The organism is Streptomyces sp. GESEQ-35, assembly GCF_017948485.1.
Lineage (GTDB): Bacteria > Actinomycetota > Actinomycetes > Streptomycetales > Streptomycetaceae > Streptomyces.
Map to the genome: position 1 here is coordinate 1 of NZ_JAFFSX010000023.1, position 57,671 is coordinate 57,671.

The following is a 57,671-nucleotide window of genomic DNA, read 5'->3' on the forward strand; positions in this document are numbered from 1 at the left end:
GCCGCCCGCGCCCCCCCCCCCGCCCCCCCCCCCCCGCCCGCCCCCGCACCCCCCCCCCCCCCCCCCCCCCCGCCCCCCCCGCCCCCCCCCCCCCCGCCCCCCCCGCGCCCCCCCCCCCCCCCTCCCCCCCCCCCCCCCCCCCCGCCCCCCCCCCCCCCCCCCCGCCCTCCACCCCGCGCCCCCCGGAAGCCGCCCGCCCCACAAACCACCCCACCGTCACCCCGGCCACCACCGGCACCACGCCCGCCACCCAGTTCACCGGCGTCCCGACCCCCGTATCCGGCACCGCCGCCAGCAGGGGGAACGGCGGCAGGAGTGGGGCCGGGGCCGAGGACAGGGGAGTCACGACGTGGCCCACGCCCAGGGTGAAGCCCGGGCCGAGGGCGTACGACGCGCCCCACACCGCCGCGTTCGGCACCAGCGCCATGCAGAGCAACAGCACCGCGAACTGCCCGGACCCCCCTTCCGTCAGCTGAAGGAAGGACGTCCTGGCCGCGTCGCCGTGCCAGACCAGTGACACCGCCAGCAGCAGCGCCCCACCCCCGACCAGTACGGCCGTCCCGGCGCTCGCGGCTCGCGCGGCGGCGGCGAAACGGGACCGGAAGTGGGGCCGGAGGATCAGACGCCGTACCCGCGCCGGCACATGGGGCAGCGCGCTGTTGATCAGCTCGTACGGATGCGTGTGCGCCGTCCACACCCCCGCCCCCGCGGCGACCGCCACGAGCAGCGGCACACACACGCACACCCCCACCCACGACGGCCGCAGTGCACCGCCCGAGGCATACACCGCCGCGGCCGCACCGACGACGACGTAGCCGAGGACAACGCCCGCCCACGCCACCACCGGCTCCGGCGCCCCACCGCGCCCACCGCCCTCCTCCTCGTCCTCGTCCGCCGCCGCGTCCCGCGCCGCCCGGTGCACCAGCAGCACCGGCAGCGCGAGGAGCAGCAGCGGGGTGACGCCGACCGGTGCGGGGACGCCGGAGAGCGTGTCGGTGCGGATCAGTTCGGCGCCGTGCGCGAGCAGCCACAGCGCGGCGGCGATGTGCAGCGCACCACTCGGCCCACTGTCGGGATACGGCGAACTGATCCACAGCACCAACACCAGCACGGCGAACGACCCGAGCCCCAGCCCGGCCGCAAGCGCGCCACCCAGCAGGCTCGCGCCCAGTCCGGGCGAACGGTCACGCAACCGGCTGGGCAGGGACGACAACGACGATCGGCGAGCGGTCATCTGGATCACGCCCGCCATGCTCCCAACGACACGCGCTTTCTCGTCGTAACAGGCGAACTACCGATGTGTCGCCCAATATATGTTTATGTACTTTTTCCCACGGAGGGGCGAGCCGTGACGCAGAGCCCTTCAACCCCGCTCCCCCCGCCCAAGGAACGCCGACGCCTGCGCGAGGCCCGGTCGTTGACGCAGGCTCAGGTCGCGGCACGGGTGGGGGTCGACAGCGAGACCGTCCACGCATGGGAGACCGGCCGGACGACTCCTCGCGGCCGGAAACGGGAAACGTACGCGAAGCTGCTGGCGGAGACGCCGATGGGCCAGGAAGAGCCGGCTCCCGTTGCCACCGACGTCGCCGACAGCCCCGTAGAAGCCGCTGAACCGCCGTCGTCACCCTCGCCACTCACCCCGGAACCCGTGCCCGAGCAGCTGTCCGACGTCCTGACGCCCGCTCAGGCCTTCGACGCGCTCTACGCCTTCTGCGCGCCCGCACTCGTACGGCAGACGTTTCTGCTCACCGGGCGCCGCGAGCTCGCCCGTGAGTCGGTCGAGCGGGCCTTTCAACTCGCCTGGCAGCGCTGGCCGGAGGTGGCGCGTGACCGGGATCCGGCGGGCTGGGTGCGGGCGACGGCGTACGAATGCGCCCTCTCCCCCTGGCACCGCCTCCGCCCGCGCTACCGGCACCCCGAAGCACCGCCCGCCGGCGCCGCGGACCGGGCCCTGATGGACGTCATCCTGAACCTCCCGCCGCCGCACCGCCGCACGCTCCTGCTGTACGACGGTGTGGGCCTCGACCTGCCGGAGACGGCGGCGGAGACGGAGGCGAGCACACCGGCGACGGCGAACCGTCTGCTGCACGCGCGCGGGGCGATCGCCGAACGGCTGCCGGAGCTGTCCGACCCGGCCGAACTCCATCGCCGCCTCGCCGCCCTCGCCTCCACGGAGCGCCTCCGCGCCGCCAAGCCCCTGACAGTCCGCACCGGCAGCGAGCGCCGGGCCAGGTTCTGGACCCGCGCCGCCATCGCGTTCACGGTCGCCCTGATCGGCACGACGGCGCTCACCCTGCGCACGGCACCGACGCACTATGAGCCGCCGGTGTCGCCGGGGGCCGACGTGCGGGGGGTGCCGGAGAAGCAGGCGCCGGGAGCCCTGTCGGAGGCGGAGCTGGAGCTGCGGGAGGAGCTGCGGGAGGAGACGGTGAGCGGCCCGGAGAGACTCGTGCCGCTGAACGGATGAGCGCACACGGCAGCGGGCCCGCACCCCCACGAGGGGTACGGGCCCACCAGGCGTTACTCGGTCACTCAGCCGGCGAGCAGCTCACGCGCCAGCTTCGCCGTCTCGGTCGGGGTCTTGCCGACCTTGACACCGGCGGCCTCCAGGGCCTCCTTCTTGGCGGCGGCCGTACCGGAGGAGCCGGAGACGATGGCGCCGGCGTGGCCCATGGTCTTGCCCTCGGGCGCGGTGAAGCCCGCGACGTAGCCGACGACCGGCTTGGTCACGTTCTCCTTGATGAAGGCCGCGGCCCGCTCCTCGGCGTCGCCGCCGATCTCACCGATCATCACGATGAGGTCGGTGTCGGGGTCGGCCTCGAACGCGGCGAGCGCGTCGATGTGGGTGGTGCCGATGATCGGGTCACCACCGATGCCGACGGCCGACGAGAAGCCGATGTCCCGCAGCTCGTACATCATCTGGTACGTCAGCGTGCCGGACTTCGAGACCAGGCCGATGCGGCCCGGCTTGGTGATGTCGCCCGGGATGATGCCGGCGTTCGACTGGCCCGGGGTGATGAGACCGGGGCAGTTCGGGCCGATGATCCGGGTCTTGTTGCCCTGCGACACGGCGTAGGCGTAGAACGCGGCCGAGTCGTGGACGGCGATGCCCTCGGTGATGACGACCGCGAGGGGGATCTCCGCGTCGATGGCCTCGACGACGGCGGCCTTGGCGAAGGCCGGCGGCACGAAGAGGACGGATACGTTCGCACCCGTCTTCTCGATCGCCTCGGCGACCGTGCCGAAGACCGGGATCTCGTTGCCGTCGATGTCGACGGAGGTGCCCGCCTTGCGCGGGTTCACGCCACCGACGATGTTCGTGCCGTCGGCCAGCATGAGCTTGGTGTGCTTCATGCCCGTGGCACCGGTCATGCCCTGGACGATGACCTTGCTGTCCTTGTTGAGGAAGATAGCCATGGCTGTGTCTGTCCCTCTTCCCTTACTTCGCAGCCGCGAGCTCGGCGGCCTTGTCGGCCGCGCCGTCCATGGTGTCCACACGCTGGACCAGCGGGTGGTTGGCGTCGGACAGGATCTGGCGACCCAGTTCGGCGTTGTTGCCGTCCAGGCGGACGACGAGCGGCTTGGTGACGTCCTCGCCCTTGGACTTCAGGAGCTCCAGGGCCTGGACGATGCCGTTGGCGACCTCGTCGCACGCGGTGATGCCGCCGAAGACGTTGACGAAGACGGACTTGACGTCCGGGTCGCCCAGGATGATCTCCAGGCCGTTCGCCATGACCTGCGCGGAGGCGCCGCCGCCGATGTCGAGGAAGTTGGCGGGCTTGACGCCACCGTGCGCCTCACCGGCGTACGCGACGACGTCCAGGGTGCTCATGACGAGACCCGCGCCGTTGCCGATGATGCCGACCTCGCCGTCGAGCTTGACGTAGTTGAGGTTCTTCTCCTTGGCTGCGGCCTCGAGGGGGTTGGCCGAGTCCTTGTCCTGGAGGGCCTCGTGCTCCGGCTGACGGAACTCGGCGTTCTCGTCCAGCGAGACCTTGCCGTCGAGGGCGATGACGTCACCGGAGGCGACCTTGGCCAGCGGGTTGACCTCGACCAGGAGGGCGTCCTCCTTGATGAAGGTGTCCCACAGGGTGACCAGGATGTCGGCGACCTTGCCGGCGACGTCGGCCGGGAACTTCGCGGCCTCGACGATCTCGCGGGCCTTCTCCGGGGTGACGCCCTCATTGGCGTCGATGGGCGTCTTGGCGACGGCCTCGGGGCGCTCGACCGCCACCTCCTCGATCTCCACGCCGCCCTCGACGGAGGCGATGGAGAGGAACGTGCGGTTCGCACGGTCGAGGAGGAAGGAGACGTAGTACTCCTCCACGATCTCCGGAGCCGTCTCGGCGATCATCACCTTGTGGACCGTGTGGCCCTTGATGTCCATGCCGAGGATGTCCGTCGCACGGGCGACGGCCTCGTCCGGGGTGGCGGCGAGCTTCACGCCGCCGGCCTTGCCACGTCCGCCGACCTTCACCTGGGCCTTGACGACGGACTTGCCACCGAGACGCTCAGTGGCTGCGCGGGCCGCCTCAGGCGTGTCGATGACTTCACCGGCCAGCACCGGTACATCGTGCTTGGCGAAGAGGTCCCTCGCCTGGTACTCGAACAGGTCCACGCGCTTCCGTCCCTATCAGTGATCTCGCGGTTCGTTGGGATGCGTGGGCGTGCCGCGAAGGGCAACGTGACGTCCGCTGTCACAAGGGAGGCGCACACGGTGTCCGAGCGCGCGGCATGTCCGTCTCGCAGATTATCGCCGCTGCCCGGGGGTCTCTAAATCAGGGGTCACACCTGAGCGGTGATACCTGTCACATGATGCCGCGATCACTGGCACGGGGTGCCGCAGGTGAAAGGCCTCACCGGGCTGGGGTTGACCCGGTGAGGCCTCTTCAACAGCCCCTCAGCGGCACACAAACGCCGCCTCAGGGGTGCTGGGCCGGTTGATCCCCACCCCAATGGGGATCAACCCGCCCGTCCGCGGGGTCTCTGCCGGACAGTCCGACGGCTTTCGGCCGTCCGGGTCCATCGCCGCCGCGGAGTCGCTCCGCTGGTGGTGCCGCGATGAGCCCGTTGTTCGGCTGCGGGCCCGTCGTGGCTGGTCGCGCAGTTCCCCGCGCCCCTATGGGGCGCTGCAGAACCGCACGTCACTCGCGGGGGTCAGATGCTGTACGGGGTACCGGTGACGTCCTGCGCGTAGCCCGGGGTGATCGAGTCGGCGATGCCGTCGATGCCGGTGACGGCGTTCTCGGCGAGCGGGTTCGCGGTGGTCCGGACGGTCTCGGTCACGTGCTGCGCGAAGGGCTGGACCTGACCGGCGACGCCGTACACGAACGGGTCGGCCTCACCGACGACGCCGCCCACCAAGGGCTGCACCTCACCCGTGACGCCGTACGCCAGCACCGTGGCGCTCCCGCCGACGCTCTGCACGACCGGGCGAACCGTCTCCACGACCGTGTCGACCAGCGGCCGTACCGCCCCGGTGACCCCCTGCGCGAAGGGCGGCACCTGGCCCATGACGCCCTCGGCGAAGGGCACCGCCTGCCCGGCCACGCCCTGTGCGAGCGGCGGTACGGCACCGACGACACCGCCCGCGAAGGGCTCGACGTCGCCCACCACCCCGTACGCCAGCGCGCCCGCGTCACCGACGGCCTGCTGCGCGACCGGGACCACGCCGTGCACGGCGATGTTCGCGACGGGCGGCAGGACGGCGTCCGTGGTGTCGTCGGCGACCTGGCCGACCAGACCGGTGGCGTACGGCGGTACGTCCGCGACGACCCCGCCGACGACCGGCTGCACTCCGGCCACGGCACCGCCGGCGACGCCCCGCGCATCGGCGACGGCCCCGGTGGCGACCGGCGGCACGCCCTGCACGACGCCGCCCGCGACGGGCCCGACGTCCGCGACGACTCCGTACGCCAGCGCGGTCGCGGCGTCGACGGCGTGCCCGGCGGTGGCCCCGACCCCGGCCACGGTCTGCCCGGCGACCGGCGTCACGCCGTGCACCGCGTGGGTGGCGGCGGGCACGACCCCGCCTACGGCGCCCTCGGCGACCGGCACGACACCGGCCACCGTCTGCCCGGCCACCGGGACGACACCCTCCACAGCGGCACCCGCCACCGGCGGCACCACCGCGACGACCGTCTCCTCGACGACGGGCGTGACCGTCCCCGGGACACTGCCGACCGTTCCGGTGACGTGGTGGGGGACGGCGGAGACGGAGGCCTCGGCGGCGGTGGTGACGGCGGTGGCTTCCGTGGTGGCCGTGGCGAGCACGGGTCCGGTGCGGCCGTGGGCTCCGGCGACCGTGGCCTGCGCGGCGCCGGTCACGCCCGTCGCGGTACGGCCCGCGCCCGCGACCACGTGCTGGGCCTTCGTCCGTACGACGCCATCGATGCCCTGGGCCTGGGAGCGGGCGGCGGACTGCGTGCCCTGGAGCTTCGTCTGGGCGGCGGCCAGGGCGTTCTCCAGCTCGGGCGCGAAGGCGGCGAGGGGGCCGAAGAGGTAGTCGATGCCGTCGTGCGGTGCGGTGGTGGCGTCGGAGACGGTGGTGTGGACCGAGGCCGTGGCCGTGGCCTCCGCCTGCGCGGCGCGTGCGGCCTTGGCGCCCTGGATCGCCTGGGCACCCCGCACCTTGGACGCCTGCGGAACGGTGACCGCGGCGTCGACGTACCGGCGGGCCTGATCGGTGGTGCCGGCGGTATCGGCCGTGGTCGTCCTGGCGGCCTTGTCGGCGGTGCCGAGGGCGCCGGTGGCCGTCTCCCGAGGGGAGGTCGAGGTCGCCCCGGTGGTGTCCGCGGCGCCCGAAACGGTGTCCGTGACGGTGTCCGTGACGCCGGTGACGACGGAGTCGACCGTGTCGGTGAGGGTGGTGGTCACGTCCGAGGTGACGTCGGTGGTCGTCGCGTCCGACGTGGAAAGGGAGGAGGCGGGCAACTCGTCGGCGCTGGCCACGGAGGAACCGAGCGCCCAGGCTCCGGTGACACCGGCGGCTATGACGATGGAGCGGCGGATGTTCTTGTTCATGCGTGCGTCAGATCCTTAGATCCTTGAGGGCTCGAGAGACCCTGGGAGGCCCGAAGGCCCTTGGAACTCACGGGACTTCGGGAGGCTGGGGACATGTCCGGTGCCGCCGCACCCCGATCGCGTCCGTCGGTGCATCGGACCGTCAGTCCGTCGTTCGGACACGGTCCGGGGAGAGTGAACCGGTGGACGCGGATGTGGATACGGATGCGATGACTGGTGCCGATACGGCTCCGGCGGCTTCCGCCCGGAGCTCGGAGTGGTGTCCGGACGGGAGGGCAGACCTGGTCCGCCCCCGCGCGGCAGGTCTACGGCGGGGGAAGGTCTGCCCTATGCCGGGGAGACGGGAATGTCCGGGTGCCTGTCCCGGGTCTCGGCCGCGTCGATACGCGCGGCGGCGCCGGCCACCAGCCGCAGCGGCGCCCGGTGGTTCAGCTGAACGGCGAACGCGTCGCCATGCCTCGATGTGCCACCGTCGGCCGCCGAACGGCTGCCCAGCGAGCCCCCCGGATCACCGGCGGGCTCCTGCCTCTCGGGCGCGTACTCGGTGGGCCGGACTCGATGCCCGGCTACGTGTGTCGCGTCGCCGCCCGGTGTCACGTCTGCGACGAACGCCGGGCCGTACGCGACGACCGCCGCCTCGTCCGTACGTTCCTTGGCAGGGCGTTCCTCCGTCGCCTGGCTGCCCGCCTCCGCACCCGGCTGCGGCGTCGCCGTGACCGGAGCGGGGAGTGTCTGTCCCGGAAGCAGAGGCAGAACAGGCAGTTCGGGCAACCCGGGCACGAGGCCAGGGAGTTCCGGCAGTATCGGCGACTCGGGCAGCGAGGGCAGCAACGACAGCGGCGGTATCTTCCCCTGCACCTCGGCCAGCCCCTCGGCCAACCCCTCGGTCACGCCCGTCACCAGATCGCCGACCGGCCGCACGACCTGCTCGTCCACCGACCCGACGACATCCTCGGTGACCGGTCGGAGGACCTGATCGGTGACTGGACGGAGGACCTGATCGGTCACCGGGCGGAGAGCGGTGTCGGCGGAGGGTCGGGACCTGGGCGAGAGCGAGGGCGTGGGCGCGGACGGGTGGGGCGTCGGGCTCGGCTGCGGGAGGAGCTTGTCGGCCTTGTTGCCCTGCGGAGTGGTTGCCTCGGGAGCCGTGGGCCGCGGGGCGATCGGCTCGGGCGCCACTAGCTCAAGGAGGTTGAGCTCGGGCAGCACAGGCTCGGTGGCCGCGCGCTCGGTGAGGTCGGGCTCGGTAGCCGCGGGCTCGGCGCGGTTGGGCTCAGCGCGGTTGGGCTCGGAGGAATCGGCCTCGGAACAGTCGGTCGCGGAAGTGGCGTGCCGGGGCGTGCCGTTCGGCCGGGACGTGCCCGGAGCCGCGGCGTCGTCGTCGGCAGGCTCGGCCGGCGGATTCACCAACCGCCCTATCGCGGCCCGTGTCTCCGCCCGGATCCCGTCCGCCGACGCCGACTGCGGGTGCCGTACGACCTTGGCCGAGGTCGTCGACAGCACGCCGTCCGCCGCATGCGCCTGCTCCCCGCAGAGAAGCCCGAGCGCGAACAACCCACTCACCAGCAGCGCCAGTTGCAGCGCACGCCGCCCAACCGCCGTGCGCATCACGCGCAGAGCGGCACCGGGCAGGGCTGCTGAGAAGGTCAAGAGGGGCGGATCCTCCGTGCGGCGGAACGAGCGACAAGTCGGCGCGACGCATGCGGGCGAGCGGGGCGCATCGCACCGCTGGCAGGGCGCCTCGATCCTTGCACGCGCCTCCCGAGGTCGCGCAAGCCCCCCTGACACCGATGGGTACTCATGTCCCTTTTGCTGGCCCAAGTCGGTCGACAAATCGTCAGCGAACCGACTTCCCCGCCCGCCCACTCGCCGTCCTCACGCACTGTCCGGAACGGGCAGCGGCCGCTTCTCGATCGCGGCAGCCATCACCTCGGGAAACAGGTCGGGTGTACAGGCGAAGGCGGGCGCTCCGAGCGCCGCGAGTGCGGCCGCGTGCTCCCGGTCGTACGCGGGCGCCCCTTCGTCCGACAGTGCCAGCAGCGTCACGAACTGCACCCCCGACGCCTTCATCGCCGAGACCCGCTTGAGCATCTCGTTCCGTATCCCCCCTTCGTAGAGGTCGCTGATCAGCACGACCACCGTCTCCGCGGGCCGGGTGATCTGCGACTGGCAGTACGCGAGCGCCCGGTTGATGTCCGTACCGCCGCCGAGCTGCGTGCCGAAGAGCACGTCGACCGGGTCGTCGAGCTGGTCGGTGAGGTCGACGACGGCCGTGTCGAAGACGACGAGCCGTGTACTGATCGACCGCATGGAGGCCAGCACCGCCCCGAACACCGACGCGTAGACCACCGAGGCCGCCATCGACCCCGACTGGTCGATGCAGAGGATGACCTCCTTCTTCACCGACTGCGAGGCCCGCCCGTACCCGATGAGCCGCTCGGGCACGATCGTCCGGTATTCAGGCAGGTAGTGCTTGAGGTTGGCCGCGATCGTGCGGTTCCAGTCGATGTCGTGATGGCGGGGCCGGTTGACGCGGGCGCTGCGGTCGAGGGCGCCGGTGAGGGTGGCCCGAGTGCGGCTGGCGAGCCGCTTCTCGAGGTCCTCGACCACCTTGCGCACGACGGCCCGTGCCGTCTCCTTCGTGGTCTCCGGCATCGCCTTGTTCAGCGAGAGCAGCGTGCCGACGAGATGCACGTCCGCGTCCACCGCCTCCAGCATCTCCGGCTCCAGCAGCAGCGTGGCCAGGCCGAGCCGGTCGATGGCGTCACGCTGCATCACCTGCACGACGGAGGAGGGGAAGTACGTCCGAATGTCCCCGAGCCAGCGCGCCACGGACGGTGCCGAGGCCCCGAGCCCCGCCGAACGGTCCCGTCCCTTCTGCGGCTTGTCCCCCTGCCCGTAGAGCGCGGCGAGCGCACCGTCCATCGCGGCGTCCTGCCCGGCGAGCGTGCATCCGGTGCCGTCGGCCGCGTCACCGCCGAGCACCATCCGCCACCGCCGCAGCCGCTCCTGCCCCGGGTCGATCGCTTCGGTCGTCATGCGCCCACCCCCGTGAGAGGCCGATCGGCCACAGGCTGTGCCACCGCACGCCGCCCCGCCACAGGGCACGCCCAGAGCGGCATCACCTGCACGGTCGTCGTCGGGCCGTCTGCCGCCAGGAGCCCTTGCCCGCCACCCGTGACGGCGTTCACCGCTTCGGCCCGCTCCCCCGGCTCGTTCAACCGGTCGGTCGTCATTTCCCCGCCCCCACAAGGTCGTTGTCGTCGGCGCTCCGGTGATCGCCGTCCAGCCCCAGCAGCAGCCGCACCACCGGCAGCACCGCGTCCGCGCGCTCCCTGTCCAGGTCGGGCGCGAACCCGGGTATCCCGGATCCGGCCGCCGCCGTGCTCCCCCGCGTCCCGGGTCCGCGCCGGACCAGTTCGCCGAGGGTCCGCCGCACCCCGGGCTCGTACGCCGAGAACGTTCGCCGCAGCAGAGGCAGTACGTCCGTGAACGCCTCCGCCGGCACCCCCGTCAGCCATGCGTCGACCAGCCCGAGCAGCCGCTCGTCGTGGACCAGGAGCATCCCGCCGCCCGAGCCGCCGCCGACGAACCCCTCGATCCACGCGGCCGCGTCCGCCGGAGGCGTCCCCGGCGACAGGACGAGCCCCATGAGCCTCGCCGCCTCGTCCTGCCCCAACTCCCCGTCGTCCAGCAGCAGCCGCACCGCCCGTCCCCGGACGACGCCGGGCACGGTGTCCCGTCCCGACAGCACCCGCAGCACCGATCGCCAGCGATGCTGTAGGTCGCCGTGGCCCGGGGCGGGAGCGTCGGCCAGCAATCCCACCGCCCCGTGCACCGCGTCCACATGGCGCCGCATCTCCTCCGCCGCGTCCGCGTCGAGGGCGGCGCAGGCCGGAGGCAGGCCGACGAAGATCCGTTCGGCGAGGCCTGCCGCGACCTCGGCCAGGGCGCCGGTGTCCGTGCCGCGTACGTCGCCGTAGCGCAGGGAGCGGACCAGGGCGGGCAGGGCTTGGGCGAGATGGCCGACGTCGGCGTCCAGGGCCGCCCGGTCGGCGAGGATCCGCATCACTGTGGGGAGTGCGTCCGGCAGTTCGGCCAGCAGACAGCATTCGGCGAGCGCGGTGACGTCGGCGAGGCCCGGCGCGGCCACGGCGTCGGCCTCCGCCTTCGCGGTCGCGGCGGCGAGCACGGTCGTCCCCCACACCCCGGCCTCGGCGACCCGCACGGACAGTTCGGGCTCCCATCGCAGCCGCCATGTCTCCCGGAACGTACCCGTGCTGCCCCGCGACGCCGCCGGCTCGCCCCACTCGATGCCCAGCAGCCGCAGCCTGTGCAGCAGCCGGCTGCGCCCGGCGTCGGTCTCCTTGCGCAGGTCGAGCTCCAACTCCCGCTCCAGCGCCTCCGGTTTGATCCGCAGCCGCCGCTGGGTCCGGTCGAGGTCGCGCTGCAACGGCACCGCGGGCGCCGACTGCGGCACCTCCCCCAGCACATCGCCGACGACCAGCCGGTCGTGTACCAGCGCCAGCGGCACGTCCGAGCCCTCGCACATCACCGCACGCACGGCGTCGGTCGTCTCACTCAGCCCGGGCAGCGGACGACCGCGCATCACGGCGAGCGTCTCCGCCAGCCGCACCGCCTCGATGACATGCGCAGAGGAGACGAGCCGGTCCTCGGCGCGCAGCAGTCCCGCGACCTTGGTCAGCCATCGCTCGACCGGCCGGTCCGGCGCGCCGAACAGATGCCCGTACCAGCCCGGCGAGGCGATGCCCGCGCCGTATCCGCTGACCCGCGACAGCCTGCGATGCGTCCACGGCACCCAGGTCATGTCCGTCTTGACCTTGGGCAGCCCCTTCAGCAGCGCCCGGTCGGCGGAGACGACGGCCTTCTGTCGCAGCGCGGGTACATGCCAGGCCCCGCACACCACGGCCACACTGTCCCCGAACTCGCGCTGTGCCGTCCGCACTTGGAGCCGCATATGCGCCTCCCGCACGAGATCCCGGTCATGACCTCCGGTCCCGTACGCCTCCCGCAGCGCCCCCATGGCCTCTTCGAGCACGACGAACGGTGCGAACGCGTCCCTCTCCCCGACCCCCCGGTGCTCGACCACGTCCTCCCACCACCGCTCGGGATCGTCATAGCCGGCGGCCTCGGCGAGCACGGCCAGCGGATCGACACGGACATCGGCGACGTTGGGCTCCTGCACCTTCTCCGAACCGGGGCCCGGCTCACCCTCGGCCTCGGCGTCGCCCGGCCGCCCCTCTACCCGGCCTGCGCCGGACGCGGGGGCCTCAGCCTCTGAGAACTCCTCAGCTCCCTCAGCTCCCTCAGCTCCCTGAGCCTCCGAGACCTCTCCATCCCCCTTGGCCTCAGCGGCCTCTTCCGTCCCCGCCGCATCCTCACCCCGCCCGGCGCCCTCCCCTTCGCCCCCGGCCCCCGCGTCCCGCTCCCAGGCCAGCGCGTGCGTGGCCGGCAAGTCGATGAAGCGGGCCGGTACTTCGTGCTCCAGGGCCCAGCGGATCGCGACCCACTCCGGGGAGAACTCGGCCAGCGGCCAGAACGCCGACCGGCCGGGCTCGTCCACTGCGTGGGCTAGGAGGGCGACCGGCGGCCGCATCTCCTCGTCGGCGGCCAGCGGAATCAGCGCATCGGCCTCGGGCGGACCCTCGATCAGCACGACCCGCGGCCGGGCCGCGTCCAGCGCCGCCCGCACGGCCCGCGCCGATCCCGGCCCGTGATGCCGTACACCGAGCAGCAGCGGCTGCTCCACGGCGGAACCCCCGCCCTTGTCGCTCACGCGCTCACCTCCCGGCAGGCGCGGTAGAAGTCCTTCCAGCCGTCGCGCTCGCGGACGACCGCCTCCAGGTACTCCTGCCAGATGACCCGGTCGGCCGCCGGGTCGCGGACGACGGCGCCGAGGATGCCGGCGGCGACGTCGCCGGCCGTCAGCACGCCGTCACCGAAGTGGGCGGCCAGCGCAAGCCCGTTGGTGACGACGGAGATGGCCTCGGCCGTGGACAGCGTGCCGCTGGGTGACTTCACCTTCGTACGGCCGTCGGAGGTGACCCCGTCGCGCAGTTCGCGGAAGACGGTCACGACGCGGCGGATCTCGTCGACGCCGTCCGGCACGGCCGGCAGGTCGAGGGAACGGCCCATCTGGTCCACGCGGCGCGAGACGATGTCGACCTCCGCCTCGACGCTCTCCGGCAGGGGCAGCACAACGGTGTTGAAGCGGCGGCGCAGCGCGCTGGACAGGTCGTTGACCCCGCGGTCGCGGTCGTTGGCCGTGGCGATCACGTTGAAACCGCGGACCGCCTGCACCTCCTGGCCCAGCTCCGGGATCGGCAGCGTCTTCTCGGACAGGATCGTGATGAGTGTGTCCTGCACATCGGCCGGGATGCGGGTCAGCTCCTCTATACGTGCCGTCATCCCCTCCGCCATGGCCCGCATGACGGGGCTGGGCACGAGCGCGTCGCGGCTCGGGCCGTGCGCCAGCAGCTGCGCGTAGTTCCAGCCGTAGCGGATCGCCTCCTCCGGCGTACCCGCCGTGCCCTGTACAAGCAGCGTCGAGTCGCCGCTGACCGCCGCGGCCAGATGCTCGGACACCCAGGTCTTGGCGGTGCCCGGCACGCCGAGCAGCAGCAGGGCGCGGTCGGTGGCGAGCGTGGTGACGGCGACCTCGACGATGCGGCGCGGGCCGACGTACTTCGGCGTGATCACCGTGCCGTCCGGCAGGGTGCCGCCGAGCAGATAGGTGGCGACGGCCCACGGCGACATCTTCCAGCGGGCCGGGCGCGGGCGGTCGTCCTGCGCGGCCAGTGCGGCAAGTTCAGCGGCGAAGGCGTCCTCGGCGTGCGGGCGCAGCGCCTCCGATTCCTGCGCGGGCGTGTTCTCGGGCATTTCGACGGACGTCGGTTCCACGGTGACAGACATGGCTGAGGCCCCCTCCAGCTCGGCCGGTTCGGATCTGGTGTCCACCGTGCACCACGCCACTGACAATCCGTCCTGACCTGCGCAAATGCGCTCGCGAGGCCGATTGTCAGTGCTGGGATCTACCTTCGATGGCATGACTCAGCAGGGGGTGAGCTGGACTGCGGATCAGGTGCTGGCACTGGCGCCTGACGCATCGTCACGCAAGGCGGGAAGCAAACTCGGAGCGGCCGGGCCGTGGTCCGAGGCGGGAAGTTCCGACGAGGGGACGGTGTGGGGGCTGTGCAAGGGCAGCGGCAGCAAGCCGTATCAGACGGTCGTCGACATCGCGGACGCCTCCGGGCCCGCGTACAAGTGCAGTTGTCCGAGCCGCAAGTTCCCGTGCAAGCACGCACTCGGGCTGCTGTTGCTCTGGGCGGGCGGGGACGGAGCGGTGCCGCCGGGCCAGGCACCGGACTGGGCGGAGCAGTGGCTCGCGGGCAGACGCCGGCGTACGGAAGAGAAGCGAGCGGCGGGGCCGGCGGGTTCCCCGTCCGCCTCCGGTGATCCGGAGGCGGCCCGGCGGCGGGCGGAGCGACGGGCCGAGCGGGTCACCGCGGGGGCGTCTGAGCTGGAGCAGCGCCTGGCGGACCTGCTGCGCGGCGGCATCGCGGGCGCGGAGCAGACGGGGTACGCGCTGTGGGAGGAGACCGCGGCCCGCATGGTCGATGCCCAGGCACCCGGACTGGCCGCCCGTGTCCGGGAGTTGGGGGCGATCCCGGCGTCCGGTCCCGGCTGGCCGGTGCGTCTGCTGGAGGAGTGCGCGCTGCTCCACCTCCTCGACCAGGGCTGGCTGCGCCGCGAGCGGCTGCCCGAGGAACTGACGGCGACGGTCCGTTCACGCATCGGCCTGTCCGCATCGGCGGACGGCCCGCCGGTCCGGGACCGCTGGCTGATCCTCGCCCAGTACGACACGGCCGATCCGAAGCTGACGACACGGCGAATCTGGCTCCACGGCGCCGACTCGGACCGGGTGGCGTTGCTCCTTTCCTATGGCGCCGCGGGCCGCTCCCCCGAACTGGCGCTGCCGGTCGGACTGACCCTGGACGCCGAGGTGTCCTCGTATCCAGGAGCGGGGCAGCTGCGGGCTGCCCTGGGTGAGCAGTTCGCGCCGCCCACGCCCGCGGCGACACGTCCGCCGGGAGTGACGACGGCCCAGGCGGCCGCCCGTTACGGCGACGCGCTGCGGGACGACCCCTGGCTGGAGTCGATGCCGGTCACGCTGGACCGCGTCATACCGACCCCGGACGGCGATTCCTGGCAACTGGCGGACGCCGACGGGGAAACGGCTCTGCCACTGGCCCCGTCGGCCCGTTCCCGCCCCGGCCTGTGGCGACTCGTCGCCCTGTCCGGCGGCGCCCCCGTCAAGGTCTTCGGAGAGTGCGGCCACCGGGGCTTCAACCCGCTGACCGCCTGGCCGGAGGGAACGGGCGGGGCGGTGGCGCTGTGCTGAACCCGCAGGCGTCCCGCCCCACCGGAGCCCCGACCTCGATGAGCCGCAACCACCTCACGGCATCCAGCCCTTCAACCACCCCACGGCACCAGCCCTTCATCAACCCCATCTCACCCAACAGAAAGGAGAAGCGCATGAACAGGCACTCCACTCCTGTGGACACGCCCGCGTCGGGCGCCTGGGAGGAACTCGTCACCGCCGCCCTGCTCGGGACGGAGCGCCGCACTCCGCCGGGTTCCTCGCCGGGCCGGGACGCGCCGGTGGCGCTGTTGGACGCGGCGGCCGTGGAGACCGTGAGGCGGCGGGCCGGGCTGCGGCCCGCGAGGGCGGCCGAACGCCCCGAACCGGCACCCGAGGACCCACGCCCGGAGCTGCCCGGAGCGGCGGCTCGCAGGCTCTCGGTGCTGCTGGCCGACCGTCCCGGCACGGGCGCCGGCCGCGGCAGAGGCACGGCGCCGGACCTCATGGAACTGCTGCCCCAGTGGCTCGCGGCGGCCAACACCCGCGGTTTCGCGGCACCTCCCGAGGTACTGCCCGCGCTGCTGGACGCGGCCCGGGGCCGTACGGATCTGAGGCCGACCGCGTTGACGTTCGCGGGACCGCGGGCCGTGTGGCTCGCCCGTCTGAACCCTGACTGGCGGTTCGCCCTGCGTGCGGCGCCGGGCGGGGGCGCGGCGTTGCCGAGCGCCGAGGACACGGAGAAGGTGCGACAGCTGTGGCAGGAAGGGCTGTTCGCCGAACGGGTCGCCCTGCTCGCGGCGATCCGCGCCCGCGTGCCGGCCGCCGCGCGCGAACTGCTCACGAGCACCTGGTCGACGGAACGGGCGGAGGACCGTCTGATGTTCCTCGACTCGCTGCGGACGGGACTGGGACCGGATGACGAGCCGTTCCTGGAACAGGCGCTGGCCGACCGGAGCCGCAATGTGCGGGCGACGGCCGCGGAGTTGCTGTCGTCTCTGCCGGGATCGGCGCTGGCCGCGCGGATGGCGGTCCGGGCCGGTGCGTGCGTGGCGTTCGACCGTATGCCGGAGATACCGACGATCGCCGTTGAAGCACCGCACGAGTGCGATCCGAGCATGGAGCGAGACGGTGTCGTGACCAAGGCTCCTGCGGGACGGGGTGAGCGGTCGTGGTGGCTGGGCCAGTTGGTGGAGGCGGCACCGCTGGGTACCTGGCCCGGTCGGCTCGGCGGACGCACACCTCAGGAGATCGTGGCCCTGCCGGTCGCGGACGACTGGCAGGGCGAGCTGCACGCGGCGTGGTGCCGGGCCGCGGTGCGGCAGCGGAACGCCGAGTGGGCACGAGCACTCCTCGGCACACCGTCCGCACCGGAAGCCGGTGGTCCGGGCGCGGTGTCGCTGGCGGAGCGGGCGAAACTGCTCGGCACCCTGGGCTCCGCCGAACGGGCCGAGTGGGTGGCCGGGTTCATCGCGGCGCACGGACTGTCCGAGGCGTTTCAGCTGCTCGGGGTGTGCGCGGTGCCGTGGGCCGTGCCACTGGGGCGGGCAGTGGTGGACGCGCTCAACATCGCACGGGACGCGGGGAGTTATCCATGGAGCTTCAGCGGGGTGATGGGCTTGGCCGAGCGATGCCTGGAGCCCGGGGAGACAGGACGGCTCGACGGGTTGGTGGCAGTGCCGGACGAGCCGGAGGACGCGTCACCGGGCGCCGGCGGGTACTGGGCGGAGGCATTCCAACGCCTGGCCACGACACTGCGGTTGCGGGCAGCCATGGCGGAGGAGTTGGGGGCGGCGTAAGGCCCATCGCCCCGCGGACGCGCCTCACATTGAAAACGACCGCCCAGCAGACGCCCCTAAGGGGCGCGGGGAACTGCGCGACCAGCCCCAACGGCGCCGCACCCGCCCACCGACACATCGCGGCACGAACAATCCCGCCACCCCAAGCGGAGCGCTTACGTGCCGGCCGGCTGCCGCACGTTCTCCTTGACCCAGTTCACGATCGACGCCGTCGTGGCCCCGGGCGTGAAGATCTCGGCCACCCCCTTCTCCTTCAGCGGAGCGATGTCCGCCTCGGGGATGATGCCGCCGCCGAAGACCAGGATGTCCGCCGCGTCACGCTCCTTGAGGAGGTCGATCACCGCGGCGAAGAGGGTGTTGTGGGCGCCGGACAGGATGGAGAGGCCGATCGCGTCGGCATCCTCCTGGATCGCCGTGTCGACGACCTGTTCCGGGGTCTGGTGAAGCCCGGTGTAGATGACCTCCATACCGGCGTCGCGCAGCGCCCGCGCGATCACCTTGGCCCCGCGATCGTGACCGTCGAGCCCCGGTTTGGCCACCACCACGCGGATCGGACCGGCTGCCACACCCATCACTGCCTCCATGAAGCGACTACATGCATCCGTACCGATACCTACCCCACACGTAACCCGTGCCGTACCCGTCGCGCATGCCGTGCCCGCCGCCGTCCACCGCACCGAGTGCGCCGTAACGGCCCGGACACCTCACACCGAACCGGCCGGAGAAGTGAACGAACGTTATCTCCAGCATCCCGCAACCGGCAGTTTCGCGGCGCCGACCGAGGGGGAAATCACACAATGGGACACGTTAGCCGCGCACCGTTCCACGTCTCTGCGGCCTCCCGAGCGCCGCAGACCCCTGCGGCACACGGGCCGTGGAGGGAACAAGCGCACCGGGAGCCGCAAAGGGGTCGCCGCACCACCGCGCCGCAGGCCGCGCGCCGTGGCGGTGCAGCACACCGACGGTGGCACGCAGGGCACGTAGGACAGGTACGGCACGACAGCGGGGACTCTCGTCGCCACACCGGCAGGGGACCTCGTCGCATCACCGGCACCACAGGCGCACCTCGCACCACAGGCGCACCTCAGGCCACACGCCGCGCCCACCCCACGTGCCCCGCTCGCACACCGTCGGCCGCCCTCGGCACGGCTTCCCACGAGGGCACACGGGGGACAGAGGCGTCCTTCCGCGTGCCGACAGGAGGTCGGCCATGAAGGTCACCAGGGCGGTACTGCCCTTTCTCCCCCTCTGCCAGAGTCTGCTCCCCAGCAGACTGGCGGGGATGTCCATGACCCTCCTGAAGGCGACCGCACTGGACCTCGCCATCCTCGCGGGACACCTCCTCCTCTATCCCTCCGGCATCACCCAGGAGCGCCGCGACACCGCCCCCGCGCTTCCCGCGCCCGATACGGCACAGCTGCCGACGGAGGCCAAACCCCCGGTCGTCCTGCTGCACGGCTTCATCGACAACCGCTCCGTCTTCGTCCTGCTGCGCCGCAATCTCGCCCAGCACGGCAGGCACCAGGTCGAGTCGCTCAACTACTCTCCGCTGACCTGTGACATACGCACCGCAGCCGAACTGCTCGCCCGGCACATAGAGGAGATCTGCGAGCGCACGGGCAGCAAGCAGGTCGACATCGTCGGCCACAGCCTCGGCGGACTGATCGCCCGCTACTACGCACAGCGTCTGGGCGGTGACATCCGCGTCAAGACGCTGGTGACGCTGGGTACACCGCACTCGGGCACCCGGGTGGCGCCGCTGATGAACGCACACCCGATCGTCCGCCAGATGCGCCCGGGTTCGGACGTCCTCGAGGAGCTCACCCAGCCCGCGCCCGGCTGCCGTACACAGTTCGTGAGCTTCTGGAGCGACCTGGACCACCTGATGGACCCGCTGGAGACCGCCTGCATCGACCACCCCGACCTGCTGGCCCACAACGTGCGGGTGAGCGGCATCGGACATCTCGCCCTGCCCGTGCACCCCGCTGTCGCGGCCGGCATACGACAGGCCCTCGACACCGCACAGACAGGAGCCGAAACCGCCGCACGCACCGGCGGCCTGACAGTGGCGTGACGACACCACGCCCCGCACAACAGGGAAACAGCCGCAACACAGCTCACTGAGAGCCCTCAGCGACCCCGGCGACGTCGAACACCCTTCGAACGCAAGGCCAAACCCGCGCCCGCAGTCCCCCGAAAGACGGCCGAATGCCCGTTTCCTGAAGGCGCGAAACCTGCCGAAGATTGTCGCGCCCGCGTACTGCCGGGTACAGTCACCGCACTGCTCTGGCAGCCCCTGTTGTCGAGGCGAGAGAGAAGTTGGTGAACGAACGTCACCCGTCGGGGACCATGACCTCCCCGGCTCCGGCTTCCGATGCCGCCTCGGCGCACTACGCGTCGTACAGCGGACAGGACGCCCAGTACGGTGACTTCACCACGTACGACGCCTACGCCGCCACAGGAATTCCCGCGGGCACGGACACCGGCGCGTACGCCGCCCCGACCTTCGACGCGGACCCCCTGTTCGGCAGCATGCCGGGCGAGAACGCAGGCTCGTACGACAGCGCCTCATGGTCGACGGGCAGCCAGCAGACCCTGAACTACGACGCCTACGCGGCCCAGCACCAGGCCGCGTACGACACCGGCGCGTACGACACGACCGCCTGGGCCAACGGCTACCAGCCGCTCTCCGCCATCCCGCCGCAGGCCACCGGCCCCGACGCCACCGGCCAGTGGGATTCCGGTACTTGGCAGCAGCCCGAGCAGTCCGGCACCGCCGCGGACCAGACCCAGCACTGGGAATGGGGCGCGCAGGCCTTCGACACCGGCGCGTACGACGCCACGCAGTGGAACTCGGACGGCACCGCGCACACGGCCGACGAGTACGAGCAGCAGGGCCAGCCCTTCGACCAGCAGGCGACGGCGACGTTCGAGCACGTCTCGTACGACGAACCCGCCCAGGGCGAGGACGGGTTGGACCACACCGCCTCCACCGGTGAGCCGCCTGCCGTAACGCCACTGCTGGACGGCCAGGAAGAGGCCACCCCGGCGCCGCGCCCCGCGCCCTCGTCACGCGCGGCCGCTCGTGGCGCCGGTCGCTCCCGCCGCCGTATGCCCGCCAAGCGCTCTGCGCTGCTGACGGTTGCTGTGCCGTCGGCGTGTGTGATGGGTGTCGCGGGGATCGCCGCCGCATCCGTCGGCACTCTGACCGACGACGGCGGCGACACGTCGACGACCGCGGCGGACACGAAGTCCGTCAGGCCGGCCACCGCGAACAACAAGCTGGACACCCAGCTCGAGAGCCTCTCGGCCGGCGCCGACGACTTCGCCGACCGGGCCAGCCGTACGCAGGAGCGCATCGATCTCAAGGCCCAGCAGGAGGCCGAGAAGAAGAAGGCGGCTGCGGAAGCGGCCCGCAAGGAGCGACTGCGCCCCAAGTACGCCGTGCCCGTCGCCCAGAACGGACTCAGCGCCTACTTCGGCCAGTCCGGTATCAATTGGATGTCCATCCACACCGGCATCGACTTCCCGGTCTCGTACGGCACGACGGTGATGGCCGCGACCGACGGCACCGTCCGCACGGAGTGGAACAGCTCCTACGGCAACATGATGATCGTGACCGACAAGGACGGTACGGAGACGTGGTACTGCCACCTCTCCACCTACCAGGTCTCCTCCGGTACGACCGTGAAGGCCGGCGACGCGATCGCGTACTCCGGAAACTCCGGCAACTCGACCGGTCCGCATCTGCACTTCGAAGTGCGGCCGGCCGGCGATTCGGCGATCGACCCGCTGTCGTGGCTGCGCAGCCACGGGCTCGATCCGACGTAATCCGAATCCGACGTAACGTGCCTGCGGGCCCCCGCCGTTCAGCGAGGGCCCGGCATCGTCAGAGCTTCTCCACCGGCGCGTACCTCAGCAGCAGCCGCTTCGGCTTGTCGCCGAAGTCGATCGTCGCCTCCGCGTTCGCCCCCGTGCCCTTCACCGCCGTCACGGTGCCGAGCCCGAACTGGTCGTGCGTGACACGGTCGCCGACCGTCAGCGCGACCACCGGCTTCTCCGAGGTCCGTCGCGTGGCGAAGCCGGAAGCACCCGACGCCGACGAGCGGGAGCGGGACGAGGACAGCGAGGCGGCCACCCCGGAGACCGGGCCCGCCGGAGCCGCGGAGGCACCGGTCCGCTTCCAGTCCACGTGCTGGTCCGGGATCTCCGCCAGGAAACGCGAGGGCGGGTTGTACGACGGCTGCCCCCACGCGCTCCGCATCGACGACCGCGTCAGATACAGCCGTTCACGCGCGCGCGTGATGCCGACGTACGCCAGGCGCCGCTCCTCCTCCAGCTCCTTGGTCTGGCCGAGGGCGCGCATGTGCGGGAAGACGCCGTCCTCCATGCCGGTCAGGAACACGACGGGGAACTCGAGGCCCTTGGCGGTGTGCAGGGTCATCAGGGTGATGACGCCGGAGCCGTCCTCGTCCTCGTCGGGGATCTGGTCGGAGTCGGCGACCAGGGCAACGCGCTCCAGGAAGGCGGAGAGTCCGCCCGCGGCCTCGCCCTCCCCGGCCTCCTGCTCAAACTCCAGAGCCACGGCCGCGAGTTCCTGGAGGTTCTCGATCCGGGTCTCGTCCTGCGGGTCGGTGGAGGCCTGTAGTTCGGCGAGGTAACCGGTGCGTTCGAGGATGGCCTCGAGGACGGTCGCCGGTCCGGCGCCCGACTCGACGATCGTCCTGAGCTCCTCCATGAGCACGTTGAACCGCTTGACCGCGTTCGTCGACCGGGCGGCCATGCCGTAGGCCTCGTCGACGCGGCGCAGTGCCTGCGGGAAGCTGATCTTCTCGCGCTGCGACAGGGCGTCGATCATCGCCTCGGCGCGGTCGCCGATGCCGCGCTTGGGTACGTTCAGGATCCGGCGCAGCGGGACCGAGTCCTCCGGGTTGGCGAGCACGCGCAGGTAGGCCAGGACGTCCCGGACCTCCTTGCGCTCGTAGAAGCGGACGCCGCCGACGACCTTGTAGGGCAGGCCGACGCGGATGAAGACTTCTTCGAAGACACGGGACTGGGCGTTCGTACGGTAGAAGACCGCGACGTCGCCGGCCTTCGCGTCGCCCGCGTCCGTCAGACGGTCTATCTCCTCGGCGACGAACTGGGCCTCGTCGTGCTCGGTGTCGGCGACATAGCCGGTGATGCCCGCGCCCGCGCCCGCGTTGGTCCACAGGTTCTTGGGGCGGCGGGACTCGTTGCGCTCGATGACGGCGTTGGCGGCGGTGAGGATCGTCTGGGTGGAGCGGTAGTTCTGCTCCAGCAGGATCGTCGTCGCGTCCGGGTAGTCCTCCTCGAACTGGAGGATGTTGCGGATCGTCGCGCCGCGGAAGGCGTAGATCGACTGGTCGGCGTCACCGACGACGCACAGCTCGGCGGGGAGCAGGTCGTGCTCGCCGGGGGGTACGTCCTCATCGTGCTCGCCGGTGCCGACGAGTTCGCGGACGAGTGCGTACTGCGCGTGGTTGGTGTCCTGGTACTCGTCGACCAGGACGTGCCGGAAGCGGCGGCGGTAGTGCTCGGCGACGTCCGGGAAGGCGCGCAGCAGGTTGACCGTCGTCATGATCAGGTCGTCGAAGTCGAGGGCGTTGGCCTCGCGGAGGCGCGACTGGTACATCGCGTAGGCCTGGGCGAGGGTCTTCTCGAAGCCGTCGGTGGCCTGGGCGGCGAAGTCCTCCTCGTCGATCAGCTCGTTCTTCAGGTTGCTGATCTTGGCGCTGAAGGACTTCGGCGGGTAGCGCTTGGGGTCGAGGTCCAGGTCGCGGCAGACCAGGGCCATCAGGCGCTTGGAGTCGGCGGCGTCGTAGATCGAGAAGGACGACGTGAAGCCGAGCTTCTTCGACTCGCGGCGCAGGATGCGCACGCACGCGCTGTGGAAGGTCATGACCCACATCGCGTTCGCGCGCGGGCCCACGAGTTGCTCGACGCGCTCCTTCATCTCGCCGGCGGCCTTGTTGGTGAAGGTGATGGCGAGGATCTGGCCCGGGTGCACGCTCCGCTCGCCGAGCAGATACGCGATGCGGTGCGTGAGCACGCGCGTCTTGCCCGAGCCGGCGCCGGCCACGATGAGCAGCGGGGAGCCGGAGTGGACGACGGCCGCTCTCTGGTTCTCGTTCAGCCCTTCCAGGAGCTGCGCCGGGTCGATCGCCGGGCGGGGCGCGCCGTCCCTGTAGTAGGCGTCCCGGTCCGGCGGCGCGTCGAACTTCCCGGCGAACAGATCGTCCGGAACCGGCTCCGGTACGTGATCGTCCTCGGGTGGCGGCGGGGGTTCCTCCGCATGGGCCCGCGGGGGCTGGAGGTCCGCCAGGAAGCTGTCATCAAAGAGGCTGCTCATCGCTCTCCGAGTTTAGGGCTCCCCACTGACAGCCCGCCGCCGCCCTGAGAACATCGTCGATTTCCGAAGCCGTAAGGGTCTCAGAGTCTGCGAACCCCCGGCCGCCTCAGAAGCCGAGGATCTTCCACACCTGACCGCCCGGCGTCTTCCCCTGCCCCAGATCCGTGCCGTCCCGGTCGGCGACCGACCAGGCCGAGACATAGACCTTGCCGTCGTACGGGTCGACGGCCACGCCCGCCGGGAACGGCACCTTCATGCTCGTCCGTTTGGCGCCCGAGACCTTGGTCACCTTGCCCGCGAAGAGCTGGCTGACGTACAGGTCGCCCTTGGTGTTGAAGGCGAGGCCGGAGATCGAGCCGAAGCCGGACTTCCAGCCGAGGATCTTGCCGGTCCAGGGGTCGACCCGCCACACGCGCGCGGTGGGTTTCTCGGTCTCGCCGTTCAACTCGCCGACGTAGAGCTTGCCGTCGGGGCCGAGCGCCAGGGAGGTCGGGACGGACTGGTTCTTGTCGTGGTCCGGGAAGACGGTGAAGGGACGGGCCTTGCCCGACCGCGAGACCTCGATGAGGTCGTTGCCGGCGGCGTCGGCGACGATCTTGCGGCCGTCGGGGAGTGCGAGGACGGCGTACGGGTTGGACTCCACGGACGCCTTGTGCGGGTTGTACTTCAGTTCCACAGCTGTGATGTCCGCGGCGGTCTTCGCCTTGCCGTGCGTGATCTTCAGCAGCTTGCCGAGCTTGTTCCAGGGCGGGGTCGTGGGGACTCCGGCCTCCGGCGGGGCGAAGGTCTCGACGGCCCAGACCTTGCCGTGCAGCGCGGAGACGCCGTCCACACCGGTCGCGAAGCCGCCGTCCGGGGCGGCGCCCGAGGGGAGCCCCTGCACCACCCTGTAGTGCCTCCACGCGCCCCCGGCCCAGTAGATCTTGGTGACGGCCGAGGTGAGACCGACGCAGGTCTCGCCCTCCGGCCCCTCCCCGATGCACTTCTTGCCGCCGCGGCCGGCTTCGGCGACGTACAGGTTTCCGTGGTCGTACGACAGCTGGCGTGGATTGTCGAGGCCGGTCGCGATCACCCGGACGACCGGTTTGCCGCCGGTCCGGCCGTCGTGTCCGGCGCCGGCGCTCGCGGGGGCGATGCCCGCGGTGGCGGTGAGTGTGACTCCGGTGGCGATGACGAGTGCGGTGCGTTTCCTCATGGCCGTACTCCCTCTCAGCCGCCACGGCTCCCGACCGTGGCTGGCTGGAAGCTATCGCCCTGAAGCGGGTGGACGCCGTCACTCCGGACAATTTATGAACAAGTCACCGCAGACCATTCCGAATTGACCACGGCGCGCGACGTCCTGGGCTAAGGTCACGAAAATGTATCGGGCATATCGCCCATCAACCTTCACAGGGGCCACACGAGTTGGCTAGCGTTCCTCCAGGCCGCACGACCTCCACCGGCGAACGTCGCCGGACCGCACGGCCTCCGCCTAATCCGGCGCGTCCCCCTGGGCAGACCGGAGCCGGGGACCCACCGACCTTGGGGTGAATCGACCGGACTTCCCTTCGGGGAACGGTCGTAGGGCAACCCTTCCGAACCACCCGCCCGAACCCGACAGCTAACTCGGTAGGCGGACCATGGAAGGAGTCGCCTCCCTTGGCGTCGCACCGCAAGTCGCGTCCTTCGGGTACGCGCGTAGCAGGCATACGGACCCCCGCCCTGGCAACGGCGGCCCTCACCTCCGTGGCCCTGCTGTCCCAGACGGCCAACGCCGCTCCCTCGACCGACGACAAGCCGAGCCTCGAAGAGGTCGAGAAGAAGGTCGACGACCTGTACCGCCAGGCCGAGTCGGCGACCGAGAAGTACAACTCGGCGAAAGAGAAGACCACCAAGCAGCGCAAGCAGGTCGACACTCTCCTCGACGACGTCGCCCAGCGCACCCAGAAACTCAACGAGGCGCGCGAGGAGCTCGGTTCCTTCGCCGCGGCCCAGTACCGGACCGGCGCCTCCGCCCCGGACACCGCGACCTTCCTGCTGGCGGACACCCCGCAGGACTACTTCGACCAGAGCCAGCTGATGAGCCGGATGACCGGCCGTCAGAAGGAGGCGGTCGACGAATTCGTCACGCAGCAGTCCGCGACGATGGACAAGCGCCGCGAGGCCACCGCGAGCCTCGACACGCTCAATGAGTCGCAGGGCGAACTGAAGACGGCGAAGACGACCGTCCAGCAGAAGCTGGCCGATGCGCGCGTGCTGCTGTCGGAGCTGACCGCCGAGGAGAAGGCGCGGCTCGCGGCGATCGAGAAGGAGAAGCAGCAGGAGGCCGCGCGCAAGGCCGCGGAACTCGCGAAGCAGCAGGCCGCGGCGGAGGCGGCGGCCCAGGAGGCGGCGCAGCAGGAGAGCGGCTCGAGTGCGTCGGACTCCTCCGACACCTCCGACACCTCCGCGACCGACTCCTCGTACGCCGCCAAGGCCGAGAAGGTCCTCGCCTTCGCCCGCTCCCAGGTCGGCAAGCCGTACGTCTGGGGCGCCACCGGCCCCGACTCCTACGACTGCTCCGGCCTCACCCAGGGCGCCTGGAACGCCGCCGGCATCTCCCTCCCGCGCACCACCTGGGACCAGGTGAACGCCGGCACGACGGTCTCCCTCTCCGCCGCCCAGCCGGGCGACCTGGTCTTCTTCTACGACGACATCAGCCACGTCGGCATCTACATCGGCAACGGGATGATGATCCACGCGCCGAAGCCGGGGGCTTATGTGCGCGAGGAGTCGATCTACTACGACGGTGAGTCGTCGATCCACAGTGTGGTGCGGCCGGCCTGAGAGGTCGTGGCAGGGGGCGTGAGCTGAAGCGTGCGCGTTGTAGGGGTGCACGCCGGTAGCTCGCGCCCCTGTCCTGCGCCCGCGCGGAATTCCGTGCGCACGCGCGCGTGCCCCGCTCGCACGACGCGCGCCGCTCCTTAGCATCGGGCGTATGCCCCGTCCCTCTCCCCTCCGCGCCTGGTGGGCGCAGCGCCGGCCGGCCGCCGGTGCTGCCGTCATGGCGACCGGCATCGTGTCGGTCGGTCTGCATCTGACGGGGTACGAGGTCCTGTCCCGTATTGCTCTCGCCGTGGCCTGCGCGCTCTGGCTGGGGCTGGCCGCGGACTTCGCCGTACGGCTGCTGCGGGAGCGGGAACGGTCGGTGGCCGAGGCGGGCACACCGGGCGCGCTCACCGCCGTGGCCGCGACGACGGTCCTCGGCACCCGTTTCTCCGCCCTGGGTTGGCAGACGCTCGCCGAGGCACTGCTCGCCCTGTCCGCCGTGCTGTGGCCGGGGCTGCTCGTCACCGTCGTACTGCACTGGCGGCGGCGTATGCCGGGCGCGGTGTTCCTCGGCTGTGTGGCCACGCAGGGGCTCGCGGTGCTGGGCGCCACACTGGCCGCTGCCGAGGGGACGGCCTGGCTCGCGCGTGCGGCCATGGTGCTGTTCTGGCTGGGGCTGGTGCTGTACGGCGTCGCGCTGGCCTGCTTCGACCTGTGGCAGGTGACCGAAGGGGCCGGTGACCAGTGGGTGGCCGGCGGGGCGCTCGCCATCTCGGCGCTCGCCGGGTCGAAACTCGTCGCCGCCGACAGCGCGACCCTGTACCTCTGGAACGACGACGACACCGACGTCCTGCGCTTCATGACCGCCGTGCTGCTCGTGCTCGACCTGGCCTGGTACGCCCTCCTGCTCGTCGCCGAATGCACCCAACCCCGGCTGCGCTACGACGTGCGGCGCTGGTCGACCGTGTTCCCGATGGGGATGACGGCGGCGGCGACGCTCTCGGTGTCCTCCGCCCTCGATGTGCCGTGGCTGGACGGGCTGGGTGAGGTGCTGCTGTGGATCGCGGTGGCGGCCTGGCTCGCGGTCGCCGTGGGCATGGTCGCGGCCGCACGGGCCGCCGTCACGTCCGCCGCCGCGGCTCAGGACGTCAGGTCCACAGCACCGCGATGAAGATGTTCGCCGTGGTCAGCAGTCCGACCAGGCCGAACAGCGGCTTCTCCACCGTCTCGTCGTCGCGCTTCACATAGACGAGGCCGAGGATCACGACCAGCAGCGCCAGCTTCACGCCGATCTTGATGTTGTTGACGGACTGATCGTCGGCCTGGTTGAGGCCGACCAGGATCGCGCCGGTGACCAGCATCGTCAGCGCGCCGTGCAGCATCGCCGGGACGAAGCGGGCGGTGCCCTGGCCCATCGCCTTCATCTGGGTGAGAAAGCCGCCGAGCAGCGAGGCGATGCCGACGATGTGCAGGCCGACGAAGAGATGGATGACTACGTCCATGACGCCGGAGCCTAATCAGAGGCAGATGGACACATGACACCGGCCCGGCTCGGCGCGAGGGGTTGCATATATGCGGCCCATAGCAGCCCGTCACTCCCGGGCGTCCCGGAATCCTCACTTCGGTCAGCACACTGCGTGAAGTCGACGGCCCCGTAACGGGATCACGGTCACATACGGTCACCGCGCGATCCGCTCGCGCCAGTTCCGCGCAATGCGTTACCAGTCCGACACATCCGGGTTTAGCGTCCTCCCCCAGGTGACCGGCTCCCCACCGCCGCCCGGGCCAGGGGCGGCAGTCGATCACCACCGCCAGAAGGTCCGGCGGCGGCCTGCTCCCCCTGTGCGGGCCGCCGCCGGACGCGCAACCGCTCACGCCCCCACGGCAGCGGCGGGTCGTACGAAAGGACGTGCAGGTCCACGTGGCAGCGCACCGCAAGCCCCGACAACGTTCGGCCGGAGGCACTTCGGTCCGTACGGCCGCCACGATCGCCCTGGCGGGCGCGGCGACCGCGACCGGCCTCGACGGGACCGGACACGCGGAGCCGAATCTGACGCCCGCGCAGGTCAAGGCGAAGGTGGACCAGCTGTACCAGGAGGCGGAGGTCGCCACCGAGAAGTACAACGGCGCGAAGGAGCAGGCGGAGGCAGCCGAACAGCGGCTGGGGACCCTGCGGGACGAGGCGGCGCGCAAGACGGAGAGGCTCAACTCCGAACGGGACGCCCTGGGTTCGATGGCGGCCGCGCACTACCGCGACGGCGGCCTCGACCCCGCGCTCCAACTCGCCCTCTCCGAAGATCCCGACGGATACCTCCAGGGCGCCGAGTTCGCCGAACGTGCGGGCAGCCACCAGGCCGCGTCCGTCGACCGGGTACGCAAACAGCTGCGCGAGATCGAGCAGTTGCGCGGCGCCGCGCACATCGAGCTGACCTCGCTCTCGTCTCGGCAGGCGGAGCTGGAGCGGCACAAGAAGACGATCACCGGCAAGCTGGACTCGGCCCGGCGTCTGCTGTCCCGGCTGACGGCCGAGGAACGGGCCCGGCTCGGGCAGGACACGGACCGCGCCTCACGTGCGGGTGCGCGGGACGGCCTGACGGGATCGGTGACGGCACCCAACTCCCGTGCGGCCGCCGCCGTTGCGTACGCCTACCAGAAACTCGGCAGCCCCTATGTGTGGGGCGCGACCGGCCCGGACGCCTTCGACTGCTCGGGCCTCATGCAGGCGGCGTACCGCTCCGCGGGCATCTCTCTGCCCCGTACGACGTACGCCCAGATCGACGCCGGCCGTCGCGTCTCCCACGGCGAACTCCTCCCCGGCGACCTGGTGTTCTTCTACTCCGGGATCAGTCACGTCGGCCTCTACGTCGGCAACGGGATGATGATCCACGCCCCGAACCCCTCGGCTCCGGTGCGGCTGGCGCCGATCAGCGAGATGCCGTTTGCGGGGGCGACGCGGGTGGCGTGAAGGTACCCTCCGGGGCACCAGTGGGCATGGGCATGCTCAGGGCAACGCGGTAGCGTCTGCGAAACGCTTCGTAGGTAGCGTCTGCGAAACGCTGCGTACGACGTCCCGTGCCCCTGAGAAGGTGTCGATGCCCGGCTCTCCACTGCCACCGCCACCCCCACCGCCGCACACCAGGATGTGGCCGGACCGTGCGGCCCTGCTGGCCGACCGGGGGCGCGCGCTGGAGGAGCTGCACCGGTGCAGCATCGGGGTGCACCGGGTACTGCTGCTGTGGCTGCTGGCGCTCGCCGCGATCATCGGGTGGGCGCTGCTGGTGATACCGCTACAGCAGATCGAGGAGCGGGATCCGCTCGGCTTCGTCCTCGGCCCCCTCTTCGCGCTGCTCGGCCTCGCCGCCCTGGCGCCGTCCGTCTTCGCCGTCGCCCTCGCCATCCGGCGCGACCAACGGATACGGCAACTCCTCGACGCCTGGCTTCAGTTGGACAGCGACCCACCGACGGACATCGGCCTGCGCTCCCCCGGCCTCAGCCTCTTCTGGCTTCTCTCCTCCGTCGTGCTCTGCGCGATCGGCCTGTGGGAGTCGTTCACCTCGGCGGCCGGTGCGGAGCCGGGCCGGACGCGGCACAGCGACGTCGTCCTCGGCATGGGCATCGGCACGATCCTGTGGCTGACGGGCCTGATCGGTGTGGTGAAGGCGGTACGGCACTACCGCTGGGCCCTGCGGGTACTGGGCCCGTCACCGCGGCCCGGGCACCACTGACCGCAGCGGTCGTACGGTCGTACCGATTCGTCCGTCCTCAGACCAGCCGTCGTGCCGTAGCCCAACGAGTCAGCTCGTGCCGGTTCGACAGCTGGAGCTTGCGCAGCACCGCCGAGACATGCGACTCGACCGTCTTCACGGAGATGAACAACTGCTTGGCGATCTCCTTGTAGGCATACCCCCGGGCGATCAGGCGCAGGACCTCGCGCTCCCGCTGGGTGAGGCGGTCGAGGTCCTCGTCGACCGGCGGGGCGTCGGTGGAGGCGAAGGCGTCGAGGACGAAGCCAGCCAGGCGGGGGGAGAAGACGGCGTCCCCCTCCTGGACGCGGAAGACGGAGTTGACGAGGTCCGTGCCGGTGATGGTCTTGGTGACGTAGCCGCGCGCACCGCCGCGGATCACGCCGATCACATCCTCCGCCGCGTCCGAGACGGACAGCGCGAGGAAGCGGACGGGCTGTTCGGTGTCCGCCATCAACGGGGCGCAGCGGCGCAGCACTTCGACCCCGCCGCCGCCCGGAAGGTGGACGTCGAGGAGGACGACCTCGGGCCGGGTCGCGGTGATGACCGTGACCGCCTGGTCGACGTCCGCGGCCTCGCCGACGACTTCGACTCCGGTCTCGTCGGTCCGGCCGATCTCGGCCTGTACGCCCGTACGGAACATACGGTGGTCGTCGACGAGGACCACGCGCGCATGCCGCTCGGCCGCGCTCCCGCCGGTCGACTCCACGGGTTCGTTCGCCTCGGTCGGGTCGCTCATCACGTCTTCTCCGCCCTCTCCATCTCCAGCTCGACCTCCGTGCCACCGTCCGGCACCGCACGCAGCCGCGCCGAGCCGCCGTGGCGCTCCATGCGGCCGATGATCGATTCTCTGACACCCATGCGGTCGGCGGGTATCGAGTCGAGATCGAAGCCAGGTCCGCGGTCCCGGACGGACACGAAGACCTTGTTCCCCTCGACCTCGGCAAAGACCTGGACGGCGCCGCCCTCGCCACCGTACTTGGCGGCGTTCACCATCGCCTCGCGTCCGGCCTGCATTTGCGCGCCTATTCTCTCGTCGAGCTCGCAGTCGCCGACCACGACGACCTCTATGGGGACGCCGTGCTTGTCCTCGACCTCGGCTGCGTTGCGCCGCACGGCGTCGGCGAGGGTGGTCGGCTCGTCCGCCTCGTCCTTGCCGGTGCCCTCGGGTTTGTAGAGCCAGGTGCGCAGGTCGCGCTCCTGGGCGCGGGCGAGGCGGCGCACCTCGCTCGCGTTCTCCGCGTTGCGCTGGATCAGGGTCAGGGTGTGCAGCACCGAGTCGTGGACGTGGGCGGCGACTTCGGCGCGCTCCTGGGCGCGGATGCGCATCAGGCGCTCCTCGGACAGGTCCTGGGTCATGCGCACGAGGTAGGGACCGGCGAGGAGCGTTATCCCGACGAGGACCGCGAGAGCCGCCTGGAGGACCGAGCCGAGGTGGGCGGCGGAGCCCTGGAGGACGAAGATGCCGGAGACGCCCGTCGTGACCAGCAGCACGCCGGCCACGGCCCGCAGCAGGGTGAGCGTGCGCTTGCGGCGGCCGACCTCGACCCAGCGGGCCCGGCGCGAGTTGTCCGCCTGGCGCCAGACGAGGGCGACGCCCGCGCCGACGAGCACGGCCGGCACCAGATACGCCTGGGCGCCGCTGCCCAGATTCACACTGCCGACGAAGACCGTGGCCACGACGACCATGAGGAGCAGGGCGACGATCTGCCCTTTGTCCGGCTTGCGGGCGACGAGTCTGCGGCGGCCGTCCGGCGAGGTCTCGGTGCCGACGAGGGAGGGCGGCCGCTGCGCCTCGACACCGCCGACGCCGAGCGGCACGAAGAACCAGAACGCGGCATAGAGCAGAGCGCCGAGGCCGTCCGCCATGAACAGGCCGACGAAGACGAGCCGCACCCAGATCACGGGCAGCCCGAGGTGCCCGGCGAGCCCCCGCGCCACGCCCCCCAGCCAGCGTCCGTCACTGCTGCGATAGAGCTTGCGCGGCGGCCGCGGTTCGACGAGTGGCGCTGTTGCGGCGTCCGGCATGCCATCGATGTTCACACGCCCGGCTGGCCCAGGCATCAGGGTCGACCCCCGAGACTCCCCTGATCTTCGAAACCCGTCCCCGTCGAACGCTTCCCCGGCCCCGGCTCAGGGCGGATATCAGGGTCCGGCCAGGGTCGTTCCGACTCCCGCCACGGCACTGCGCCCGTCACCATGGACTCATGACAGATCACCAGCACGCCGCGACGGGTCCGGGACCCGGCTCCGGCCCGCGCCCCACTCCGGGCGCCGGGCCGCAGGAGGCCGCGCCCGCCGCGGATGCGGCAGGCACCCCGGAGGAGGAGCCTCGCGCGTACGAGAAGGGAACAGCGCAGGCGCCCGGGGCCACCCCGGCGGCCGGGGCGAGCGGCCCGACCGCCGCAGCCGGAGCGGACGGCACGGCCGATGTGCCCGAAGCCGGTGGTCCGGCCACCGCGACCGGATCAAGCGGGCCGACCGCCACAGCCGAACCCGGAGCCACAGCCGCAGCCGCAGCCGCAGCCGACGGTCCTGCCCCCGCGACCGGCGTAAGCGATGAGGCGCCCCCGGCCGACGTGCCGGGCTCCGGGAATGTGCCGGGCTCCGCCGATGCACCCGGCCCCGCCCATACACCCGGCCCCACCGACGCCCCCGCCCCCGCCGATGTACCCGGCCCGCCCCACCGATTCCGGCGCGACCGGCGGCACAAGATGCTTGCCGGAGTGTGTTCCGGGCTCGGGCGGCAGTGCGACATGGACCCGGTGATCTTCCGGATCACCCTCGCGGTGCTCTCCGCGACCGGCGGCCTCGGCCTCCTCTTCTACGGCTTCGCCTGGCTCTTCGTCCCGTACGACGACGAGGACCAGAACGAGGTGCGCAAGCTGCTGACCGGCCGCGTCGACGGCCAGGCGCTGACGGCCGTGCTGTTCGCGCTGGTCGGCTCCGGGGTGTTCCTGACCCTGCTGAACAACGGCGGAGTACTGGCCTTCGCCGTCGTCCTCTCCCTGCTCCTCGCGGGCGCCGGTTACTGGTCCCGGCACCGAACCACCCCCGACCCCGACCCCCTGGCCGCCCAGGCCGTGGCGGACGCCCCGCCGGAGGCCCAGGCCCCGCCCGTCCCCGCCGCCTACTCCTCCTGGTGGCGCGACCCCATCGTCAAGGACGGCACGCACGAGGGCGGCACCGGCTATCTCTGGGGCCCGAGGGACTCCCGCGCCCGCGACATCGCGGCGGCCGTCAACATCGGCCTCGGCCCACCCGGCAGCCCCGACGACCTACGCCGCCGCACGCCCGCACAGGCACCGCGCCCGCGCGGCGGCCCCCGCTGGATCGGCGGCTGGGTCTTCGTGTTGGCCCTCGTCGCCGGAGGCCTTGGCACCCGCCTCACCTGGGACGAACACCCGCTGGGCAGCAGCCTCCAGACCGGGCTGTCCTGCGCACTCATAGTCCTCGGCACAGGCATCGCCGTCAGCGCGTTCCTGGGACGCACGGGAACGGGCTCGATCTTCCTCGCGGTCATCACGGCGGCCCTGCTCGCCGCGTCGGCCGCCATACCGAAGGACATCAGCACGCAGTGGATGCGCGAGACCTGGCGCCCCACCGCGGTGGCGGACGTACCGGAGCAGTACGAGCTGGGCACCGGCGTCGGCACGCTCGACCTGACCAGAGTCCCCCTCACCAAGGGACAGACACTGGACACGGGGGCCGATGTCGGCGTGGGCCGGCTGAAGGTGATCGTGCCCAAGGACGTGACCGTGAAGATGACCATCGACGTAGGCGTGGGCGACATCCAGCTGCCGGGCGACGAGCAACGGGACGTGGACGTGGAACCGGGACGACACAAGGAACTGACGCTGGCACCCCCCTCGGGCACCAAGAGCACCGGCACACTCGACCTCGACCTCCGGGTCGGCGTGGGACAAGCGGAGGTGAGCCGTGCTGCGTCATGAAGTCCAGCCCGGGAGGCTGATCGCGGGCGCGTTCCTGGCCCTCGCGGGCGTCATCTACGCGGGCGACGCCGGCGGCGCCTGGGACACGCCGTGGTTCGTGGTGATCCCGGTCGTCACGGTCGGCCTCTGTCTGGCAGCGACGGCGGCCATCCTGACGCGCGGCATACGCCGCCGACGGCGACACCGCACGCCCGGTCCGACACCGGCCCGGCCGGACGCGCCGAGCTGAAGACCCACAACTACCGATAACCCCCGGCCCGCTGTCGCCGTCGGGCCCGCAACGCGGCATCCAAGGACAGAAGGGGAGCACCCGCGAGGACGAGGGGCAGCCAGGCCATCAGGTAGGCGAGGTCGTTGCCGTAGTAGTACGGCTCGGTCGCCCAGCTCACGGTCAGCCACAGACTGAGGGAAATGAGCGCGCCGCCCAGAGCCGCGATACGGGCGAGCAGGCCGATCAGTGTCCCGATACCGACGGCCAGCTCACCGAAGGCGATGGCGTAGCCGAAGCCGACGGGGTTCTTCAGTGCCAGGTCGACCAGGTCCGGGATCGCCGCCGAGTCACGCACCGTACGCATCAGGTCGCCGATCGAGCCGGAACCGGAGTCCTTCAGAAAGGCGCTGTCGGTGAGTTTGTCCAGGCCCGCGTAGATGAAGGTGACGCCCAGGAAGACGCGGAGGGGGAGCAGGGCGTAGCGGGTGGCGGTGTCCCGCCAGTTGCCGCCACCGTCGAGATAGGGAGAGTGCGTATCCGTACGAATGCCGTGAGTCATCGGTCGTAGCCGCCTCTCGCCCGCATGTGACGTGACCCCTCAAAAGACCATACGCACGAAGAGGCTGAGCCGCTCAACCCCGTCCGGACCAGTTTTCCCGACTTGGTCCGGCTTCTGAGGCAGGTGGGCCGCTCAGTCCGTCACATCGATCGCGTACCGGTTCGTCTCCACGCCCGCAGCGGTCACCACCTGTACCTCCGCCCGGCCCGGCTCCACATCCGCCGGCACCGGCACCGTCAGCACCGCGTCCGTGGGATTGCTGAAGCCCCCGCTCACCGGCACCAACGGCACATGCACATGCACCGCACCGATCCGGACGACCATCCGCGACAGCCGAGCCGCACCCTGCGCCCCCGGCGGCACGAACCCGGCCCCCCGGATCTCGATGTCGTCACCGGTGCGGATGGGCCCGTCCAGATCTCCGGCCTCCCGAGACCGCACCACCGACAGAATCACCGGCTTGCCCCCCTCCGCGTACTTCCCGGCCACATAGGTCGCCGCCGAGACCAGCACCACCACCGCCAACCCCCATGGCAGATCGGGCAACTGATCCGGCCGCCGCGCCAACCGCACCGCCGCGAACAGCAACGCGACCCCGCTGATCACGACGTACTGAATGTCGGCGAACGCACCCCGCCCCGAGTCGTCCGTCAGCAGATCAGCCGCTCGGGGCCGATCCGCCTGCACCTTCTGGAGCCGCTGCCCCAGCACCCGCACGCCGACAACCCGCCGTACCAGCACCGCGATCGCGCACGCCACGGCGAGCACCGTCACGACCCCCGCGCCCCGGGCGAGTTCGAGTCCGGCGATCACCGCGTCACGCTCCTCGTGTCCGGAGGCCGCCGCCAGACGACCGGCCAGCACCAGCACCGCGTACGCCAAGAACAGCACCCACGCCCCGGCCACCGCACGGGACGTGGACAGCCGGTTGTCGTCACCGATGACCGGCGCGAGCGCACCACCGCGCGCCCGGTGGAACCACGACGCCGTCGTCAGCGCCCCGGCCACGACCAGCGCGGCGAGCAACCCGGCGGTCCGAGCGGCCGTCCAGCCGGCGCCGATCGCGGTGAGCGCCTGTGCAAGGAGCAGCAGCACGACCAGCACCCACACGGCACAGGCCGTACGCCACCACAGGCGTACGAGCCAGGCCTCGCCCTCGGCACGGCCGCGTTCGGCGACGAGTTCCGCGGACTGGGTCAACTCCTCGGAGACCCACTGGCGGGAGGCCGAGGCGGAGTGGGCCACGGCTGCGGGCAGACCGTGCCCCGCCGCGAACTCGTCCCGCTTCAGCAGGAATTCGGCGACGGCACGCCGATGCCCCGCACGGGCCCCGTGCGGACAGTCCCCGCACGTGCAGCCCCCCTCGTGCCCGCCTGTACGTCCGCCCACGTCAGCGCCCCCACCCTGCCTCGCCTCCTGCACTGCCATGACCGACGCCCGCCTTCCTCAGAACCCGCACGAACCCACGAGCCGTACGCCTCGATCCGAACCCGCACGAACCCACGATCCGCACGCCCCACCCAACCCTGCACGCCCCACTCAACCCCGCGCACCCCACCCAACCCCGTACACACACAACAACCGCACACTCACCCGATGACCGAGCCCCGCCCCCCGGCGCACGCCCCCGCACCCCCTACGACGACAGCGAATTGTGCCCTACGCCACCCACCCCCCGTCCGACAGGTCTGGTCACCGCGGGGGAAGGGGGGCCCGCCGTGTTGACCCTGCTGCGAGAATTTCCCTATGGCCGAGATCATCCAGCGCGACGGGACCTGGGCCTTCGACGGCAGCACGGTCAGGATCACGCCAGGCCTGCACCGCTCCGTGCCGCTGTTCCGGCAGACGTACGGAGAGATCGCCGTGCCGCTGGAGGCCATCTCCGGCATCGTCTTCGAGCCCGAACGCAAGCGTGGCCGGCTCCGGATGCGGCTGAGAGAGGGCGCCGACCCCCTCCTCCAGGCGACGGGCGGCAGGCTGCCCGACCCGGCGGACCCGTACCGGCTCGTCGTGGACATCGACCGCTCCGGGGTCGCCGAGTACGTGGCCGAGGAGATCCGCCACGCGCTGCTCCTGGACCAGATCCCGGGCGACCCGACGAAGACCTACCTCCTGCCCGGCCCTCCGGTACCCGTCTCGGTCCGGTCCTCCGACGGCACGGTCTCCTTCGACGGCACGCAGGTGCGGATCGACTGGTCCGACTCCTCCGACCGCGTCAAACGCGCGACGGGCCCGCGGATCATCGGCATCGGCGACCTCCTACAGGTCGAGTGGCTGCCCAACTCCGGTTACGAGGACGGCTTTCTGCGCTTCGTGACCCGCGAGACGGTGTTCTCCAAACTGCCGCCGGAGAAGGACCCGTACGCCCTGGACCTCTGGGGCAGCGCTCGCCGCGACCTGCTCACCGCCCTGGTCGCCACCGCGGTCACCGCGAGGCTCCCGCACCCGTCGACCCGCACCGGCAGCGACTATGCGGAGCGCCCTCGGCTGGCGGCGTCCGTACCGCCGCAGGCCGACCACCACGACGTACTCCTGCGACGGCTGCGGGAGCTGGGCGAGCTGCACCGCGACGGCGTGCTCACGGACGAGGAGTTCGCGATGACCAAGGCGGCGGTACTGCGGGGCTTTTGAGCCGTACGAGCCCGAGGCGTCAGCTCAGCAGGTCCGGCTCGCTCCGGCTGACGTCCTGCCACAACGGCTGATAGTTGATCCACGCCACGAGATCCCCGCCCAGTTGCTCCCGCGTCGCCACCGCGGCCTTGTGGTCGATGAGGATCGGCCGCCCGGCGGCCTTCGCCGTCAGCTGTACCTTGCAGGACCGCTCCAGCGACAGGAACCACCAGGCCGCCGCATCGACCGAGTCCCCCACCGTCAGCAGCCCGTGGTTGCGCAGAACCAGCGCCTTGCGGGAGGCGAGTGCGGCGGCGATCCGGCGCCCCTCCTCCGCGTCCACGGCGACCCCGGTGTAGGCGTCGTACAGGGCGTGGTCCTCGTAGAAGGCGCAGCTCTCCTGTGTGAGCGGGTCCAGCAGATCGCCGAGGGCCGACAGCGCCCGGCCGTACACCGAATGGCAGTGCGCGACCGCTACGACGTCCGGCCGGGCCGCGTGCACCTGCGCGTGCACGGTGAACGCGGCCTGGTTGACGTGATAGCGGCCCTCGATCACCTGCCCGTCGGCGTTGACCAGCACCAGGTCGCTCACGGTGACGTGCTTGAACGGCATCCCGAACGGATTGACCCAGAAGCAGTCGCTGTACTCCGGGTCGCGCGCGGTGATGTGCCCCGAGACGCCGTCCTCGAAGCCGAGCCGCCCGAAGATCCGCAGCGCGCCCGCGAGCCGCTCCTTGCGATGCCGACGTTCGTCGTCGACCGACTCGTGCATCGGCGGCATGGCGAACCGCAGCCGGTCGGTGGGCAGCGGCGTGGGCGTGGGCGGCGTGGGCCCGTGCATAGGTTCCTCCTGCACTGGGTTCCTTTACGGGGCGGAAGTTACCGTCGGTCAGCGCAAGTGAACAGGGCTGATTTGTAAAGAAGAGGCGCGCAAAATAAATCGGACAGAAGGTGTCGGGTATCGCAGCCACACTCGACGTATGACTGCGAGCGGTACGACAGCAAACTGGGCAGCCCTCACCGCCGCCGAGCCGGACCTCGCCAAACGCGTGGAGGAACGCTTCGGTGCCTTCACCCACCATGTCCTCGCCACCCTCCGCAAGGACGGCTCCCCGCGCACCACCGGCCTTGAGGTCCGCTTCCTGAACGGCGAGCTCTGGCTCGGCATGATGCCGGACTCCCTCAAGGCCCTCGACCTGCGCCGCGACCCGCGTTTCGCGCTCCAGGCGAACCCCGGGGAGGGGCAGTCGATGGGCGGGGGCGATGTGCGGATCAGCGGGAGGGCGATCGAGGTCACCGACCCGGAGGTCAAGGCCGGATACACCGAAGAGGTGGAACCGCCGGAGCCGTTCCACCTCTTCCGCACCGAGCTGACGGAGGTCGTACGGACCTACGTCGAGGACGACAAGTACCTGGTCGTCGAGGTCTGGAAGCCCTCAGAGCCCTTGCGCCTGCTCAAGCGCACCTAGGGCCTGTCCGGCGGATCATGCCGCAGACGCGGGGTCTGGCACGCCCATCTGCCGCGTTGTCGTCGGTCGCCGACGCTCCGCGTCGACTCCCTCCTCCGCCTTGCAGCTGCACGCACCAGACCCCGCTCACCGGCGACGACCAGGGTGCCGCGGCTTTCCTGCGGCCTGATCCGCCGGACAGGCCCTAGGGCTCACTCCCACTCGATCGTCCCCGGCGGCTTCGACGTCACGTCGAGCACGACGCGGTTGACGTCGGCGACCTCGTTGGTGATCCGGGTCGAGATCTTCGCGAGCACGTCGTACGGCAGCCGCGACCAGTCGGCCGTCATCGCGTCCTCACTGGACACCGGGCGCAGCACGATCGGGTGGCCGTATGTGCGGCCGTCGCCCTGGACGCCGACGCTGCGGACGTCCGCGAGCAGGACGACCGGACACTGCCAGATGTCACGGTCGAGGCCGGCCGCGGTCAGCTCCTCGCGGGCGATGGCGTCGGCGTCACGGAGCAGGTCGAGCCGCTCCTTCGTCACCTCGCCGACGATACGGATGCCCAGTCCCGGACCCGGGAACGGCTGGCGCTGGACGATCTCGTCCGGCAGGCCCAGCTCCTGGCCGACCATCCGGACCTCGTCCTTGAACAGCTTGCGCAGCGGTTCGATCAGCTGGAACTCGAGGTCCTCCGGCAGCCCGCCGACGTTGTGGTGGGACTTGATGTTGGCGGTGCCGGTGCCGCCGCCGGACTCGACCACATCGGGGTACAGGGTCCCCTGGACGAGAAACTCCACCGCCGGACCCTCGTCCGCGATGATCTCGGCCTGCGCCTGCTCGAAGACGCGGATGAACTCCCGCCCGATGATCTTCCGCTTCTCCTCCGGGTCGCTGACTCCGGCGAGCGCCTTCAGGAAGCGCTCCTCCGCGTCCACGACCTTCAGCTGCACGCCGGTGGCGGCGACGAAGTCCTTCTCGACCTGCTCGCTCTCGCCCTTGCGCATCAGGCCGTGGTCGACGTACACGCAGGTCAGCTGGGACCCGATGGCCTTAGCGACCAGGCCGGCGGCGACCGCGGAGTCCACGCCGCCGGACAGCCCGCAGATGGCGCGTCTGTCGCCGACCTGCTCGCGGATGGCGGCGACCTGCTCCTCGATCACGTTGCCCGTGGTCCAGGACGGGGTCAGGCCCGCGCCCCGGTACAGGAAGTGCTCCAGCACCTGCTGGCCGTGCGTCGAGTGCATGACCTCCGGGTGGTACTGGACGCCGTACAGCTTCTTCTCGTCGTTCTCGAAGGCGGCGACCGGGACGACGTCCGTGGACGCGGTGACGGTGAAGCCCTCGGGGGCGGCGGAGCAGGCGTCGCCGTGCGACATCCACACCGGCTGCTCGGCCGGGGTGCCCTCGAAGAGGGTGGAGCCCGACTTGCTGACATGCAGGGGCGTACGGCCGTACTCGCGCGCCCCCGTGTTGTCGACCGTGCCGCCGAGGGTCGTGGCCATGAGCTGGAAGCCGTAGCACATGCCGAAGACGGGGACGCCGGACTCGAAGAGCGCGCGGTCGAGCCGCGGGGCGCCCTCCGCGTACACCGAGGAGGGGCCACCGGAGAGGATGATCGCCGCCGGGTTCCTGGCGAGCATCTCCGCCACCGGCATGGTGCTCGGCACGATCTCGCTGTAGACCCGGGCCTCGCGGACGCGACGGGCGATGAGCTGGGCGTACTGCGCGCCGAAGTCGACGACCAGAACGGTGTCGGGAGCGGCGGCAGCGGGAGTCGCTGATGACACGGGTTGCCTTCCGGCGGCTTGACAGGGGCTGTGCCACCGATTCTAACGGCGCCCGGGTGCACGGCTGCCGTCTCAGGATGCGAACCGGGTTTGCCGTCACCGACGGCCACGGCATACTGACCCCATGCTCTCGCACACGACGACCTTCGTCTTTACCTATGGCACCCGGCCCGCCGGCTGCCATGGTCGTGCCGCTTGAGCTACTGACAAGCGACTTCCCAGGCGCCCCGGGCTGACAAGGCCCGGGGCGCCTGACGTTTTCCGGGTCCTGCCGATCCGGGGCACCCTGCCCCATCCCTACAGAGGAGCCCCGACATGACCGCCACCGCAGCGGAGAAGACCGGCGCGCACACCCCCGAGGCCGCCGACACGATCACCGGCGCCCGTGAGCGCATCGACGCTCTCGACGACCGGATCATCGGCCTGATCCAGGAACGGATGGCGGTCTCCGCCGTCATCCAGGAAGCCCGGATCGCCTCCGGCGGCCGACGCGTGAACCTCTCCCGCGAGATGGAGATCCTCGGCCACTACAGGGAGGCGCTGGGCAAGCCGGGCACCAGGCTGGCGATGACGCTGCTGGAGCTGTGCCGCGGGAAGGTCTGAATCCGCGTTCCCGGCACAGACGTACGCATGTCCTCTCACCCGTACGGCGCGTGACCGGTGCGCAAAACGCTTCGTTGGTCCCGGTGTCCGTGCCAGCCAGGGGCGGGCCCGAAGAACCACGCGTGGCTCACCTGGAGCGATGAGACGTACGGATCGTGCTGTGCGTCGTGGGACCTCGCTCCGGTCAGGTGACCGGACGGCAGGGGACAGCAGCCCGGTCACCCAAGGGAAACGGTCGGCTCCGGGGACGCCCGGGGCCGTCCGGCGGGCAACACACCAGGACCGCCCCATGACCAGCTCTGGACCGCCTCCGGATACGGCCAAGTGACCGTACGAGGATGGGTCAAAAGGTTGCGGAGGTCCCGCCCATCCAGCACGATGCGTAGAAAGCCCCAAGTCCCGCCACGAACAACTGCATTGCCTTGCACTGGCTCACTGCCAGAGGTCCAGACCATCCGCGCGCCCCGTACGCGCCGGGTCGGCGACCCAGGGCACACAAGGCCAGCGGCGCAACCCCCCGGCGCCGCTACCCAGGCACCGGCGCTGCCCTGACGTCGGTGCTGACCAAAGAAGGGCCCCGCGGCTCAAGCCCGCGGGGCCCTTCGCTTTGGTACGTGCAGTTGGCGGACGCACATCCCCCTCGAACGGGTGTGACCCAGGCCACATAAGAATTCTGTGAAGTGCAGGACAACCATTCACAGGGTTCGTGGATCAAACCATGCGTATCAAGGGCCACACCCGCGCCGTACCGCGCGAGGCTCTCCACCCACCGCGCGCTGCCGACCGGCAGCCCACCCGGACTACTCGAGGTCTGCATGAAGCTTCGTCGTGCCATGGCTGCCGCGGCTGCGACGGCCGCCATAGCCCCGCTCGCGCTGCTGTCCGCGCCCGCCGCGTTCGCGGACGAGCCGGCCACCCCGACTGCCAGCGAGTCCGTCCCCGAGACGCCCTCCGGCACCCCGAGCGACCCGGCCACGGCGACGCCGACCGACACCACACTCCCGACGGGCACCGCGCCGCCCACCGGCACCCCGACGACCTCGGTGCCGAGCGGGAGCGCCACGCCCACCGAGAGCGAGTCGGGCGAGCCCGACCCCTCGGAGCCGGCCGAGCCGAGCGAGGACCCGTCGGACCCGACCGTCCCGTACTGCGAGGACCTCGACGAGGACTTCACCGACGCCAAGGTGTCCGCGGACATCAAGGGCCTGCCGGGCAAGATCGTCGCGGGTGACGGCTACCACGCCTTCGAGCTGGTCGTCACCAACGAGTCCAGCACCGATGTCGAGGGCGTCGCCTTCTACGCCGAGATCGAGAACTACGAGATCGACGAGGCGAAGTTCCTGAGCCCGTACGTCGACCTGGAGTTCAAGAACCCCGAGTCCGGCTCCTGGGACCGGATCGGGAACTCCGAGTGGGCCGGCGACTACTTCTTCGGCGTCGACTCGCTGAAGTCGAAGGCCAGCCAGAGCGTCGACCTGCGCGTCAGCATCGACGCCAAGGCCCCCGCCGGTGACGCCTACTCCTTCGGTTCCGGCGCCTACCTCGACAACGTCGACGGCCAGGACTGCATCGCCGAGGGCTGGGCACAGTACGACTTCGAGGTCCTGAAGGCCGGCTCGGCCAACCCGGACCCGGGTACCGCCCCGCCGAGCGACAAGGGCAGCAAGGGCTCGGTGAAGAAGCCGCAGGGCAGCATCTCCGACCTGCCGACCGGCAACCTCGCCGACACGGGCGCCAACTCCGCACTGCCGACCATCGGCCTGGTCAGCGGCGTCGCGATCGTCGCCGGTGCGGGTGCGGTGTTCGCGATGCGCCGCCGGAAGGCCGGGGCGAACGCGTAACCGGAGCTTGCCGCAAGACAGAGAAGGACCTGCGCTCGGAGGGGGGTGCAGGTCCTTCTTTCTGTCTGTCCCTTTTCAGGCCTTCGGCGGCACGGCCGGTATCCCCAGGAACGGCAGCTTCAGCGCGCCGAACGCGTCCGCCGGGACGACCGGCGACTTCGGCTCGACCGGCTTCAGACGCTCGTACGGCACACCCTGCGCGGGACGCGGGTCCGCCTCGCCCTCGTTGGGCCAGTACGACATCGCCCGCTCGGCCTGGGCGGTGATGGTGAGGGAGGGGTTCACGCCGAGGTTGGCGGAGACCGCGGCGCCGTCGACGACGGAGATGCCGGGGTGGCCGTAGAGGCGGTGGTACGGGTCGATCACGCCGGTCTCGGGTGAGTCGCCGATCGGGCAGCCGCCGAGGAAATGGGCGGTGAGCGGGGTGCCCATCAGTTCGCCGACGTTGGAGCCCGCGAAGCCGTTGATCGACTCCGCGATCGCCGACGCGCCCTCCGAAGCCGCCCTGATCTGCTTGGGGTTGGGGGCACCATGACCCTGGCGGGCGGTCAGCAGGCCTTTGCCCACGCCGTCCGGTTTGAGATACGTCGTCAGGGAGTTGTCCAGCGACTGCATCACCAGGCCGATGATGGTCTTCTCCGACCAGCGCCGGTTGGAGAGGGAGCGGAGCACCAGCAGCGGGTGGCGCGCGGCGTTCTTCAGCCAGGCCGCGACGCGCGAGCTGCCCTCGGCGTACGGGACCTGGAGGATCGACAGGCCGCCCATGGAGTTGGAGCCCTTGCCGTAACGGACCGGCTCGATATGGGTGTTCGCGTCCGGGTGGATCGAGGACGTGATGGCGACACCGCGTGTGAAGTCGACCTTCCGCTCGCCGGTGACCTTGCGGTAGCGCCGGTTGTCGGTCTGCGCGCCGACCAGGGCCTCGGAGTTGGTCCGGGTCAGTTCACCCAACCGCCGTGACAGGTACGGGAGTTGGCCGGTCGTCTTCATGCGGTGCAGCAGCGTCTGGGTGCCGTAGGTGCCGGCGGCGAGGACGACTCGGCGGGCCTTGAAGGTGCGGCCCTCGTCCTTCTTCTTGTTGTCCGTGGACAACGTGGCCACCGCGTACCCGCCCTGCGAGTCGTCCGTGACCGAGACGACCGTCGTCATGGGGTGCACGACCGCGCCCGCCTTCTCGGCGAGGTAGAGGTAGTTCTCGTTCAGGGTGTTCTTCGCCCCGTGACGGCAACCCGTCATGCACTCCCCGCACTCGGTGCACGCCTTGCGCACCGGGCCCGTGCCACCGAAGTACGGGTCCCCGGTCTGCTCGCCGGGCGCCGCCTTCGTGCTCCCGTCGGCGTCCTTGCCGTCCCCGAAGAACACGCCGACCGGCGCCATGTGGAAGGAGTCCCCCACGCCCATGTGCTCGGCGGCCGCCTTCAGGTGCACGTCCGACGGGGTCATGGTCGGGTTGAGCCGTACGCCGAGCATGCGCTGGGCCTGGTCGTAGTACGGCTTCAACTCCTCCTGCCAGTCGGTGATGTCACGCCACTGGGGGTCCTCGAAGAACGGCTTCGGCGGTACGTAGAGGGTGTTGGCGTAGTTGAGCGAGCCGCCGCCCACGCCTGCGCCGGCGAGGACCATGACGTTGCCCAGCAGGTGGATGCGCTGGATGCCGTACATGCCGAGTTTCGGGGCCCAGAGGTAGTTCTTCAGGTCCCAGGAGTTCTTGGGGAGGGTGTCGCGGGTGAAGCGGCGGCCGGCTTCCAGGACGCCGACGTTGTAGCCCTTCTCGGTGAGGCGGAGGGCGGTGACGGAACCGCCGAAGCCGGAACCGACGACGATGACGTCGTAGTCGTACGCGTCCTGGTGCACTTGTTCTCCTCATTGAGAACCGGTGGTGGGAACCGGTGAGTTCTAGCGGAAGCGGAACGCCTTCATCAGCCTCAGGCTGCGGCTCATGAACTGCGCGTACCTCTCGTCGTCCATCCCCAACGAAGGCGCCATCGGCAGCAGCCGCTGCTGGGCCACCGTCTGGGCCTCGGTGTACTTGAGGATGCCCTCGGAGCCGTGGCGGCGGCCGAGGCCGGAGTCCTTCATGCCGCCCATGGGGGACTGGACGCTGCCGTACGCGGACGCGTAGCCCTCGTTGACGTTGACCGTGCCGGTACGCAGACGGGCGGCGACCGCGCGGCCGCGGCTGCCGTTCTGCGTCCAGACGGAGGAGTTCAGGCCGTACGGCGTGGAGTTGGCGAGTTCGACGGCCTCGTCCTCGGTCTGGAAGCGGTAGATCGACACGACCGGGCCGAAGGTCTCCTCCGTGCAGACCGACATGGGTTCCGTCACGCCGTCGAGGATGGTCGGCTCGAAGAAGTACGGGCCGATGTCCGGGCGGGCCACTCCGCCCGCGACGACCTTCGCGCCCTTCTCGACGGCCTCGTCGACGTGCCTCGTCACGGTCTCCAGCTGGCGCTCGCCGACCAGCGACCCCATGTCGGCGCCGTACGCGAGGGACCTGCCGAGCCGCATCGCCTTCGTGCGGGCGGCGAAGCGCGCCACGAAGGCGTCGGCGATCGACTCATGGACGTACAACCGCTCGATGGAGATGCAGAGTTGACCGGCCGAGGAGAAGCACGCGCGCACCGCGCCCGCCGCCGCCTTGTCGATGTCGGCGTCGTCGAGGACCAGCATGGCGTTCTTGCCGCCGAGTTCGAGGGAGACGCCGACCAGCCGGGCGGCGGCGCCCTGGGCGACCTCGCGGCCGGTGCGGGTGGAGCCGGTGAACGAGACGTAGTCGGCGTGCTTGACGATCTCGGGGCCGACGACGGGACCCTCGCCGAGGACGACCTGGAAGACATCGGCGGGCAGTCCGGCCTCGATCAGCAGGTCCCGGGCCCACAGCGCCGTGAGGCACGTCTCCGTGTCCGGCTTCATGACGACCGCGTTGCCCGCGACGAAGGCGGGCAGCGCGTCGCCGACCGACAGCTCCAGGGGGTAGTTCCAGGGGGCGATCTGGCCCACGACGCCTCGCGGATGGCGTAGTTCGGTGACGCGGGTGAGCACGGGGATGGCGCCGGTGTGCCCCTTGGGCCTCAGATACGCGGGAGCCCTACGGCCGTAATGGCGGGCCGCGACCGCGACGGCCTGCACCTCCTCGTGGGCGTGCAGACGCGCCTTGCCGGTCTCCAGCTGGATGAGGTCGAGGACCTCGGCCTGGCGTTCCAGCACCAGGTCGTGGAAGCGGAGCAGGGCGGCGGCACGCTGCCGTACCGGAACCTGGGCCCAGACGGACTGGGCGTTGCGGGCCGCCTCGAAGGCCTGCCGCACATCCTCTGGCGTGGACTCGGGCAGGTCGGCCAGCTTCTCGCCGGTGAACGGCGTGTGGCTGGCGGTCCGGCCGGATCCGGCCACGCCCTTGGTGAGCTGTGCGATCAGCTCGGGGGTGACCACGTCGGCGGCGGTACGGGCGCCCGCGGGAGCGGGGGCGAGCGGGTTGGTGCCGGTCTTTTCCGGGGCCTGCGAGTCCGTCATGAGCCGCAGGGTATTCCGGAGCGGAGGCTTTGTGTACCCGGCGGTAATAGGGATTCACCGACTGCTCACACGGCGCCAGCGATCACTGGCAACAAATGCGCTGATCAGGGCGTTGGCCTGGGAGGATCAGCGGTCGTTCAGTTCGTTCCGATCTCGAGACGGTCACGGGCGCCCTTGAACGCCGCCGTGCCCTTCTTCTCGTCCGCCGTCCCCTTGGGCATGTCCACGCGCAGCTCGTACATACGGCTGTCGTCGGTGAGGATCATCAGCTCCATGACCCGCGTGGGGTATTCCTTCAGGTCGTAGGTGGTGTCGGCGAGTACGGCCTCGTGACCGTCGACGGTGGTGCGCGTGTACTGCGTCCGCGCGTCCCCCTTGTAGCTGTCCCAGCCGGCGTGCGCCTCCTGCGCCTGGCCCATCGGGGAGCGGGGCGCCTTGTCCCACTGGGTGAGGCGGATCTGGACGGTCTCGCTGTCGTCCGCGTAGATCACGATCCGCGGCTGGTTGCCGGCGTTGCCCTGCCGGGCGTACTCGTCGTAGCCGGTCGGGACGGAGAGGACGGCGCTCATCTCCTCCTCGGGATACGCGGTCCAGGGCGCGGACGTGGGGCTGGACTGTTCGACGCCGGGGGCCGAGGGGGTGCCTCCGGCCGCCGCTCCGCCATCGTTGTCGTCGACGAGGGAGGTGCCGAGCCAGATACCGCCGGCGAGGAGGGCACCGAGCAGGGCGGCGGGGAGGGGGTGGCGGAGGAGGGCGGGGCGGCGGGAGTGGGAGGCGGAGGTGGTCTCGGGGGTGGGGGCGGTCTCAGGGGTGGGGGTGCTGTCGGGGGTGGGCCGTGGCTCCTCCGCGTCGGGCTGCGGCTCCTGCGGAGCGGGCTCCGGTGTGGCGTCCGGTGCCTTTGCCGGGACCGGTACCGGGGCCTCGCCTCCCAGCCGTACCGTCCCGACGTCGTCGGCGAACTCCTGTAGCTCGGAGGCGTCCTGAGCCTCCGTCACGGGCGCCTCGCTCGCGTCGGCCGTCGGCCACCGTCCGGCCGCCGCCTCCAGGACCTTGCCGACCTCGTCCGGTTCCGGCCGCTGCTCGGGCTCCTTCACCAGCATGCGCACGATGAGCGACCCGAGTGGTCCGGCCTGCTTGGGCTCGGGCGGGTCGGTGGAGAGGATCGCAGCGAGGGTGGACTCCAGGGTCGTACGACGGAAGGGGGACCACCCTTCGACGGCCGCGTACAACAGCACGCCCAGGGACCACAGGTCGGAGGCGGGACCGGCGCCGCGGCCGGACATGCGCTCGGGGGCGATGAATTCGAGGGAGCCGACGAACTCGCCGCTGAGGGTGAGGGATTCCTCGCCCTGGACATGGGCGATACCGAAGTCGGTGAGAACGACGCGGCGGTGCGGGCCGAGGAGGACGTTGGCCGGCTTGACGTCACGGTGGACGATCCCGACGGCGTGCGCGGCGCGCAGGGCACCGAGGACGGCGAGGCCGACACGGGCGGACTCGGCCGGTTCCAGCGGTCCGCGTTGCAGCATCTCGTGCAGGGACTCCCCGCGGATCAACTCCATGACGATCCAGGGGAGTCCGTCCTCGACGACGACGTCATGGATGGAGACGGCCGAGGGATGATCGACGCGGGCGGCGGCACGGGCCTCGCGGTAGAGCCGGTTGGCGGCGCGCTGATGGCCCACGTCCTCCGGGTCGCCCGGCAACCGCGGCTGCTTGACGGCGACTTCCCGCTCCACGAGCTCGTCGAGCGCCCGCCAGACGGTGCCCATCCCGCCGGAGCCGATGCGCTCGACCAGCCGGTAGCGCCCACCGACCAGCCGGCCCCTGGGACCTGCCCCGCCCCCGTCGTTGCTCATGTCCCATGACTACCGTGCGGGAAGGCTCTTTGTCGACGCGATGCCGACGTGATGCCTTGTGATCAGGCCGCCCAGATGTGGAGGGAGAAACCGAGGTGGTCGTCGATGCGGTGCTGTCCGTCCCACAGCACCGACTGCGCACGCAAACCATCGCCGGCTTCAGCGTCGATGAGCTGACTGATCAGCGGCAGCGGCCCGCCGGCCTCGACAATCACGTCCCCCATGGATATCGATCACACGTACGGAAATGATCCAACCAGGGAATCGGTACTTACAGACCGCTGGGGGCCACGAGTGCGGAGACACGAGTCCGGGTCGAGCAACGAGGTGAGCGGCACGGTGCACGGCGCGACCATCCAGGCAGGTGTGGTCTACGGCGGTATCCGCATCGACTCCGACGTGGACTCCGTCAGACAGACACCCTGGCAGTTTCCGCCCTCCGTACGTATGGTCAACCGATCGCTGGAGCTGTCGGCGCTGGAGCGGCATCGGTCCCGTGCCACCCGGGAGGAGCGGCCGACACTCGCCTCGGTCAGCGGTCTGGGCGGCGTCGGGAAGACCACCCTCGTCCTGAGGTGGCTGCACACACTACGCCCCCATTTTCCGGGCGGCCAACTGTACGCGGATCTCGGCGCGCAGTCCCCCGACGGCCCGGCACATCCGGAAGAGGTGCTCGGGCGCTTCCTGCGGGCTCTGGGGGTCTCCGCACAGCAGGTTCCGGCGACACTCGCCGAACGGACGGCGCTGTACCGGTCCTTGACCGCCGACCGGCGTCTGGTGGTACTCCTCGACGACGCCGCGACCGCGGCCCAGGTGCGACCCTTGCTGCCCGCAGGCGGAAACGTGACGGCGGTGACCAGCCGCAGCCGGCTGCCCGGACTTACTGTCGACGGCAGCTTCCCCGTCCAGGTGGAGCCACTCGCACCCGAAGCCGGCGTGGAGCTGCTCGCGGACACCCTGGCCGACGGCCGCGTGGCCGCGCAGCCCGATGCCGCACGCAGGCTGGTCGAGCTGTGTGCCGGGCTGCCGCTGGCCGTCCGGGTCGCCGGTGCCCGGCTCGCTGCGCGGCCGGAACGCCGTATCACCACGATGGTGCGCGCCCTCGCCGAGGAGCGGGACCGGCTAGATGCGCTGGCGATCGAGGGAGACCACGATGTGCGAGCGGCCCTGGACCTGTCGTACCAGGCGCTCCCACCTGTGGCTGCCCGGCTCTACCGGCTGTTGGGCCTGCACCCTGGTCCGGAGTTCAGCAGCTCGGTGGCGGCGGCGCTCTGCGCTGAGGGGGCCGAAGGGGACGCGGTGGCGTCACTGGAGACACTGCATGACGCGAGCTTGCTCCTGGACGCCGGAGACGAACGACACCGCTTTCACGATCTCGTACGTCTGCATGCCACCACGAAGGCGCAGGAGGACGAACCACCGCAGGAGCGCGCGAAGGCCCGGCGCCGCATCGCCGACCACTACCTGGCGAGCACCACGCGGGCCGAGGAGATCATCGACCCTCAGCACCGCACCATGACCAGGGACTACGGCGCCGGCCCGGTGGTCACCGCGGATGTCGGCCGAGACCCCCAAACGGCTCTGGACTGGCTGGAACGCGAGCTGCCCGCTGTGATGGCCGTGATCCGCCAGGCTCGCACCGCAGGATTCCCGACCATCGCCTGGCAGCTGGCCGATGCACTGTGGCCCCTCTTTCTGCGGCGCAAGTTCTACGACGATTGGCATGCCGCACATGAGGAAGGACTCACGGCAGCGCAGGATCTGGGCGACACGGCAGCCGAGTGCCGGATGCTCACCTCCGGCGGGGTGGGGCAGCTCGGCTCGGGGAACCATGACCGGGCCCTGGAGATGTTCGAACGCGCGGCGCGGCACTTACTGGACGCCGGAGACCAGCTCGGACATGCCCGCACGCTCAACTATCGGGGTCTCGCCCTGCAACGGCTCGGACGGCTCGCGGAAGCCACCGACCAGTTCCGGCGCGCTGCTGCGGAGCTGCCGGAGCACGGCGACCGGCGAGCCGGGGCACTGGCCCGGCTGAACCTCGCCGATACCGCTCTCACCACCGGGCACGACGAATCGGCTCTCCAGCACGCCAGTGCCGCTTGCACCACGCTTCGCGAGGAGGGCGACACGTACAACGCCGCACGCGCGACCCTGCTCCTGGGCCGCGCGTCTCTGGCTCTCGGCCGGCTCGATCAGGCCGACGAACACCTGTCGTCGGCCCTGGCGATCCTGCGTGACATGACGGCGCGCTACGAGATGGCCCACGCCGTCAGCGGCCTGGCCGAGGTCGCCGAGCGGCGCGGCGACGCACACACCGCCCGCGACCACTACCGAGCGGCACTGGACCTCTACGCCTCCGTGGGCCGGTCCCGATCCGAGGAAGCGGAATCCGCGCGCCGTCGGCTCGGGCAGATGGAGGGCGGCAGATCGGAGGCCTGAATCTGCAGGACATACGGCAACGCCAAGCCGAACTCCTCGATGGGCAGCCCTGCCACCAGCCAGGTATGGGCGAGCGATGCAAGGGCCGCCCACACCTCCTCGGGCCGTCCCGTGTCTGCGGCGCTCTGTGATTCGAGTTCGACTACCGCCCCGTCCGGACTGAACCGGAGCCAGCAGCGGGAGCCATGGTGCACGGCCACCACTAGCGCCCCCGGATGGACAACCGCTGTCTCGGCTGCCCTCCGCGCTCCCGTGCCGTGCTCGATCAGCACGTCGGCGAGCCAAGGCGGGCGCGCCCGCGCGGGAAGCCTCACTCGGACATGCTCGTCCACAGTCACCGTCCCGGAGGCCGGGGCCAGCAGTACGCTACGGACTCGGTGTGCCGGGTCGCGCGGCTCCGTGCTCCAGAAAGAGGACATCACGGCTACGAGCGTCGTCACAGCGCACCCACGCTGCCGAGTTCGCCGTAACGCACCGTGATCGGGAGACGTGCCGGGTCCGTCGTCGTGCGGATGGCAGGGGCCCGCAGCCGGAGCTTGCGGTAGAGCAGCGCGCGCATCTTGCGGGAAAACTGGCCGGGTTCCGAGGAAATGCGGGATGCCACCCGCTCGTATCGATGCGCACGGCAGGTCGCCGAACTCCGCCTGAGCTGCGGGCGTAGCGGCCGGTCTCCGTGCAGGCGCGGTGCGAAGGACATGAGTTCGGCGAGCGGCGAGCCCGGATCCACGTCCGCGTCAGGCCGGCCCGCCATGAGGACCGGCACGCCGGTCATCGCGCCGTAGAGGGTGACCGAGCCATGGTCGCCCACGATGTAGTCGGCGGCGACTACCGCTCCGGTCCAGTCTCCGTACGGACTGACAAGGGCCAGGCCCGAGCGCCCCAGCCCGGCGAGCCAGGCCCGGACCTGCCAGGCGCCGTGCGCGTTCCAGACATGCGGATGCAGGAGTGCGGCGATGCGGAACTCGTCCTGGGGCAGTTCGCCGACCAGCCGCTCCAGGATTCCCCAGCCCTGCCCCAGGAGCGAGTCGGGTCCCCAGGTGGAACAGACGAGGACCAGCCGTTGTCCGCCTCTGGCGCCCAGGGCGTCCCGATACAGCGCCCGAAAGGGAATGCTGGCAGCGATGCGGTCGAAGCACGGGTCGCCCACCACCTCGGCCACCGGCAGGGCCTCGGGACATTCATGGCCGAGCCTGGTCACCTCCTCGTGATGGGCCAGCACGATCACCTCGGGCACCACCGCGCCGTCTCGCACCAGCCGCTGCCTGCTGAGGCCGTACACACCGCGCTGCCCCACCAGCCGGCCGGGCCGCCCGGACGGGGTGAGCTTGTTGTGGCCGGCCCCGTGCGGGAGCACGATCACTGGGGCATGCAGTTCGTGAAGGCTGCCGTGGCTCGCGGCCAGGGCAAGGTCGAAGTGTGTCTGCACCACCTGGCTCCAAGGCATCACCAGACCTCCCAGCTGGTCCAGGAACTCGGCCACACCATTGCCGAACACATCGGGTGCCTGAGTGAAGAAGGTCTGCACCCTGATGTCCCCTTCCAGCAGACGTATCGTGTCGAGCAGCCGCTGCCCGGCGATCACGGTGTGCACCACGACCAGGACCCGCCTGCGAGTGCGGCGTGTGGCCCAGCGCTCGACGTCCGGCCGTACCGGCACATGTCGCCAATGCGGCTCGGGCACTGTCACGTTCATCGTCGTCCCCCGGTTCTCCATCAATGCCTTCTCGGCCTCAGTCCTGCGCGGCCGTTGACGATGGCGTGCCCCGGGGGCTGGATGTCGGGCTTGCAGGAATCCTGCACTCCTGCGAAACCACCGCCCCTGTGCGCCCATCACGCTCCAGTGCGCCCCTGTCTCCACCCCGGGACCCCATAGAACAGTGAATTGAGTTCCGCACACATGTACGGCAGCGCCGAAGGTGACAGGAACCAGTCCCACCCACCGGGGGAAAAGGTGGAACTTCTCGCTCTGGGCCCGCTCGAGCTGTGGCACGGCGGGCAGCAGTACGAACTCGGGTCCCTACAAGAGCGCCGAGTACTGATGGTGCTGATCCACGCTCGCGGCGAACCGGTCTCCGTGGACACGCTGACGGACCGGGTCTGGAACGGGGAGCCGCCGCCAACGGCCGTGGGCACACTGCACAGTTACCTCTCCCGCCTACGGGGACGATTACGGCGGGCTGTGGGCGACGAACTGGCCCAGGTGGGACGGCCCTCACTACGGCTGTACCAACTGCGAGCCGACCCGGAGGACATCGACCTGCTGCGTTTCCAGCGACTGCGGGCGGATGCGGCGGCCGCCACGGCACGCGGGGAACGCGAACTCGCCACCGGACTGTTGCGCACCGCCGAATCGCTGTGGCGTGGCGAGCCGTTGAGCGAATTCACCGACAACCACTGGGCGCTGTCGGCGCGTGCTCGGCTGGCAGAGGAACACCGCCGGGTTCGCGAGGAACGCATCGGCCTGGAAATGGAGTTGGGACGGCATGCCGACCTCGTCGGCGAACTCCAGGAGTTCGCGTCACAGAACCCCTTCGCCCAGAAGGTGATCGGCGCACTGATGCTGGCCCTGTACCGGTCCGGACGTCACGACGAAGCCCTCGCTGTGTACCGGGACACGCGCGCAAGACTGCACGAGAGCCAGGGCATCGAGCCCGGTTTGGAACTCCAGGAACTCCATCTCCGTATGCTCGAACAGGACCGCACCCTCCTGCGCACGGAGACCATTGCCTCGGCTGCGGCCCCCGCCGCCGAGCCCCGCAACTGCCTGCCCCGGGACATCCGCGACTTCGCCGGACGCGTCGGCGAACTGCGCATCCTGCTGGCCGCGCCGTCCACGGCGGCGACCTCGGACGGCGCGGCGAACGCCCTGCCCGTCACCGTGGTCCACGGCATGCCCGGTATCGGCAAAACGGCACTGGCCGTGCACGCCGCACACCGCCTTTGCGCAACTTACCCAGACGGCCAGTTCTACATCGACCTGCGGGGCTACAGCAGTGAGCAGCCGCTCGACCCGGCTGAAGCCCTGGCCCAACTGCTGCATTCGGCCGGGTGGTCCGGTGAACTGCCGTCGGCGCCGGACGAGAGGGCCGCCAGGTGGCGGGAGTGGACCGCGCGGCATCGCGCGCTCGTGGTGCTCGACAACGCCAAGGACGCCACACAGGTCACGCCCCTGCTACCCGGGACACCCACCTGTCGGGCCATCGTGACCACCCGGAGCCGGCTGGCCGGGCTCGACGGCGCCACATCACTGCGCGTGGACGCCCTGTCCAGGGCGGAGGCAGCCAGTCTCTTCACCCGGATCGTCGGTGCGTCGAGGACGTCGGCCGAGCCCCAAGCACTGGAGCGGGTCACGGACGCGTGCGGGTGCCATCCGCTGGCTCTGCAACTCTTGGCGAGCCGTTTCCGCCACCGAGAGTCATGGCTCCTCCAAGATCTGCTCGACCGGCTGGCGCACGCGGCCGATCCACTCCAAGAACTCGACAGCCAAATCGCCGCGATCTTCTCCTTCTCGTATGCCGAACTCCGCGGCCCCTCGCGGCAGCTGCTGCGCCGCCTCTCACTGCACCCCGGACCCGACATCACCCTCCGAGCGGCAGCCGCACTGGCAGGCCCCGACTTCGAAAGAGAGCCGGGGCTGCTGGAGAGATGCATCGAGGACCTGCTGGACTCCAGCCTCCTCGAAGAGCCAATGCGCGGACGCTACCGACTGCACGACCTGACCCGTGCCTTCGGCCTGCAGGCCGGCGCGCTCGCGGACCAGGACGCGGGCTCACGCGAAGCGGTCGGCCGCCTCCTCGCCCACCACCTCACCGCCGCCCACCGAGCCGACCGTATGGCCCATCCGCACCGTCGGACGATCCCGCTGCGCCCGGAGAAGCAGTCTCACCACGCCCCGGAGTTCTCCGACACGGACGAGGCATCGGTGTGGCTCACCGTGGAGCGCGCCAACCTCCTGTCAGTCGCGCGTACGGCGGCAGCCCGCTATCCGGAGTACGCCGCGTTGTTCCCGGCTGTCCTGGCGAGGCCCCTCAAGCTCTGGGGAACGTGGGACATTGCGGCCGAACTCTTCGGCGCCGCCCTACCCGCCCTCCGCGCCTCGGGCGACCGGTCCACGCTCGCCCGCACCCTGACGGCCCGCGCGGACCTGCTGGCACAGCGCAGTCACGCAGAGGCCCAGCAGTGCGCGACCGAGGCCCTGTCAATCTGTCGGGACCTGCGCGATGCGGAAGGCCGCGCCGACGCCCTCCTCCAGTCGGGCCGCGCCCATCTCGCCGCCGGCCACGGTGGCGCGGCGATGCGTGCTCTGGAGCAGTCGCTGGCGCTGTACCGCGAGGTCGGCGACCGGTCCGGAGAAGCCGACTGCCTGAACGTACAGGGAGTGGTGTTGTACTACGCAGGGCAGTACGACGCGGCCCTGAACAGAGTCCAGCTCATGCAGGACATCTACGCCACACTGCCCGACCCGTACGGGCTGGCCCAAGCCCTCAACAACCGTGGCGAGCTGGCGTGTCTCCAGGGCCGCTACGACGACGCCCGCGAGTGCTACGAGCGCTCCCTGGCCCTGATGCGGGAGCACGGCGGCCCCCAGGACCTCGCCATCCTGGCCACGAATCTGGGTGCGGTGCACCAGGCGACAGGCCACTTGGACCACGCGCTGGCCTGTTACCGAAGAGCCCTTGCCGCCCACCGAAGCAGCGGCGATGTCCTGGGCGAGGCCGACGCCCTGATCAGGCTGGGCATGGCCCACGCCCAGTCCGGGCTCAGCGGTGAGGCACTGCTGCACCTCACCATGGCGGAACAGGTCGCCACCAGCATCGACAATCCTTACGAGAAGCTGCGTGCCCTGATCGGGGTCGCGGAGGTCCAGCGGGAAGCCGGTCGGCTCGACGTCGCGTTCAAGGGCTACGAGGAGGCGCTCGGGGTGGCACAGGGCATCGAGTTCCCCCTGGGCTCCGCACAGGCACTCGCGGGACTGACACGCACGGCTTTCCTGCGATCCCGAGGCGCTCAACTGGCCCATCGTTACGGCGAGCAGGCGGTCTCCCTGTACAGAAGTCTTGGCGCCGACACGGAGGCGGAGCAATTGCTCCAGTTGCTGGCTGAACACGAGTCGACCGGCTCCTGAGCCCCGTCCCAGGAGCCGACGACCTATAGCGGGGTCACCACATCCAGCGGAACACCACCAGGGTCCCGTAGGCGACACCCATCACCGGGAGGGAGGCGATGTAAAGCCTGCGCAGGGTCTTCAACGTGCTCCTTATTGCTCGTGGGGAAACCTGTCCGGCACCGATGATCACGCCGGCGCGCTGAAAATATCGAACGAGCGGCGGACATTGGGAGAATTTGCGGAACACGAACAGGCGTGGTAAATGCGAGATCGCCAGAGATGGCTGGCCACTCCAGAAGCGAAGGTCGCGGGTCAACTCCGCTCATTCCGCGGTGCGGTGGCGACGTCGGCGGCTTCCGGCCTACGGTGGACGGTCTGACCGCCAGTGGCAGCGGAGAGCCGAAGGAGAGCTGTGGACTCGGAATTGGCGACGCTCGTGGCAACCGGGGCAACGACGGTGGTCGGTCTCATGGTCACCGAGACATGGGAGCAGGCGAGGCAGCGTGTGGTACGGCTCTTCGCCCGAACCGGCGAAGCGACCACCGTGGACGAGGACTTGGACGAGTCCCGTGACACGCTGGCAGCAGTGGCCGGAACCTCGGACGAGGGGGACTTCACCTCCGACATCACGGCGATGGTACGGCTGCGGCTGCGCCGTCTCCTGGAGCAGGCTCCCGACGCCGCCGACGAACTCCATCTCTTCATCGAGGAATTCGCCGCCGCGGCGAGCAGCGGTGAGACGGGTGGGGTGCACAACAGCATCACCGGGGGCATGCAGCACGGTCCCGTGTTCCAGGGACAGTCCTTCTCGAATCTGACCATCCACAGCGCCGGGGCCGAAGCGCCGGATCAGCAAGACACTTAGGTGCCTACAGCTTGCCGATGTCCAGGTTCGCGATCGTCGTCCGCGCCACCTCGCGGCCCCGCTCCGTGAAGTCGCCCCTCCCCGGATAGCTGATCGTCACCTTGTACATGTCGCCGGCCGAGGTCTTGTAGTAGAAGATCTTCAGCTCGCGGGGGCGCGGGTACTGACTGTCGGTCGTGGTGTACGTGACCGTGTTCTCGGCCGACTGCCTGCCCTGGTACGTGGTCTGATCCGGCTTCGTCCGAGCGCCTTCGGGCATGGAGTAGTCGTAGTTGCCCTGGTCCTTGAACTCCTCGTTGTCGGCGTACATTTCGGCCGCGGCGGAGTTCTTGATCTCGTTCGAGGTGTCCTCGGACTTCCTGTACAGGTTCACGCCGATCCAGAGGCTGCCGCTCCAGTCGGAGTAGGTGACCCAGTTCTTCTCCGTGTCGTCGGCGTCCGGCCTGTCGGCCTGGTAGCTCGCGGGCACTTGCAGGGTCACACCCAGCTTCGGGTGCGCCCGTTTCGTCCAGCCGTCCGGCTGGGACCCGGCGAACGGGTCGGCGATCACCAGATACGCCGCCACCGCACCCGCGACGACCGCCGCACCGATCCCGAGCAACGCCTTGCGCCCCAGCCGGACGCCGCCCTTGCCGCCCTCGGCGATCCGCACGGTCTGCGTGGCGGCCGGCGCCGGCGGATCGGCGGCCTGCTCCAGCAGCGCACGCGTCTGCGCGGCGTTCGGGCGGCGGGCCGGGTCCTTCTGGAGCAGGCCGTTGATGGCCTCGG

At 70.8% G+C, this 57,671-nt stretch carries 43 protein-coding genes and 1 riboswitch (1 of these 44 running past the window's edge); of the genes, 18 read left to right on the forward strand and 25 right to left on the reverse strand.

The features are described 5' to 3' along the window. Window positions 1-1,252, reverse strand: a 1,252-nt coding sequence (locus tag KCH87_RS34285; protein ID WP_247197250.1) for a DUF6350 family protein, incomplete at its 3' end; no start/stop codon positions are given. Between the two features lie 96 nt (window positions 1,253-1,348). Between KCH87_RS34285 and KCH87_RS34290 the strand changes: the two genes are divergently transcribed. After that, window positions 1,349-2,467, forward strand: coding sequence for a helix-turn-helix domain-containing protein (locus tag KCH87_RS34290; RefSeq protein WP_210591419.1), 1,119 nt, complete (start codon window positions 1,349-1,351; stop codon window positions 2,465-2,467). A gap of 65 nt (window positions 2,468-2,532) precedes the next feature. On the opposite strand, the gene sucD is transcribed toward KCH87_RS34290, so the two are convergent. From sucD to KCH87_RS34325, 7 genes are all read right to left on the reverse strand, one after another. Further along, a complete protein-coding gene (gene sucD, locus KCH87_RS34295; RefSeq protein WP_210591422.1) occupies window positions 2,533-3,417 on the reverse strand; it encodes a succinate--CoA ligase subunit alpha in 885 nt (294 codons plus the stop codon). Between the two features lie 22 nt (window positions 3,418-3,439). Then, window positions 3,440-4,618, reverse strand: a complete 1,179-nt coding sequence (gene sucC / locus KCH87_RS34300; protein ID WP_210591424.1) for an ADP-forming succinate--CoA ligase subunit beta — start codon at window positions 4,616-4,618, stop codon at window positions 3,440-3,442. A 539-nt stretch (window positions 4,619-5,157) separates the two neighbouring features. Beyond that, the gene (locus KCH87_RS49555; protein WP_247197252.1) at window positions 5,158-7,023 is read right to left on the reverse strand and encodes a hypothetical protein; all 1,866 of its coding nucleotides are present in this window, start codon (window positions 7,021-7,023) and stop codon (window positions 5,158-5,160) included. Window positions 7,024-7,350: 327 nt separating this feature from the next. Beyond that, a complete protein-coding gene (locus KCH87_RS34310) occupies window positions 7,351-8,673 on the reverse strand; it encodes a hypothetical protein (RefSeq protein WP_210591770.1) in 1,323 nt (440 codons plus the stop codon). Window positions 8,674-8,898: 225 nt separating this feature from the next. Beyond that, window positions 8,899-10,062 carry a VWA domain-containing protein gene (locus KCH87_RS34315; protein WP_210591427.1) on the reverse strand — a complete coding sequence of 388 codons (1,164 nt, stop codon included), beginning with the start codon at window positions 10,060-10,062 and terminating at the stop codon, window positions 8,899-8,901. A 193-nt stretch (window positions 10,063-10,255) separates the two neighbouring features. Beyond that, complete coding sequence (locus KCH87_RS34320; RefSeq protein ID WP_210591430.1) at window positions 10,256-12,820, reverse strand: DUF5682 family protein; 2,565 nt, start codon at window positions 12,818-12,820, stop codon at window positions 10,256-10,258. Continuing rightward, window positions 12,817-13,956: an AAA family ATPase gene (locus KCH87_RS34325; RefSeq protein WP_210591432.1), complete on the reverse strand. Its 1,140-nt coding sequence runs from the start codon at window positions 13,954-13,956 to the stop codon at window positions 12,817-12,819. The genes KCH87_RS34320 and KCH87_RS34325 overlap by 4 nt, the downstream gene beginning before the upstream one ends. A gap of 133 nt (window positions 13,957-14,089) precedes the next feature. On the opposite strand from KCH87_RS34325, the gene KCH87_RS34330 reads away from it, so the two are divergent. After that, the gene (locus tag KCH87_RS34330) at window positions 14,090-15,445 is read left to right on the forward strand and encodes an SWIM zinc finger family protein (protein WP_210591435.1); all 1,356 of its coding nucleotides are present in this window, start codon (window positions 14,090-14,092) and stop codon (window positions 15,443-15,445) included. Between the two features lie 134 nt (window positions 15,446-15,579). Beyond that, a complete protein-coding gene (locus KCH87_RS34335; RefSeq protein ID WP_210591438.1) occupies window positions 15,580-17,202 on the forward strand; it encodes a DUF5691 domain-containing protein in 1,623 nt (540 codons plus the stop codon). A 155-nt stretch (window positions 17,203-17,357) separates the two neighbouring features. Here KCH87_RS34335 and KCH87_RS34340 read toward each other — a convergent pair whose 3' ends face one another. Beyond that, the gene (locus KCH87_RS34340; RefSeq protein WP_210591440.1) at window positions 17,358-17,774 is read right to left on the reverse strand and encodes a cobalamin B12-binding domain-containing protein; all 417 of its coding nucleotides are present in this window, start codon (window positions 17,772-17,774) and stop codon (window positions 17,358-17,360) included. A 638-nt stretch (window positions 17,775-18,412) separates the two neighbouring features. Between KCH87_RS34340 and KCH87_RS34345 the strand changes: the two genes are divergently transcribed. Both KCH87_RS34345 and KCH87_RS34350 read left to right on the forward strand, forming a co-directional pair. After that, a complete protein-coding gene (locus KCH87_RS34345) occupies window positions 18,413-19,276 on the forward strand; it encodes a triacylglycerol lipase (RefSeq protein ID WP_210591442.1) in 864 nt (287 codons plus the stop codon). Window positions 19,277-19,524: 248 nt separating this feature from the next. Continuing rightward, on the forward strand, window positions 19,525-21,033 hold the full coding sequence (locus KCH87_RS34350; protein WP_210591444.1) for a M23 family metallopeptidase: 1,509 nt from the start codon (window positions 19,525-19,527) through the stop codon (window positions 21,031-21,033). A gap of 58 nt (window positions 21,034-21,091) precedes the next feature. Here KCH87_RS34350 and pcrA read toward each other — a convergent pair whose 3' ends face one another. Both pcrA and KCH87_RS34360 read right to left on the reverse strand, forming a co-directional pair. Beyond that, the gene (gene pcrA / locus KCH87_RS34355; protein WP_210591446.1) at window positions 21,092-23,572 is read right to left on the reverse strand and encodes a DNA helicase PcrA; all 2,481 of its coding nucleotides are present in this window, start codon (window positions 23,570-23,572) and stop codon (window positions 21,092-21,094) included. Window positions 23,573-23,678: 106 nt separating this feature from the next. Beyond that, entirely contained in the window at window positions 23,679-24,767 is a 1,089-nt protein-coding gene (locus KCH87_RS34360; protein ID WP_210591448.1) for a ScyD/ScyE family protein, read from the reverse strand. Window positions 24,768-25,030: 263 nt separating this feature from the next. Continuing rightward, window positions 25,031-25,203: riboswitch (cyclic di-AMP (ydaO/yuaA leader) on the forward strand. Between the two features lie 7 nt (window positions 25,204-25,210). Between KCH87_RS34360 and KCH87_RS34365 the strand changes: the two genes are divergently transcribed. Both KCH87_RS34365 and KCH87_RS34370 read left to right on the forward strand, forming a co-directional pair. Next, window positions 25,211-26,377: a C40 family peptidase gene (locus KCH87_RS34365; protein WP_210591449.1), complete on the forward strand. Its 1,167-nt coding sequence runs from the start codon at window positions 25,211-25,213 to the stop codon at window positions 26,375-26,377. Window positions 26,378-26,528: 151 nt separating this feature from the next. Further along, window positions 26,529-27,530 (forward strand): tellurite resistance/C4-dicarboxylate transporter family protein, encoded by a 1,002-nt coding sequence (locus KCH87_RS34370; protein WP_210591451.1) that lies wholly within the window; start codon window positions 26,529-26,531, stop codon window positions 27,528-27,530. Here the strand turns inward: KCH87_RS34370 and KCH87_RS34375 are convergent. Further along, on the reverse strand, window positions 27,508-27,861 hold the full coding sequence (locus tag KCH87_RS34375) for a hypothetical protein (RefSeq protein ID WP_210591453.1): 354 nt from the start codon (window positions 27,859-27,861) through the stop codon (window positions 27,508-27,510). The two genes, KCH87_RS34370 and KCH87_RS34375, sit on opposite strands and share 23 nt — an antisense overlap. Before the next feature lie 419 nt (window positions 27,862-28,280). Here KCH87_RS34375 and KCH87_RS34380 point away from each other — a divergent pair, with 419 nt between their 5' ends. Together KCH87_RS34380 and KCH87_RS34385 are read left to right on the forward strand one after the other, a co-directional pair. Then, entirely contained in the window at window positions 28,281-29,324 is a 1,044-nt protein-coding gene (locus tag KCH87_RS34380) for a C40 family peptidase (protein ID WP_210591455.1), read from the forward strand. Between the two features lie 127 nt (window positions 29,325-29,451). Beyond that, window positions 29,452-30,084, forward strand: coding sequence for a hypothetical protein (locus KCH87_RS34385; RefSeq protein ID WP_210591457.1), 633 nt, complete (start codon window positions 29,452-29,454; stop codon window positions 30,082-30,084). Window positions 30,085-30,121: 37 nt separating this feature from the next. On the opposite strand, the gene KCH87_RS34390 is transcribed toward KCH87_RS34385, so the two are convergent. After that, window positions 30,122-30,841, reverse strand: a complete 720-nt coding sequence (locus tag KCH87_RS34390) for a response regulator transcription factor (protein ID WP_210591460.1) — start codon at window positions 30,839-30,841, stop codon at window positions 30,122-30,124. Continuing rightward, window positions 30,841-32,166: an ATP-binding protein gene (locus KCH87_RS34395; RefSeq protein WP_210591463.1), complete on the reverse strand. Its 1,326-nt coding sequence runs from the start codon at window positions 32,164-32,166 to the stop codon at window positions 30,841-30,843. Before KCH87_RS34395 ends, KCH87_RS34390 begins: the two co-directional genes overlap by 1 nt. A 143-nt stretch (window positions 32,167-32,309) precedes the next feature. Between KCH87_RS34395 and KCH87_RS34400 the strand changes: the two genes are divergently transcribed. Continuing rightward, the gene (locus KCH87_RS34400; protein WP_247197253.1) at window positions 32,310-34,055 is read left to right on the forward strand and encodes a PspC domain-containing protein; all 1,746 of its coding nucleotides are present in this window, start codon (window positions 32,310-32,312) and stop codon (window positions 34,053-34,055) included. After that, entirely contained in the window at window positions 34,042-34,284 is a 243-nt protein-coding gene (locus tag KCH87_RS34405) for a hypothetical protein (RefSeq protein ID WP_210591465.1), read from the forward strand. Before KCH87_RS34400 ends, KCH87_RS34405 begins: the two co-directional genes overlap by 14 nt. A 10-nt stretch (window positions 34,285-34,294) precedes the next feature. On the opposite strand, the gene KCH87_RS34410 is transcribed toward KCH87_RS34405, so the two are convergent. Both KCH87_RS34410 and KCH87_RS34415 read right to left on the reverse strand, forming a co-directional pair. After that, complete coding sequence (locus KCH87_RS34410) at window positions 34,295-34,825, reverse strand: DoxX family protein (RefSeq protein ID WP_210591468.1); 531 nt, start codon at window positions 34,823-34,825, stop codon at window positions 34,295-34,297. A gap of 132 nt (window positions 34,826-34,957) precedes the next feature. Continuing rightward, entirely contained in the window at window positions 34,958-36,253 is a 1,296-nt protein-coding gene (locus KCH87_RS34415) for a hypothetical protein (RefSeq protein ID WP_210591471.1), read from the reverse strand. Window positions 36,254-36,571: 318 nt separating this feature from the next. Between KCH87_RS34415 and KCH87_RS34420 the strand changes: the two genes are divergently transcribed. Continuing rightward, window positions 36,572-37,456 (forward strand): DUF4429 domain-containing protein, encoded by an 885-nt coding sequence (locus tag KCH87_RS34420; RefSeq protein ID WP_210591474.1) that lies wholly within the window; start codon window positions 36,572-36,574, stop codon window positions 37,454-37,456. Between the two features lie 19 nt (window positions 37,457-37,475). Here the strand turns inward: KCH87_RS34420 and KCH87_RS34425 are convergent, their stop codons facing one another. Then, window positions 37,476-38,276, reverse strand: coding sequence for a class II aldolase/adducin family protein (locus tag KCH87_RS34425; RefSeq protein WP_210591476.1), 801 nt, complete (start codon window positions 38,274-38,276; stop codon window positions 37,476-37,478). A 139-nt stretch (window positions 38,277-38,415) separates the two neighbouring features. On the opposite strand from KCH87_RS34425, the gene KCH87_RS34430 reads away from it, so the two are divergent. Next, window positions 38,416-38,904: a pyridoxamine 5'-phosphate oxidase family protein gene (locus KCH87_RS34430; protein ID WP_210591479.1), complete on the forward strand. Its 489-nt coding sequence runs from the start codon at window positions 38,416-38,418 to the stop codon at window positions 38,902-38,904. A 191-nt stretch (window positions 38,905-39,095) separates the two neighbouring features. Here the strand turns inward: KCH87_RS34430 and guaA are convergent, their stop codons facing one another. Further along, on the reverse strand, window positions 39,096-40,676 hold the full coding sequence (guaA, locus tag KCH87_RS34435) for a glutamine-hydrolyzing GMP synthase (protein WP_210591483.1): 1,581 nt from the start codon (window positions 40,674-40,676) through the stop codon (window positions 39,096-39,098). Between the two features lie 315 nt (window positions 40,677-40,991). Here guaA and KCH87_RS34440 point away from each other — a divergent pair, with 315 nt between their 5' ends. Then, window positions 40,992-41,279: a chorismate mutase gene (locus tag KCH87_RS34440; protein ID WP_210591486.1), complete on the forward strand. Its 288-nt coding sequence runs from the start codon at window positions 40,992-40,994 to the stop codon at window positions 41,277-41,279. 833 nt (window positions 41,280-42,112) lie between these two features. Next, window positions 42,113-43,120, forward strand: coding sequence for a cell wall protein (locus tag KCH87_RS34445; RefSeq protein ID WP_247197254.1), 1,008 nt, complete (start codon window positions 42,113-42,115; stop codon window positions 43,118-43,120). Window positions 43,121-43,195: 75 nt separating this feature from the next. Here KCH87_RS34445 and KCH87_RS34450 read toward each other — a convergent pair whose 3' ends face one another. The 4 genes from KCH87_RS34450 to KCH87_RS34465 all read right to left on the reverse strand — a co-directional run bounded on the left by KCH87_RS34450 (window position 43,196) and on the right by KCH87_RS34465 (window position 48,713). Continuing rightward, window positions 43,196-44,974, reverse strand: a complete 1,779-nt coding sequence (locus KCH87_RS34450; RefSeq protein ID WP_210591491.1) for a GMC family oxidoreductase N-terminal domain-containing protein — start codon at window positions 44,972-44,974, stop codon at window positions 43,196-43,198. 42 nt (window positions 44,975-45,016) lie between these two features. After that, window positions 45,017-46,630: a succinic semialdehyde dehydrogenase gene (locus KCH87_RS34455; RefSeq protein WP_210591494.1), complete on the reverse strand. Its 1,614-nt coding sequence runs from the start codon at window positions 46,628-46,630 to the stop codon at window positions 45,017-45,019. A 137-nt stretch (window positions 46,631-46,767) separates the two neighbouring features. Next, window positions 46,768-48,489, reverse strand: coding sequence for a serine/threonine-protein kinase (locus KCH87_RS34460; RefSeq protein ID WP_210591497.1), 1,722 nt, complete (start codon window positions 48,487-48,489; stop codon window positions 46,768-46,770). Window positions 48,490-48,551: 62 nt separating this feature from the next. After that, the gene (locus KCH87_RS34465; protein ID WP_210591500.1) at window positions 48,552-48,713 is read right to left on the reverse strand and encodes a hypothetical protein; all 162 of its coding nucleotides are present in this window, start codon (window positions 48,711-48,713) and stop codon (window positions 48,552-48,554) included. A 70-nt stretch (window positions 48,714-48,783) separates the two neighbouring features. Here KCH87_RS34465 and KCH87_RS34470 point away from each other — a divergent pair, with 70 nt between their 5' ends. Then, window positions 48,784-50,931, forward strand: coding sequence for an NB-ARC domain-containing protein (locus tag KCH87_RS34470; RefSeq protein WP_210591503.1), 2,148 nt, complete (start codon window positions 48,784-48,786; stop codon window positions 50,929-50,931). 436 nt (window positions 50,932-51,367) lie between these two features. Here the strand turns inward: KCH87_RS34470 and KCH87_RS34475 are convergent, their stop codons facing one another. Further along, window positions 51,368-52,624, reverse strand: coding sequence for a hypothetical protein (locus KCH87_RS34475; RefSeq protein WP_210591506.1), 1,257 nt, complete (start codon window positions 52,622-52,624; stop codon window positions 51,368-51,370). A 258-nt stretch (window positions 52,625-52,882) separates the two neighbouring features. Between KCH87_RS34475 and KCH87_RS34480 the strand changes: the two genes are divergently transcribed. Further along, entirely contained in the window at window positions 52,883-56,056 is a 3,174-nt protein-coding gene (locus KCH87_RS34480; RefSeq protein WP_308298989.1) for a BTAD domain-containing putative transcriptional regulator, read from the forward strand. A 34-nt stretch (window positions 56,057-56,090) separates the two neighbouring features. Here KCH87_RS34480 and KCH87_RS34485 read toward each other — a convergent pair whose 3' ends face one another. Continuing rightward, window positions 56,091-56,354, reverse strand: a complete 264-nt coding sequence (locus KCH87_RS34485) for a hypothetical protein (RefSeq protein WP_210591509.1) — start codon at window positions 56,352-56,354, stop codon at window positions 56,091-56,093. Window positions 56,355-56,450: 96 nt separating this feature from the next. On the opposite strand from KCH87_RS34485, the gene KCH87_RS34490 reads away from it, so the two are divergent. Next, the gene (locus KCH87_RS34490) at window positions 56,451-56,903 is read left to right on the forward strand and encodes a hypothetical protein (protein WP_210591512.1); all 453 of its coding nucleotides are present in this window, start codon (window positions 56,451-56,453) and stop codon (window positions 56,901-56,903) included. Between the two features lie 4 nt (window positions 56,904-56,907). On the opposite strand, the gene KCH87_RS34495 is transcribed toward KCH87_RS34490, so the two are convergent. Next, window positions 56,908-57,671 carry the final stretch of a serine/threonine-protein kinase gene (locus tag KCH87_RS34495; protein ID WP_210591515.1) on the reverse strand. Its footprint extends 874 nt past the window's final position, so the window shows 764 of its 1,638 coding nt (coding positions 875-1,638); its start codon lies beyond the right edge, outside the window — the gene reads right to left on this strand; it ends in the stop codon at window positions 56,908-56,910.

Bases quoted from the DNA above. Each gene is read 5' to 3' on its own strand.
- KCH87_RS34460 (WP_210591497.1), bottom strand. From the start codon at position 48,489: ATGAGCAACGACGGGGGCGGGGCAGGTCCCAGGGGCCGGCTGGTCGGT.
- KCH87_RS34375 (WP_210591453.1), bottom strand. From the start codon at position 27,861: ATGGACGTAGTCATCCATCTCTTCGTCGGCCTGCACATCGTCGGCATC.
- KCH87_RS34400 (WP_247197253.1), top strand. From the start codon at position 32,310: ATGACAGATCACCAGCACGCCGCGACGGGTCCGGGACCCGGCTCCGGC.
- KCH87_RS34385 (WP_210591457.1), top strand. From the start codon at position 29,452: ATGCCCGGCTCTCCACTGCCACCGCCACCCCCACCGCCGCACACCAGG.
- KCH87_RS34360 (WP_210591448.1), bottom strand. From the start codon at position 24,767: ATGAGGAAACGCACCGCACTCGTCATCGCCACCGGAGTCACACTCACC.
- KCH87_RS34455 (WP_210591494.1), bottom strand. From the start codon at position 46,630: ATGACGGACTCGCAGGCCCCGGAAAAGACCGGCACCAACCCGCTCGCC.
- KCH87_RS34425 (WP_210591476.1), bottom strand. From the start codon at position 38,276: ATGCACGGGCCCACGCCGCCCACGCCCACGCCGCTGCCCACCGACCGG.
- KCH87_RS34475 (WP_210591506.1), bottom strand. From the start codon at position 52,624: ATGAACGTGACAGTGCCCGAGCCGCATTGGCGACATGTGCCGGTACGG.
- KCH87_RS34440 (WP_210591486.1), top strand. From the start codon at position 40,992: ATGACCGCCACCGCAGCGGAGAAGACCGGCGCGCACACCCCCGAGGCC.
- KCH87_RS34420 (WP_210591474.1), top strand. From the start codon at position 36,572: ATGGCCGAGATCATCCAGCGCGACGGGACCTGGGCCTTCGACGGCAGC.
- KCH87_RS34330 (WP_210591435.1), top strand. From the start codon at position 14,090: ATGACTCAGCAGGGGGTGAGCTGGACTGCGGATCAGGTGCTGGCACTG.
- KCH87_RS34445 (WP_247197254.1), top strand. From the start codon at position 42,113: ATGGCTGCCGCGGCTGCGACGGCCGCCATAGCCCCGCTCGCGCTGCTG.
- KCH87_RS34325 (WP_210591432.1), bottom strand. From the start codon at position 13,956: ATGTCTGTCACCGTGGAACCGACGTCCGTCGAAATGCCCGAGAACACG.
- KCH87_RS34415 (WP_210591471.1), bottom strand. From the start codon at position 36,253: ATGGCAGTGCAGGAGGCGAGGCAGGGTGGGGGCGCTGACGTGGGCGGA.
- KCH87_RS34410 (WP_210591468.1), bottom strand. From the start codon at position 34,825: ATGACTCACGGCATTCGTACGGATACGCACTCTCCCTATCTCGACGGT.
- KCH87_RS34345 (WP_210591442.1), top strand. From the start codon at position 18,413: ATGAAGGTCACCAGGGCGGTACTGCCCTTTCTCCCCCTCTGCCAGAGT.
- KCH87_RS34395 (WP_210591463.1), bottom strand. From the start codon at position 32,166: ATGCCTGGGCCAGCCGGGCGTGTGAACATCGATGGCATGCCGGACGCC.
- KCH87_RS34370 (WP_210591451.1), top strand. From the start codon at position 26,529: ATGCCCCGTCCCTCTCCCCTCCGCGCCTGGTGGGCGCAGCGCCGGCCG.
- KCH87_RS34335 (WP_210591438.1), top strand. From the start codon at position 15,580: ATGAACAGGCACTCCACTCCTGTGGACACGCCCGCGTCGGGCGCCTGG.
- KCH87_RS34390 (WP_210591460.1), bottom strand. From the start codon at position 30,841: ATGAGCGACCCGACCGAGGCGAACGAACCCGTGGAGTCGACCGGCGGG.
- pcrA (WP_210591446.1), bottom strand. From the start codon at position 23,572: ATGAGCAGCCTCTTTGATGACAGCTTCCTGGCGGACCTCCAGCCCCCG.
- KCH87_RS34315 (WP_210591427.1), bottom strand. From the start codon at position 10,062: ATGACGACCGAAGCGATCGACCCGGGGCAGGAGCGGCTGCGGCGGTGG.
- sucD (WP_210591422.1), bottom strand. From the start codon at position 3,417: ATGGCTATCTTCCTCAACAAGGACAGCAAGGTCATCGTCCAGGGCATG.
- KCH87_RS34340 (WP_210591440.1), bottom strand. From the start codon at position 17,774: ATGGGTGTGGCAGCCGGTCCGATCCGCGTGGTGGTGGCCAAACCGGGG.
- KCH87_RS34465 (WP_210591500.1), bottom strand. From the start codon at position 48,713: ATGGGGGACGTGATTGTCGAGGCCGGCGGGCCGCTGCCGCTGATCAGT.
- KCH87_RS49555 (WP_247197252.1), bottom strand. From the start codon at position 7,023: ATGAACAAGAACATCCGCCGCTCCATCGTCATAGCCGCCGGTGTCACC.
- KCH87_RS34430 (WP_210591479.1), top strand. From the start codon at position 38,416: ATGACTGCGAGCGGTACGACAGCAAACTGGGCAGCCCTCACCGCCGCC.